Annotated in this window: 53 protein-coding genes, 4 tRNA genes and 3 pseudogenes; 14 read left to right on the forward strand and 46 right to left on the reverse strand. The window is 59.0% G+C overall.

The window, feature by feature from the left end; genetic code table 11:
- Positions 1-188: 188 nt before the first annotated feature.
- Positions 189-617 (forward strand): annotated as a pseudogene (locus BBOU_RS08190) (transposase); the annotation flags it as partial.
- A gap of 232 nt (positions 618-849) precedes the next feature.
- Here BBOU_RS08190 and BBOU_RS09265 read toward each other — a convergent pair.
- The 5 genes from BBOU_RS09265 to BBOU_RS08215 all read right to left on the reverse strand — a co-directional run bounded on the left by BBOU_RS09265 (position 850) and on the right by BBOU_RS08215 (position 3432).
- Entirely contained in the window at positions 850-1515 is a 666-nt protein-coding gene (locus BBOU_RS09265; protein ID WP_152595670.1) for a hypothetical protein, read from the reverse strand.
- A 13-nt stretch (positions 1516-1528) separates the two neighbouring features.
- Positions 1529-1921 carry a hypothetical protein gene (locus BBOU_RS08200; RefSeq protein ID WP_152595671.1) on the reverse strand — a complete coding sequence of 131 codons (393 nt, stop codon included), beginning with the start codon at positions 1919-1921 and terminating at the stop codon, positions 1529-1531.
- Between the two features lie 215 nt (positions 1922-2136).
- Complete coding sequence (locus BBOU_RS08205; RefSeq protein WP_026503555.1) at positions 2137-2412, reverse strand: plasmid mobilization protein; 276 nt, start codon at positions 2410-2412, stop codon at positions 2137-2139.
- Positions 2413-2710: 298 nt separating this feature from the next.
- Positions 2711-2953, reverse strand: coding sequence for a hypothetical protein (locus BBOU_RS08210; RefSeq protein ID WP_033490749.1), 243 nt, complete (start codon positions 2951-2953; stop codon positions 2711-2713).
- A gap of 134 nt (positions 2954-3087) precedes the next feature.
- Positions 3088-3432 (reverse strand): hypothetical protein, encoded by a 345-nt coding sequence (locus tag BBOU_RS08215; protein WP_026503553.1) that lies wholly within the window; start codon positions 3430-3432, stop codon positions 3088-3090.
- Between the two features lie 44 nt (positions 3433-3476).
- Here BBOU_RS08215 and xerA point away from each other — a divergent pair, with 44 nt between their 5' ends.
- Both xerA and BBOU_RS09640 read left to right on the forward strand, forming a co-directional pair.
- Positions 3477-5177 (forward strand): site-specific tyrosine recombinase/integron integrase, encoded by a 1701-nt coding sequence (gene xerA / locus BBOU_RS09680; RefSeq protein ID WP_238552182.1) that lies wholly within the window; start codon positions 3477-3479, stop codon positions 5175-5177.
- 50 nt (positions 5178-5227) lie between these two features.
- Entirely contained in the window at positions 5228-5782 is a 555-nt protein-coding gene (locus tag BBOU_RS09640) for a restriction endonuclease subunit S (protein ID WP_369126144.1), read from the forward strand.
- On the opposite strand, the gene BBOU_RS09320 is transcribed toward BBOU_RS09640, so the two are convergent.
- From BBOU_RS09320 to BBOU_RS08255, 8 genes are all read right to left on the reverse strand, one after another.
- On the reverse strand, positions 5709-6923 hold the full coding sequence (locus BBOU_RS09320) for a restriction endonuclease subunit S (RefSeq protein ID WP_081888242.1): 1215 nt from the start codon (positions 6921-6923) through the stop codon (positions 5709-5711). The genes BBOU_RS09640 and BBOU_RS09320 overlap by 74 nt on opposite strands.
- Positions 6913-8442: a class I SAM-dependent DNA methyltransferase gene (locus BBOU_RS08230; protein ID WP_026503221.1), complete on the reverse strand. Its 1530-nt coding sequence runs from the start codon at positions 8440-8442 to the stop codon at positions 6913-6915. Before BBOU_RS08230 ends, BBOU_RS09320 begins: the two co-directional genes overlap by 11 nt.
- A 56-nt stretch (positions 8443-8498) precedes the next feature.
- On the reverse strand, positions 8499-11615 hold the full coding sequence (locus BBOU_RS08235; protein ID WP_026503222.1) for a type I restriction endonuclease subunit R: 3117 nt from the start codon (positions 11613-11615) through the stop codon (positions 8499-8501).
- 5 nt (positions 11616-11620) lie between these two features.
- On the reverse strand, positions 11621-11749 hold the full coding sequence (locus tag BBOU_RS09520; RefSeq protein WP_274518417.1) for a hypothetical protein: 129 nt from the start codon (positions 11747-11749) through the stop codon (positions 11621-11623).
- Between the two features lie 440 nt (positions 11750-12189).
- Positions 12190-12573, reverse strand: coding sequence for a plasmid mobilization protein (locus BBOU_RS08240; protein WP_026503223.1), 384 nt, complete (start codon positions 12571-12573; stop codon positions 12190-12192).
- Between the two features lie 259 nt (positions 12574-12832).
- Complete coding sequence (locus BBOU_RS08245) at positions 12833-13330, reverse strand: hypothetical protein (RefSeq protein ID WP_152595641.1); 498 nt, start codon at positions 13328-13330, stop codon at positions 12833-12835.
- A gap of 120 nt (positions 13331-13450) precedes the next feature.
- Positions 13451-15640 carry a type IA DNA topoisomerase gene (locus tag BBOU_RS08250; RefSeq protein WP_026503225.1) on the reverse strand — a complete coding sequence of 730 codons (2190 nt, stop codon included), beginning with the start codon at positions 15638-15640 and terminating at the stop codon, positions 13451-13453.
- Between the two features lie 38 nt (positions 15641-15678).
- Complete coding sequence (locus BBOU_RS08255; RefSeq protein ID WP_026503226.1) at positions 15679-15972, reverse strand: hypothetical protein; 294 nt, start codon at positions 15970-15972, stop codon at positions 15679-15681.
- A 211-nt stretch (positions 15973-16183) separates the two neighbouring features.
- Here BBOU_RS08255 and BBOU_RS08260 point away from each other — a divergent pair, with 211 nt between their 5' ends.
- From BBOU_RS08260 to BBOU_RS08945, 6 genes are all read left to right on the forward strand, one after another.
- Complete coding sequence (locus BBOU_RS08260; protein ID WP_051616843.1) at positions 16184-16579, forward strand: hypothetical protein; 396 nt, start codon at positions 16184-16186, stop codon at positions 16577-16579.
- On the forward strand, positions 16576-17556 hold the full coding sequence (locus tag BBOU_RS08265; protein ID WP_026503227.1) for a hypothetical protein: 981 nt from the start codon (positions 16576-16578) through the stop codon (positions 17554-17556). The genes BBOU_RS08260 and BBOU_RS08265 overlap by 4 nt, the downstream gene beginning before the upstream one ends.
- Positions 17553-18629: an aggregation-promoting factor C-terminal-like domain-containing protein gene (locus BBOU_RS08270; RefSeq protein WP_051616844.1), complete on the forward strand. Its 1077-nt coding sequence runs from the start codon at positions 17553-17555 to the stop codon at positions 18627-18629. Before BBOU_RS08265 ends, BBOU_RS08270 begins: the two co-directional genes overlap by 4 nt.
- Before the next feature lie 97 nt (positions 18630-18726).
- A complete protein-coding gene (locus BBOU_RS08275) occupies positions 18727-19434 on the forward strand; it encodes a hypothetical protein (protein WP_026503229.1) in 708 nt (235 codons plus the stop codon).
- Between the two features lie 5 nt (positions 19435-19439).
- Complete coding sequence (locus BBOU_RS08280) at positions 19440-19754, forward strand: hypothetical protein (RefSeq protein ID WP_026503230.1); 315 nt, start codon at positions 19440-19442, stop codon at positions 19752-19754.
- Between the two features lie 78 nt (positions 19755-19832).
- Positions 19833-20768 (forward strand): hypothetical protein, encoded by a 936-nt coding sequence (locus BBOU_RS08945; protein ID WP_051616845.1) that lies wholly within the window; start codon positions 19833-19835, stop codon positions 20766-20768.
- Between the two features lie 1047 nt (positions 20769-21815).
- Here the strand turns inward: BBOU_RS08945 and BBOU_RS08290 are convergent.
- Genes BBOU_RS08290 through BBOU_RS08305 form a run of 4 tightly spaced genes read right to left on the reverse strand, consistent with a single transcriptional unit; the run spans position 21816 to position 24141 of the window.
- Positions 21816-22385: a WhiB family transcriptional regulator gene (locus BBOU_RS08290; protein ID WP_051616846.1), complete on the reverse strand. Its 570-nt coding sequence runs from the start codon at positions 22383-22385 to the stop codon at positions 21816-21818.
- On the reverse strand, positions 22385-23620 hold the full coding sequence (locus BBOU_RS08295; protein ID WP_152595642.1) for a helix-turn-helix domain-containing protein: 1236 nt from the start codon (positions 23618-23620) through the stop codon (positions 22385-22387). Before BBOU_RS08295 ends, BBOU_RS08290 begins: the two co-directional genes overlap by 1 nt.
- 57 nt (positions 23621-23677) lie before the next feature.
- Complete coding sequence (locus tag BBOU_RS08300; RefSeq protein WP_026503232.1) at positions 23678-23890, reverse strand: hypothetical protein; 213 nt, start codon at positions 23888-23890, stop codon at positions 23678-23680.
- Positions 23887-24141 (reverse strand): helix-turn-helix domain-containing protein, encoded by a 255-nt coding sequence (locus tag BBOU_RS08305; RefSeq protein WP_238552183.1) that lies wholly within the window; start codon positions 24139-24141, stop codon positions 23887-23889. The genes BBOU_RS08300 and BBOU_RS08305 overlap by 4 nt, the downstream gene beginning before the upstream one ends.
- Positions 24142-24365: 224 nt before the next feature.
- Here BBOU_RS08305 and BBOU_RS09645 point away from each other — a divergent pair.
- A pseudogene (locus tag BBOU_RS09645) lies at positions 24366-24521 on the forward strand (helix-turn-helix domain-containing protein); the annotation flags it as partial.
- 85 nt (positions 24522-24606) lie between these two features.
- On the opposite strand, the gene BBOU_RS08310 reads toward BBOU_RS09645, so the two are convergent.
- The 15 genes from BBOU_RS08310 to BBOU_RS08375 all read right to left on the reverse strand — a co-directional run bounded on the left by BBOU_RS08310 (position 24607) and on the right by BBOU_RS08375 (position 39806).
- Positions 24607-24679, reverse strand: a tRNA-Asn gene (locus tag BBOU_RS08310).
- Positions 24680-25266: 587 nt separating this feature from the next.
- Complete coding sequence (tsaD, locus tag BBOU_RS08315; RefSeq protein ID WP_026503233.1) at positions 25267-26310, reverse strand: tRNA (adenosine(37)-N6)-threonylcarbamoyltransferase complex transferase subunit TsaD; 1044 nt, start codon at positions 26308-26310, stop codon at positions 25267-25269.
- Positions 26307-26903 carry a ribosomal protein S18-alanine N-acetyltransferase gene (gene rimI, locus BBOU_RS08320; RefSeq protein ID WP_051616847.1) on the reverse strand — a complete coding sequence of 199 codons (597 nt, stop codon included), beginning with the start codon at positions 26901-26903 and terminating at the stop codon, positions 26307-26309. Before rimI ends, tsaD begins: the two co-directional genes overlap by 4 nt.
- Positions 26904-26934: 31 nt before the next feature.
- Positions 26935-27813: a tRNA (adenosine(37)-N6)-threonylcarbamoyltransferase complex dimerization subunit type 1 TsaB gene (gene tsaB, locus BBOU_RS08325; RefSeq protein ID WP_026503234.1), complete on the reverse strand. Its 879-nt coding sequence runs from the start codon at positions 27811-27813 to the stop codon at positions 26935-26937.
- 35 nt (positions 27814-27848) lie between these two features.
- Positions 27849-28457: a tRNA (adenosine(37)-N6)-threonylcarbamoyltransferase complex ATPase subunit type 1 TsaE gene (gene tsaE, locus BBOU_RS08330; protein WP_033490498.1), complete on the reverse strand. Its 609-nt coding sequence runs from the start codon at positions 28455-28457 to the stop codon at positions 27849-27851.
- A 41-nt stretch (positions 28458-28498) separates the two neighbouring features.
- The gene (holA, locus tag BBOU_RS08335; RefSeq protein ID WP_026503236.1) at positions 28499-29482 is read right to left on the reverse strand and encodes a DNA polymerase III subunit delta; all 984 of its coding nucleotides are present in this window, start codon (positions 29480-29482) and stop codon (positions 28499-28501) included.
- A gap of 31 nt (positions 29483-29513) precedes the next feature.
- The gene (locus tag BBOU_RS08340; protein WP_051616848.1) at positions 29514-31250 is read right to left on the reverse strand and encodes a ComEC/Rec2 family competence protein; all 1737 of its coding nucleotides are present in this window, start codon (positions 31248-31250) and stop codon (positions 29514-29516) included.
- Entirely contained in the window at positions 31247-32002 is a 756-nt protein-coding gene (locus tag BBOU_RS08345; protein WP_051616849.1) for a ComEA family DNA-binding protein, read from the reverse strand. Before BBOU_RS08345 ends, BBOU_RS08340 begins: the two co-directional genes overlap by 4 nt.
- A gap of 136 nt (positions 32003-32138) precedes the next feature.
- Positions 32139-35093, reverse strand: a complete 2955-nt coding sequence (gene leuS, locus BBOU_RS08350) for a leucine--tRNA ligase (protein WP_026503237.1) — start codon at positions 35091-35093, stop codon at positions 32139-32141.
- A gap of 42 nt (positions 35094-35135) precedes the next feature.
- Positions 35136-35957, reverse strand: a complete 822-nt coding sequence (locus tag BBOU_RS08355; RefSeq protein WP_162177002.1) for a transporter substrate-binding domain-containing protein — start codon at positions 35955-35957, stop codon at positions 35136-35138.
- Positions 35958-36088: 131 nt separating this feature from the next.
- Positions 36089-37039 carry a magnesium transporter CorA family protein gene (locus BBOU_RS08360; protein ID WP_026503239.1) on the reverse strand — a complete coding sequence of 317 codons (951 nt, stop codon included), beginning with the start codon at positions 37037-37039 and terminating at the stop codon, positions 36089-36091.
- Positions 37040-37382: 343 nt separating this feature from the next.
- A complete protein-coding gene (locus BBOU_RS09475) occupies positions 37383-37601 on the reverse strand; it encodes a hypothetical protein (protein WP_155809249.1) in 219 nt (72 codons plus the stop codon).
- Between the two features lie 161 nt (positions 37602-37762).
- A tRNA-Arg gene (locus tag BBOU_RS08365) sits at positions 37763-37836 on the reverse strand.
- A gap of 572 nt (positions 37837-38408) precedes the next feature.
- Positions 38409-38481 (reverse strand) — tRNA-Ala (locus tag BBOU_RS08370).
- 170 nt (positions 38482-38651) lie between these two features.
- The gene (locus BBOU_RS08375) at positions 38652-39806 is read right to left on the reverse strand and encodes a hypothetical protein (protein ID WP_026503240.1); all 1155 of its coding nucleotides are present in this window, start codon (positions 39804-39806) and stop codon (positions 38652-38654) included.
- A gap of 213 nt (positions 39807-40019) precedes the next feature.
- Between BBOU_RS08375 and BBOU_RS08380 the strand changes: the two genes are divergently transcribed.
- Positions 40020-40754, forward strand: a complete 735-nt coding sequence (locus tag BBOU_RS08380; protein WP_051616851.1) for an HAD family hydrolase — start codon at positions 40020-40022, stop codon at positions 40752-40754.
- 261 nt (positions 40755-41015) lie between these two features.
- Here the strand turns inward: BBOU_RS08380 and BBOU_RS08385 are convergent, their stop codons facing one another.
- The gene (locus BBOU_RS08385; RefSeq protein ID WP_026503242.1) at positions 41016-41936 is read right to left on the reverse strand and encodes a DMT family transporter; all 921 of its coding nucleotides are present in this window, start codon (positions 41934-41936) and stop codon (positions 41016-41018) included.
- Positions 41937-42304: 368 nt separating this feature from the next.
- Here BBOU_RS08385 and BBOU_RS08390 point away from each other — a divergent pair, with 368 nt between their 5' ends.
- The gene (locus BBOU_RS08390; protein WP_026503243.1) at positions 42305-42709 is read left to right on the forward strand and encodes a pyridoxamine 5'-phosphate oxidase family protein; all 405 of its coding nucleotides are present in this window, start codon (positions 42305-42307) and stop codon (positions 42707-42709) included.
- 108 nt (positions 42710-42817) lie between these two features.
- On the opposite strand, the gene amrS is transcribed toward BBOU_RS08390, so the two are convergent.
- The 7 genes and pseudogenes from amrS to BBOU_RS08420 all read right to left on the reverse strand — a co-directional run bounded on the left by amrS (position 42818) and on the right by BBOU_RS08420 (position 49329).
- Positions 42818-44086: an AmmeMemoRadiSam system radical SAM enzyme gene (gene amrS, locus BBOU_RS08395; protein WP_238552186.1), complete on the reverse strand. Its 1269-nt coding sequence runs from the start codon at positions 44084-44086 to the stop codon at positions 42818-42820.
- Positions 44079-45785 (reverse strand): AmmeMemoRadiSam system protein B, encoded by a 1707-nt coding sequence (gene amrB / locus BBOU_RS08400; RefSeq protein ID WP_051616852.1) that lies wholly within the window; start codon positions 45783-45785, stop codon positions 44079-44081. Before amrB ends, amrS begins: the two co-directional genes overlap by 8 nt.
- 134 nt (positions 45786-45919) lie before the next feature.
- Positions 45920-46666, reverse strand: a complete 747-nt coding sequence (locus tag BBOU_RS08405) for a histidine phosphatase family protein (RefSeq protein ID WP_051616853.1) — start codon at positions 46664-46666, stop codon at positions 45920-45922.
- A gap of 23 nt (positions 46667-46689) precedes the next feature.
- Positions 46690-47112, reverse strand: coding sequence for a ribosome silencing factor (gene rsfS / locus BBOU_RS08410; RefSeq protein WP_026503246.1), 423 nt, complete (start codon positions 47110-47112; stop codon positions 46690-46692).
- 1 nt (position 47113) lies between these two features.
- Positions 47114-48496 (reverse strand): bifunctional UDP-N-acetylglucosamine diphosphorylase/glucosamine-1-phosphate N-acetyltransferase GlmU, encoded by a 1383-nt coding sequence (glmU, locus tag BBOU_RS08415; RefSeq protein WP_026503247.1) that lies wholly within the window; start codon positions 48494-48496, stop codon positions 47114-47116.
- 290 nt (positions 48497-48786) lie between these two features.
- Positions 48787-48921, reverse strand: a pseudogene (locus BBOU_RS09650) (prealbumin-like fold domain-containing protein); the annotation flags it as partial.
- A 15-nt stretch (positions 48922-48936) separates the two neighbouring features.
- Positions 48937-49329: an MSCRAMM family protein gene (locus BBOU_RS08420; protein ID WP_152595643.1), complete on the reverse strand. Its 393-nt coding sequence runs from the start codon at positions 49327-49329 to the stop codon at positions 48937-48939.
- 92 nt (positions 49330-49421) lie between these two features.
- Here BBOU_RS08420 and BBOU_RS08425 point away from each other — a divergent pair, with 92 nt between their 5' ends.
- On the forward strand, positions 49422-50003 hold the full coding sequence (locus BBOU_RS08425) for a hypothetical protein (RefSeq protein ID WP_152595644.1): 582 nt from the start codon (positions 49422-49424) through the stop codon (positions 50001-50003).
- Between the two features lie 290 nt (positions 50004-50293).
- On the opposite strand, the gene BBOU_RS08430 is transcribed toward BBOU_RS08425, so the two are convergent.
- The 6 genes from BBOU_RS08430 to BBOU_RS08455 form a co-directional block, all read right to left on the reverse strand.
- On the reverse strand, positions 50294-51175 hold the full coding sequence (locus BBOU_RS08430; protein ID WP_026503250.1) for a hypothetical protein: 882 nt from the start codon (positions 51173-51175) through the stop codon (positions 50294-50296).
- A gap of 500 nt (positions 51176-51675) precedes the next feature.
- A tRNA-Gln gene (locus tag BBOU_RS08435) sits at positions 51676-51746 on the reverse strand.
- Positions 51747-51845: 99 nt separating this feature from the next.
- Positions 51846-52865: a ribose-phosphate diphosphokinase gene (locus tag BBOU_RS08440; protein ID WP_026503251.1), complete on the reverse strand. Its 1020-nt coding sequence runs from the start codon at positions 52863-52865 to the stop codon at positions 51846-51848.
- A 63-nt stretch (positions 52866-52928) separates the two neighbouring features.
- Positions 52929-53633 carry a nicotinate-nucleotide adenylyltransferase gene (gene nadD / locus BBOU_RS08445; RefSeq protein ID WP_152595650.1) on the reverse strand — a complete coding sequence of 235 codons (705 nt, stop codon included), beginning with the start codon at positions 53631-53633 and terminating at the stop codon, positions 52929-52931.
- 59 nt (positions 53634-53692) lie between these two features.
- The gene (locus BBOU_RS08450; RefSeq protein ID WP_238552188.1) at positions 53693-54301 is read right to left on the reverse strand and encodes a phosphoribosylglycinamide synthetase; all 609 of its coding nucleotides are present in this window, start codon (positions 54299-54301) and stop codon (positions 53693-53695) included.
- 77 nt (positions 54302-54378) lie between these two features.
- Complete coding sequence (locus tag BBOU_RS08455) at positions 54379-55695, reverse strand: glutamate-5-semialdehyde dehydrogenase (protein ID WP_033490538.1); 1317 nt, start codon at positions 55693-55695, stop codon at positions 54379-54381.
- A 165-nt stretch (positions 55696-55860) separates the two neighbouring features.
- Here BBOU_RS08455 and thrC point away from each other — a divergent pair, with 165 nt between their 5' ends.
- Positions 55861-57345, forward strand: coding sequence for a threonine synthase (thrC, locus tag BBOU_RS08460; RefSeq protein WP_026503253.1), 1485 nt, complete (start codon positions 55861-55863; stop codon positions 57343-57345).
- The last annotated feature ends 172 nt before the right edge of the window (positions 57346-57517 follow it).

Below are 57517 nucleotides of genomic sequence, written 5' to 3' on the forward strand. Positions count from 1 at the left end.
TCGAGGGACGCACCCCGGAGGAGTTCCGGAGCATGTCCCTCGCGGTCTAGGGCTGTATCCTAATTAACAACGTCCAACAAACGGGGCGCAGTTCAGTGACCTTCACAGGGGCCTGATCCTGATCCGCAAGAAGGGAAAGCTCCCCGGAAAGATCATCGAAGCCAACTACGACCTCGAGTACACAGGCCGGCATCCGCCAGGAACTCACCGAGATGTCCGACTGCAAGACCCTCGAGGAGGCGCGGCAACGCAAGGACCGGATCGTGGCCGACTACCGGGACGTGGCCGATCAGGCCGCCACCTGCCTGGACGAGGGGTTCGAATCCGCGACGGGCGTGATGCAGCTGCCCGCGGGACTGCGCCCGTACATGCGCACCAACAACCACCTCGAACGCCTCAACCGGGAGATCAAACGCCGCACCCGCGTCATCGGCGTGTTCCCGAACACCGACGCGGCCGTGCGCATGGCCGGGTCCGTGCTCATCGAGCAGAACCGCCTCGTGCAGGCCCGCAAGGCGATCTTCTCCGAGGAGACCCACCGCAAACTCATGCAATCCGACACCGTCGCCAGGCTCAGGGACATCGCCCGCGAACAGGCCATGCTCCGAGCCGCCTGACCGACACGATACACCCACAAAACCGCAACGCGAAGCCAAAACCCAAATTACACACAAAAACGGACTTGACCCACTCGGCACACAACCATGTAACGGATATACCGATATGTGACGCATTATTCCCCGTTTCTATCCACAGGTTGAAGCAGCGAAGAAAATAGGAATGAGTCAATCAAGCAATAAGTCATTCACTCGCGTTCTTTGTACACAGTCAAACACCGATAATCAGAGGTTATGCATTCGCGTCGATGAAAATCTCACAATGGGAGCCCGAACCTATGATATAGTCTGATCGAATCTTTCCATTCGCAGAAAGATTGGTAAGATTATCCCTCAAATCCTTCACCTCTGACGACCTGTACTCGGCAATTGCCGTCTGAAGATCGCTATCGGAAAGAGAAGAATCAAACACACCCGCTGCGGCGGAATAAACCGACAACACCGTGTTCTCATCACCAGTGGCATAAATCCTGACAAAATTCGAACTCGACTGATGATATTCCACCACATCAACAGGCGCACCGTTGATGGTCGCATGTACACCCGAAGAACCCTGAAATGCCGGAAGACGATATTCAACCCTTTTATACGGTCCATTCTGGCGATATTCTTCGTCTGGCCTGAAAGTAGCACTGTCCACCGCCTCCATACCCGCAGCCTGCGCGACTGAATTCAATACCTTCGCAGGATCCCGATCCGCGCTGGAAGGAGAAGACGAAGCGGCATTACTTTGAGACGAACTCGTCGGCACAGTTGTCGCCGGGACAGTCGATTCAGGAGTTTCTGAAGAGCCTTCCTGCGATCCAATTACTCCCAGAACAAGCACCACACCAATAATCGCCCAAAACCACCACTTACGCCACAATGGTTTCTTCTTCTGAGATGTGTCATCTGCCATGTTTTTTCCCCTGCTACTCTCTGACCACCATCAATGCAACAGTATCACGGTCTATTCCGTCGTCGTCCATGGTCTTCATCGCCTGATTCATGGTCATCGAAGTCACATCCGGAATCTGAATCTCATCATCTCTAGGAGCCTTGTCATGCCCCGTCTTGACGGCTATGAACAACGACAGCAGGAACACGGCGATCATCGTCAGAAGGACAATCCTGATGACGTCTTCCGGCACGAAGCCGACCAATACTTTTGACTGAATTTCTCTCCCATCTTCACAATCCACATAAGTATCCTCAAGAGCAGACAACGCTGTGCAAGCAAAATCTTCAACTTGACTGAACCGCCATGCAATCCATATCTTCTGTTTGAAAGGTAGAAGCATGACAGCTGATGTTGCAATAATCACCTACCCGAAAACGAGCATCAACGCACCTCCGATTCCCAGTCCATTTCTTCACGACATCCAGCACTCACTGCAAACCCGTGAATCTTTTCATTCGCAGATTACCGAGCCATGAATCGACATCTCAGGTCCGAACATTCCATCGACTTCGACTGCTGAAAATGACAACTTTTCCCGGACAACCTCCGACACCTTCTCCACCAGCCTCCCGCACTCCCTCACCGCCGCCACCACGCTCGCTTCCTGCTCCGCACTAACCGCCAGATTTCAGTGCGGATGCGTTGAAGCTCTCGAACCACCGGCCCTTGCTCAGCGTCCTGTCTTGCCTTGTCAATGTCGCCGGCTTGCTTGGCGGCCTCGATGAGGAAACGCGACAACGTGACGCCACGTTGTTCGGCCAGACCGGCAAGTTCCCGCACCTCGTCTTCGTTGACGCGCAGCGAGATGATGCGCGTTCTTCGTGCGCCTGTCTTGGTTTGCTTCCGTCGCGTCATGCGAGCCTCCTGTCATCGTCTTGTCATCGTTGTCCTCTCGCGCCGTGATAGCGTATTCCAGTCGGTATGGTCTTGCCGTGCTTTCCATTCGGTCCAGCGTCGCCATTGCTCCCACCGGTAGCGCGCCGACTGCTGGGTGTCCGAAGGGGCAAGCTGCACCAGTTCCGGTCTCCCCCGTTTCACCGCACGGCAAGACCGTTGGGCACGCTTCATGTCATTCCACGTGTCCAGCCAACCGTCACGAAATCCAACAACCAAACACCACAGATGTGCAAAGCATGACACATCCTAAAGGCAGCTACTCACTCTTGCCCATCGACCTCATCCAATCCACCCATTTCAACGGAGAACGCACCGGATCAGGCTCAGCATCGTCGCAATCAGTGAAATCCAAGAATGTCTCAGTCAACCGGACTTCACATTTCGAAACCACCGGGAGAACCGTGAATCCGCCTGCCTGATTCCACCACAACAAATCGCCCCCGAACATCGGCATCGGGTTGTCCTCGAAGTAATCGTCTAGCACAAATCGACGTTTCATCTTCACTCGCATTCCTTCCGCGGGCACAGGTCACTTACAACACTGCCAGAAACCGCCGGAGCAATCGAGCCGCGCACGAAAAATGTGGATAAAAGATGGATTCAGGATTTCACAGCTTCAACAATGTGGATAACTCACCCTCCACAATACGACCAATCAAGGTCGGATTCTCCATGATCCCTCGGCCAACCACCATTCCCCGAAGTGTCCCCACGCTCTTTCTCATACACCATCTGCCCAAACGGGATTTCAGGGATATATTGACCCGTGACACACATCTGCCGTCCCCGCTCGATCTTCAACAGCTGAAGGAAATACCGCCCAGCAGCACCCGCAGGAACCGTCACCTTGAACGGTCGGCCTTCCGCAAGTCGCTTGATATACACCGGCGCCAACCGGTTGAGTCTCCGCTTCTCGAACTCATCGAACATTCCGTGTTCGCTTGCCATAAGACCTAAGATATCATATGTTTCGAACATGTGTTCGATTGTCGCCAGATGTACAAGCACAGTAAGTATCTAGCATGACCGTCAAATGCCTCACTTCAGCCGATAGCTCGTCTAATACTACTGCAAATGGCTATTTGGCTGCAGTCTGTGAATCTCTCGCAGAGAAGCAACAGAATACGATAGTTCCTTTGGAAGGACTATGCCAACAAGTAAATGAGAGAACTGATTTCTCTGAAGCGAATTTTGATAGCTACATCTCAACTGAGTCTCTTTTGCCTGAGAAGATGGGCAGGCAGACCGCCTCTTCGTTGCCAAAATCAGGGAAAGTGACTAAGTATCAGGCAGGCGACACGCTTGTCTCAAATATACGTCCATATTTCAAAAAGGTTTGGTTCGCTGACTGTAATGGCACATGTTCTGGCGACGTTATTGTATTTCGGGCGCGGAATGCTTCTATGTCGCCTTATCTGTATTCATTGATTAGATCGGATTCTTTTTTTGAGTATGTCATGCTTGGTTCGAAAGGTACAAAAATGCCTAGGGGCGACAAAAAACAGATGATGACTTACCCTGTAGTGGCTTCTTGCGCTCAGGCGGATCTCCAGTTAATTACATTCTGCGTACATCAGTTGACGAAGAATGCAAGAGAATCGGTGATGCTCAATGAATTGCGCGACAGTCTCCTCCCCAAGCTCATGTCCGGGGAGATCGACGTTTCGAAGGTGGAGGTTCCTACGCAGCCAAATAGCCATTTGCGTAGATTCCACCCTATCCTGCAATCTGTTCCTACCACTATGAAAGGAACAACAATGGAAACGATCATCAACGCCGTGCTGGCACAAATGCAGCCATTCCTGGACGGCTTCCAATTCAAACAGCTCGCCGTGTCGCTCAAGGCGGCGTTCGAGAACGCGGAACGCCCTCCCCAACAAGATCGCGGAGACCTGTTGGAACTGTTTCTCACAGCCAAGGAAGTAGAGGGATGCTCGCCTAAGACAATCGCCTACTACCGCACCACTTTGGAACACATGACGGCAACCATCGCGAAGCCCTATACGCAGATGACGAGCGAGGACCTGAGGGACTACCTCAATGGCTACGGGAGCAGGCACGGCGCCGGCAAAGTCACCATCGACAACATCCGCCGCATCATGTCGAGCTTCTTCTCATGGCTTGAAGACGAGGATTATGTAGTCAAGAGCCCGGTTCGCAGAATTCACCGAATTAAAACCGCACAGGTAACCAAGGAGGTGCTCACGGACGAGCAGATTGAAAGCCTGCGAGATGGTTGTTCGTGTGTACGGGACCTTGCGATCATCGATGTGCTGGCGTCCTCAGGGATGCGCGTAGGCGAACTCGTCGGTCTTGACATCAGTGATGTAAACTTGCAGGAACGGGAATGCATCGTTACAGGCAAAGGCAACAAACAGCGCCCCGTGTACCTCGATGCCCGCGCGAAACTTCATCTCAGTGACTACCTGAAAACGCGCCGTGATGATAACCCCGCCCTTTTCGTCACGCTCAGGGGTAGGATGAAACGGATGACCGTCAGCGATGTGGAAGCACGAGTGCGCGAACTCGGCAGAGCCACACAAGTAGGGCGTGTGCACCCGCACAAATTCCGACGCACTCTCGCCACCCGCGCAATCGACCGGGGAATGCCAATCGAGCAGGTGCAGAAACTCCTCGGCCATGCGAAAATAGACACGACCATGCACTACGCCATGGTGGACCAGAACAACGTGAAGACATCACATAGGAAGTATTTGGAATGAGCTCGAAATACTCAGAAGTTCGAATTGAGGATCTCATAGATGAAATAGCCATGGGACCTTTTGGGTCGAATATCAAAGCCGAGTGTTTTATTTCTCATGGCGTACCCGTCTTCAATGGCTCAAATCTGACGGGTTACACAACCAACGATGATAATCTTAGATTCGTCTCGCCAGAAAAAGCCGCTTCTCTTGGGAACGCACTTGCATCAAGAGGTGATGTAGTCGTAACCCATAGAGGGACATTGGGCCAGATTTCCTACATCCCCTACGATTCCCAGTATGAACACTACATCATCTCTCAAAGCCAATTCCGCGTGAGATGCAACAAGAAAGTTCTTCCTCAATACCTTGTCTCATATTTCCACACCAGAGAAGGGCAATGGAAGTTGTTGTCCAATAAGACTCAAACTGGAGTCCCAGCTCTTGGAAGACCCACTACATCTTTCAGAAAACTCAATATTCCTTTGCCTCCGATGGAAACCCAACGCAAGATAGTCAAAATTGTTGACTCCATCCGAGAAAAGATTGCTCTCAATTCTCGTACAAATGGCTATTTGGCTGCGCAGGAACCTCCACCTTCGAAACGTCGATCTCACCGGACATGAGCTTGGGGAGAAGAGTGTCACGCAGTTGTTTAAGCTTATGGTTCTCAACCTCAAGCACCTGCTGGTGTTCCAGGATGGGGCTTGCCCATTCGGAGAACTCCGCACATTGATCTTTGTCGGGAATTACCAGTTCGATACTTTTCATGGTTCTCCCAGAGACTTCAGGGAATGTGGTGCCAGAACCTGCGTCGGCAATCCTCTCCTTATTCTGCTTTAAGAAGCAGTAGAAAAAGGCGGTGCCGATATCGTCATTTGGAACAATGGACTTGAAACCCTGGTTCGTCGTGACCTCGTCTGCGGCGATAGCGACATACCCTATCGGAGCCCGTGAGCTAAACAAAACTGTTCCAGCCGGCATGAGTCTTACGCTGCACGAATCATAGCCGAGCTGGGTTATATCATCTGCTCCATGAGCGATGAACTTGTCAGTTGTGTTCGAGAGATCGCGCGGCGTAATCCAGCCGATACCATGTTGAGTGTAGTATTCAGGTTTCTTTTTTGAAGGTGTTGCACCTCCGATCACCTCGCCAATATCGCTTATAACCCCATTTGGCTCAATGCCATCCTTATTGAAGAGATAGTCATATCGGCTCAGCAGAAGGTCTTCCAAATAGCCATTTGTACGAGAATTGAGAGCGATTGCATCATCAAGGGATTTCAGAATATTAGCGACCTTATCCTGAAAGGCCCGGCTTGGAAGGCTTATCGAGAACTTACGCACATCAGCAACATTTATGTGAGATACAGTTGCGCCGTTGCTAACACGGAGAAGCCGGGATCTTTGTTCTGGCGCATTCAGGTAGTACGCGAGAAAATAAGGATTAACTATTTTCTCATCAGGGCGAAGAAGCATTGTCCTCTGCCCAAGACATACGGGTTCGTCGGAATCAATGATTGCAACATTTCCGGCAGGTGCTTCTCGTGCAAGAATCAAATCGCCCTCACGTGGAATCGCGCGAGAAATTCTACTGAGATATATACTTCGGGAAACGCGTTGGACGCCGTTAAGAATGAGCCTGCCACGCCCGACATTGGGAGTACGGATGAGAGGGTAGCCCGTTCCTTCATCTTTGGCGCTGCTATGCGGACAATCGACAATCAGGCTACATATATCCTGAAGCATACAGTTGTCATAGCCCATACCCGATTGCCTCCAGGTTCTTCTTGATCTCCTCTTGCAGACGGTTAGACTCTTCAAAGCACTTGGAAAGTTCGCCTGTGAGCCTTTTCATCTTCTCATCGAAAGGTTCGTCGTCGTCTTCGACATCGGCAATGCCGACGTAGCGCCCGGGCGTGAGGATGTAGTCCTGCTTGCCGATTTCATCCAACGTTGCGACAGCACTGAACCCTTTCTCTTCCTCCAGCTCGCCATTTCGGAATGCAGTGAAGGCATCGGCAATCCTGGCGATATCGTCGTCCTTGAGCTCGCGCATCTTACGGGTGACCAGCGTGCCCAGTTCCCGCGCGTCAACAAACAGCACCTTGCCAGTCTCCTCGGCATGGTTATGCTTGTCCTTGTTGATGATCCACAAACACACGGGTATTCCGGTGCTGTAGAACAGCTTGTCAGGCAGAGCGACGATTCCCTCAACAATGTCGGACTTGACGATGTTGGCGCGGATATCCCCCTCGCCGCTCTGCTGACTCGACAAGGAACCGTTGGCCAGCACCATGCCCATGCGCCCGTCATCACTGAGGTGATGCACCATGTGCTGCAACCAAGCGAAGTTGGCGTTACCTTCGGGCGGCGTGCCGTAGTCCCAGCGCGGGTCGTCGCGCAGCATGTCTCCGCCCCAATCCTTGTCATTGAAGGGCGGATTGGCAAGCACGAAGTCGAAACGCTTGTCCTTGTGCAGGTCATCGGAGAACGTGTCGGCATTGCGCGGGCCCAGGTCCGCGTCGATGCCGCGGATGGCGAGATTCATCTTCGCCATCTTCCACGTCGTGGGGTTGCTCTCCTGTCCGAAGACGGAGATATCGTTGAGGCTACCCGAGTGGTGCTCCACGAACCTGGCGGACTGGACGAACATACCGCCCGAACCACAGCACGGGTCGTAGACACGTCCATGGAAAGGCTGGATTATCTCGACGAGGGTGCGCACCACACAGGTGGGCGTGTAAAACTCTCCAGCGTTCTTGCCCTCCTTCTCGGCGAACTTCTGCAGGCAGTACTCGTAGGTCCGGCCGAGCACGTCCTGGGTGTTGTCCTCCGACACCATGGTGACGTTGGTGAACAAGTCCACCACGTCGCCCAGCATCCGCTTGTCCAGCTCCTGCCGAGCGAAGTTCTTGGGAAGAATGCCTTTGAGGGAGTCGTTCTCTGCCTCGATTTGGCGCATAGCGTTGTCGATGACCTTGCCGATCTCGGGCGTGTGGGCGGCCGCTGCCACGGTCTCCCAGCGGGAATCCTTGGGCACCCAGAAGATGCCATCAGCCTCGTACTCGTCACGGTCCTCCTCGAAACCTTCACCTTCCTCTACGAGGGCACGATGCTTCTGCTCGAAGCGGTCGGAGATGTATTTGAGAAAAATGAGGCCGAGCACGACGTTCTTGTATTCCGACGCGTCGATATGACCGCGCATCCTATCGGCCGCTTCCCAGATTTTTTCCTCGAACCCAATCTCTTGAGTGTTCGTGTTCTTTTTCGCTGCTTTCGCCATTCCTGTGCCTTGTCTAGGTTCTGATTATTCCTTGATACACCTGACGCACGTACCGCCTAGAGGACTTGGTTGTCGGTCCACAGCTCGCACTGGTCCATCACGGTCTCGATTGCCTCCGGTTCCTCATCAGGCGGATACTTGTATTTTTTGAGCAGCCGCTTGATGGCGCGTTTCATGCCGGCCCGTGCGGTACGCTTCTCCTGCCAGTCTATCGTTGCGTTCCTGCGCAATGCGTCGGTGAGCTCGTGGGTCATGGCCACAAGCTGGTCGTTAGTGTAGAGGTCTTTAACCGCCTGCGGCTTGGTGAGCGCGTCATAGAAGGCGAGTTCCTCCGCCGACAGCCCAAGGCTCTTGCCTTCCTCTCTCTCCCTCATCATGTCCTTGGCCATCGCCATCAACTCTTCGATGACCTCGGCGTTCGTTAGCATGCCATTGAGGTAGGCGTTGAGAGTCGTCTGCAGCATCTCCGAAAACTTCTGCGCCTTGACCACGCTGGTCTTCCTGTACGCCTTCACCTGTTCCGAAATGAGGCGTTTCAAAGTCTCGAGCGCGATGTTCTTTACCTTCATCTTGGAGATCTCATCCAGCACAGACTCGTTGAACAGTGATATTTCCGTGCTGTCCTTGCCGATGAGATTGATGACTCCATCGCTCTGCACCGTCTGCTCGAGCATAGAGCTGATGCGTCGGTTGAACTCTGCGTAGCTCATGCCATGGCCGGTCGAGGGTGCCTTTCCGAGAATGCGCAGAACCTGCACTTGCAACACATGGATGAACGCTGCCTCGTACTGGTCGGCTTCGGAGACCATGCTCTTGCACAGGCTCTCGGCACTTTCCAACAGCTGCGACTGCTTGAGGAACTCGTCCCGCGTCTCGATTCGGTCCTTGTCGAGCAACCAGTCAGTACCGTCAGCAATGCACGCCGCGAGCTCCTCCTTGTTCTGTGTGGTGATGCGATTCCGGTAGTCAAACCCATGCAGCAAATCACGGCACACCGCGAGTTTCTCACGGAACTTGGGGTACGCGGTCTTGGCGATATCCATGTCGCCGAACTGCTTCCGGTCACGCTGCGTGTAGTCGTGCATCGCGGCTTTGAGAGCACCGGCGATGCCGATATAATCCACGATCAGACCGCCTTCCTTGCCCGGGTAGACGCGATTCACACGCGCAATCGCCTGCATGAGGTTATGACCGCGCATCGGCTTGTACATGTACATCGTGGCAAGGGATGGCACATCGAAACCGGTGAGCCACATGTCCACGACGATTACAATGCGCAGCGGATCGTCATCGCTCTTGAAACGACGCTCCATATCCTTGTTGTGGTTGAGTCTACCGAGACCGGACTTCCCCTGCCCTGGCGTCACGCCGTGCGTGACTTCGTACCATTCCTCGGGATCTTGGTTGCTCGTGGTCATCACGACGCCAATCTTGTCTTTCCACTCCGGCCTCAGCTCCAGGAGCCTGTAGTAGATCTTCATCGCGGTGGTACGGGAGTATGCCACAATCATCGCCTTGCCAGTGAGCAGGTCTGCGCGGTTCTGCTCGTAGTGAGCAATCATGTCTTCGCACAGAGAGTCGATAGTCTCCGGTGCCCCGAGGATGGCGTCGAGCGCCGCCATGGAATGCTTGCTACGTTCGGTGGTCGCCTCGTCGTGGGACGCGGCGTATTCCCCATATGCGGCATCCAGCTCATCCAAGGCACCCTGGTCCAGGTGTAGCGCGACCACACGGCTCTCGTAATAGACTGGCACCGTCGCATTATCCTCGACGGACTGCGTCATGTCATACACATCAATGTATCCGCCGAAGACCTCCTGCGTGTTGCGACCGTCAAGTTCGATGGGTGTGCCAGTGAAACCGATGTAGGACGCGTTTGGCAAGGCGTCACGCATCTGCTTGGCAGCGCCGATGGACACCGTCCCGTCCTCCTTGATGGTCTCGGTCAGGCCGTACTGTCCACGATGCGCCTCATCGATCATCACAATCACGTTGGATCTGTCGCACAGCGGTCCGTCGCCTTCGATGAACTTCTGCATGGTCGTAAACACGATGCCGTTCGCCTCGCGCCCCGAAAGGAGCTTGCGCAAGTCTTCACGGCTCTTTGCCTGCACGGGCTGTTGCCGCAGGAACTTCGAACACCTCGAGAACTGTCCAAAAAGCTGCCCATCAAGGTCGTTTCTGTCGGTGACCACCACGATGGTGGGGCTCCCGATGCGCGTCTGGAGCAGATGCGCGAGGAACACCATCGACAGCGACTTACCAGATCCCTGCGTGTGCCAAAAAACGCCGATGCGCCCGTCCCCCGCGACCGCCTCGACGGCACGGTCGGCCGCCTTGTGAACACCGAAATACTGGTGGTACGCCGCCAGTATCTTCACTACCTTGTCACCGTCGTCGTTGAAACAGATGAAGTTGCGCAAGATGTCGACCAGATGGTCCTTGCGGAACATACCGTCGATCATGGTCTGCCAGCGGGCATCGTTCTTGGCATAGTCGCCGTCCACGCTCTTCCACTCACAGAAACGGTCCTCGGGCGATGTGATGGTTCCGACCCTTGTCTCGGTCGAGTCGCTAATCACAAGAAACGCGTTCGGCACGAAGAAAGAGGGAATCGCCTTCAGATAGTTGCGCAGCTGCGCGTACGCATCGCTGACAGTCGTGTCCTCGCGCGACGGACTCTTGAGCTCAAACACCACAAGAGGCATCCCGTTGACGAACACGACGACGTCGGGGCGCTTGTTCTCATGCTCGACATACGTCCACTGGTTCACAACATGAAATGCATTGCGCTCCGGCTCGTCATAATCGACAAGCCGAACGAGTTCGTTGCGTTCCTCCCTGCCATCGAAATACCGCACCTCCACACCTGACTGCAGATAGTCGGTGAAGCGCTCGTTACGCTGTGCCAGCGAACCACCTTCAATGTCTTCCAACTTCAGGACAGCCTCATCAATTGCTTGGACTGGCAGTTCAGAATTCACTCTACGCAGGCTCTCCCGGAGCACACCAGGTAAGAACACGTCACGGTATCGACCGTCCGTTCTTTTAACGTCGGGACCGTACAAGTGCCGATAGCCCAAACGATTTACCATGCGGTCAATGATTGTCAGCTCATACGACTCCTCGTCAAAAGATGAGAAATCATCGATGTATTTCCCGTGCGCAGCCATTCCGTTTACTCCTTGCTCCACTCGACGGCCTTCTCCAGCGCCTTGTCAGCAAGCAATGACGAAATGAACGCACTCGCGCATATGCAATTCTCGCTTACCATATCAGCCACCGCACGCTTCAGCTCCGGAGTCACAACGAAAATGGTTTTCCCGGTTTTTCTCCCATTGAGAAGGACCACCTCTTCACAGGACCATTCATCGACATTCTCCTTAGCATGACTTTTATATAACCTACCACTACGTATCATCTTTCAAAGCGGCAGACCGTCTAAGTCTATGACCACTCACGTTAGACCGGCACGAACATCCCGCGGTACTTGCCACTCCATTCCGTTCTGGTCCACTCATCCACTACCCATCAAACTTTTTCACGATGTCAGCTCACCTTGTAACATTCCCACGGATATCCCTTCTGCGGTTTAACACGATAGACGTTGACGTACTGAAAGCAGTACATCGCGACCATCATCAAGATGCCATCATTACCACAATGTCTCAAACCGGAATTCCCTGATTCACCGCGCCAATTTTCTCGTGTAATGTCCATGACGAACAGTGATTGTTGATATCTCAATCAACAGCGTTTCCGAACGACCTCCGACACCTTCTCCACCAGCTGCCCGCACTCTCTCACCGCCGTCACCACACTAGTCTCCTGCTCCGCGCTAACCGCCAGATCCCGGTTCGTATTATGTGCGACCTGGTTTACGTTGTGTCCGATTCGCCAGATCTCGGCGCGGATGCGTTGAAGCTCTCGAACCACCGGCCCCTGTTCAGCGTCTCGCCTCGCCTTGTCAATGTCGCCGGCTTGCTTGGCCGCCTCGATGAGGAAACGCGACAACGTGACGCCACGTCGTTCGGCCAGACAGGCGAGTTCACGCGCCTCGTTTTCGTTGACGCGCAGCGATATGATGCGCGTCCGGGGTACACCTGTCTTGGTTTGCTTCCGTCGCGTCATGCGAGCCTCCCATCACCAATCTGTAAGCGTCAACCAGTACCCACCGCACGAACGCTGTGCGGATTCCCAGCATCTTGTACAAGCCTTCGGCACTCGGGTTGTTGCCCATGTCGCCTGCGGCGGCATGGGGGCAAGTTCGGATTGTGCATACAATCCGTATAACTTGCTCCACTGTGCGTTTTGTACACCCTGTACGGCTTGTACCGTGATAGGGCTTGCCGCGCTGCAGCGCGGATTTCCGTTTGACGGAATCGGTTCTTCATCCGTGTAGGCCGGTGGCAGCATTTGCAGTCGGGGCACCTGTCTGCATCTGGCGTTCCGTGGCGTGGATGGTTTCGAGCATGGTCCGGGCGTATCGGACGAGTTCGTCTGACCCGAGGTCGGCAAGCCGGTTGAGGATGTCGCGGACGCGCGGATCGCCGGCAAGTTGTTCGGCCTGACTGGCGATGAAGCAGGCTCGGCTCGTACGCCGGTTCGCGGCGGCGCGGGCTATGATTTCACGTTCCGCATCGGATAGGCGCAAATCAATCCGCCGCCGCTCCCCCTGCGTGTCATGCCCGCTGCCATGGGTATGCGAGTGGATGCCTGTCTTCCATGCTTTTGATCCGGTTTCGAGCATGCCCGGGTCAACGTTGGTCGCCGCCGCGCGGATGAACAGCCCTACGGGAATCCCGACTTCGATGCAGATGGCATGAATCCGCCGATAGAGCGCCGCGTCGATGCGCAGCGATGTGCGTCTGTCCAGCATCCTCTCCATATCAGTCTCCTCCCGATATACCGTTCTCACTCGTTTCATGGAAGCGGGGCAGCCGGGCGTACTCGCTGTTGTTCAGCCGTCCCGCTTCCATTGTCATCGGGCAGTCGTAATCCGCCGGTGTCACCGTCTGCGCCTGTCGAAGTCGAGGACCGCTCCCCGTTCGGGGTCGATGACGAGGTCGGCGCTGAACTTCTTGCCGGTTTTCGAACGGAATCCGGTCAACCTGATGCGTTCCTCGCTGAGTAGTGACCGGACGTTGGCATCGGTCAGGTTGCGGCCGGCGATGACCGGCCAGAGTGTCCATCCGCATCCCGCGGTGTGGGTCCATGTCCCGGAGTCGTCTCGTGACCGCCGGTTGGTCGAGCACTGCCAGGTCTTGCCGCGCTTGATGACCGGATTGCCGCATTTGGGGCATCCGCCGTATTCTTCGGTGGCGTGCAAATGTCTTGCGATATCGGGATTGTCTCGGAAGATGTCCTGCGCCTGACGGGGGATGCACGCGGCTTCCAGCCGGAATTGCTCAAGTACCTGCTTGGGGTCGAGCTGGCCGCGTTCTACCTGATTGAGTGCTTGTTCCATCCGTGCGGTGGTCGCGGGATCGCGGTGCATGGGCGCGACCATGTCGATGAGAATCTGCCCTTTGGAAGTCGAGGTGATGGTTTTCCCGCTGCGTTCCAAATAGCCGTTGCCGATGAGTTGTTCGATGATGCCGGCGCGGGTTGCCGGTGTGCCGATGCCGCCGGAATGGCTGGTGTCGTCATCGAGTGCGGCTCTGAGGTCCTTGTCCTCGAGGTAACGGCTCGCATGTTCCATCGCCGACAACAGGCTCGCTTCGGTGAATGGTTTGGGCGGCTTGGTGCTGCCCTCGCGGATTTCCGCTGCGCCCGCGGACGCAATGACGGCGCCCGGGATGACCGTATCGGGAATCCGCCCGCCTGTCATGTCCATCCGGCTGTCATTGTCAATCGGATTGTGTTCACCCTGCTCGCCGTTTTTCTGGCGCTGCTGGCCAATGGCCTTCCATCCTTGCATGGTGATGATGTCCATGGTCGCGGTGAGCTGGATGTCATCATGTCCCTGTGGATGTGCGGTCACGCGGATGACGTGGTGGATGGCGTCTTCTGCGACGGATTCCCACATGCGCGCGACGATGCTGGTGAGCACCAGTCGTTCGTCCTCGTTGAGTGCGCCAAGGATGTCCGCGTTCACGTTCTCGGTCGGCAGGATGGCGGTATGTCCGGCGACCTTGCTGTCATCAACCACGAGCTGGGTACGTGGGCTTTCCGATCTCGCCTCGGGGTTGATGAACCCGTCCACCCGCCAGCTGCCGTCCAAGAGCCTGCGGAGGGTGTCAAGGTCGGCTTCGGTGATGTACCGGCTATCGGTACGGGGGTACGTGGCGAGTTTGCTTTCATACAGGTGTTGCAAGGCATCCAGCGTGCGGGATGCCGGTATGCCGTACCTGCTGTTCATATCCCGTTGCAGTGCGGTCAGGTCATACAGGTGCGGCGGCCGTTCATGCCGTTGCATGCGCCCCACTTCCACGATGCTGACGGGCATGCCGGGATCGGCAAACAGGCTTGCGAGTGTTTCCGCATCTCCCCTGTTGGTATGTCGGGGACTGGTGAGCGTCCATCCACCCATGGGGATGTGGACTGTCCAGTAGGGTTCGCTCACATGCCGGCTGATCCGGTCGTCGCGGTCGACGACCATCCACAGTGTCGGCGTCTGTACTCGTCCGACACTCATGTGGGCGCCTGCGAGGACACTGTAGGCGCGTGTGGCGTTCATGCCGATCAGCCAGTCGGCTTTGGCCCTCAGATCCGCCGCGTCGGCAAGTCCTTGATAGGCGCTGGCGGGCTGCATCGAATCGAGGGCATGACGGATTGCATGCCCTTCGAGGCTTGGCGCCCACAGTCGCATGACCGGATGATTGGCATGGGCGTGCATGATGATGCGGCGGAAAATCGCCTCGCCTTCACGGTCAGGGTCGCATGCGTTGACGATGGTGTCGCATTCCCCCGAGCGGATCAGGCCGTCGATGATCCGGTATTGACGGGCGGCACCGTGGGCTTGCGATACCTTCCACCGCCATCCGGGGTGCGGATCGATGGGCAGGGATTCGAGATTCCAGCTTTTCCAACGTCCGTCCTGGTATTCATCGGGCGGCATGAGATCGACGAGATGCCCTTGCGCCCATGTGATGATGCAGTCCTTGCATCGGATGTGCCCATCCTGTTCCGCTCCCCCGCCGATCGCTTGTGCGATTGCGCGTGCCACGCTGTGTTTTTCCGCGATGATCAGTTTCATGGTCGTGCTCCTTCATGGTTTATCGACGGTCAGCTTGCTTAGTGTGCGAGGCCGATGAGCGGGGCGAATACGGCAGCGAGCCCGAACAACATGGCAAGCATGCACACGATGCCGAGGATGTAGCAGACGACCGCGAGTACGGTTCGCGCTGCAATCGCGCCGCCCTGGTCCATGGGCGACGGCGCTTGCATCCGACGTCCCACGATTGCGCAGGCGCCCGAGGCCACACAGGCGAGCAGCACAAGCACGATTTGCAGACCGCCGTCAAGGTTGAGCGTCCAGTTCCACAGTCTTGCCAGTAGGCCGCTTGTCGAGGCGAGTATGGTGTCCATGTTCCGGTTCCTCCTTGTCTGGAATCCATGGGCTTGGTGTTTGCTCTTCCATCCTCGCGTCCGCCGAGGCAGCAGGGCGGACGCGCGGTCTACCGGTATGTGGAAGACCCGCCGTCCCGATGGCGGACAGGTAGAGTGCGCGTCCTGTTTCCATGCGCGTGGAATGTGATGCTGGGATGGTCAACCCGGATTTTGATACGAAGGAGACGTTATGGGTGGTTCGACGAATTTCCTGCGGGATACGCGGAGAGATATTCTCAGGGCGGTCAGGGAGCAGAGCTTGGACCGTAGCCGTGCGATGGACGAGTATGTGGAGGCGCTGGTGGGCGTGGAGTCGCTCAGGGCCCAAGCGGAGCGTGCCGCAGCCAAGGCGGATGTCCTGCGCCGGGCGGCGCGGGATGCCGGCAATAGTGCATCCGAACTACGTTCGGCGGAGCGTATCGTCCGTGAGCAGTGGAAAGGCATCGCCGCGCAAGATATGGATGCCGAAAAATCTGCTGCTGCCGCAGAGGATCAGAACATGGATGCAGCGGAGCCGTCAGACAATGATGGTGATTATCTTCCCGCTGAGGATGCCAGTCCGACCGACGGGTCAGGTCAGCAATGAGCAGGGCGCGTGAGCCACGGCCGTGGCCGAAGCCTGTCCGCTGGCTGGCGTGGCTGCTTGCCGTGATGGTGGTGGTCGCATTAGGCATGCTCACCTTCAAACGGCCGGTCTTATCCGGGGGGAATACGGCGGCTTCCCCTACCCCAACCGTTCGCGCAACCGGCTCGGAAGGCGACAAAGCAGCATCTGCGACCGGCTGGAAGGGGTTGCGCGCCGCGGGTATCCCTGTGCCGGGCACGTGGTCGAAGCAGACCGGCATGACCCTGTTTACGAAGGATTCTGGCGTGGACACCGTGAAACCGGAATCCTATTACGGCAAGCAGGTCGCGGGAGCCCCCGGTCCGATTGATACGGCGTTGACGAGCCTTGACGCGATCCTTGACCCGGACACGTCACAGGATGACTGGCAGAACACTTACGTGTCGATCCTTGCTGCGGACTCCTCCGGCCAGATACAAACGATGGGTGGGGCTCCACGATACTGGTGGGCTGACCGGAAATTCACACCGGATATGATGTGCTCACCATCATCCGACCACACGCTCATGCTCGCGTATGACACCGGATCCTGCACTACAGACAACACCTGGCAGGGCAAAGAGCATGGTGCGATACAGGCGATCCAGTACTATCAGCCCGGCTCCACGGCGTTCCCGGTTGCCGAGGGGATGGAGGCAACCGCCACCGATCCGCAGACACTGGTCGCACGCTCGTATTCCACGGTCGCTGTGCCGATGGATGACGGCATCTGGCATATCACCGTGTACTGTCCCGCCGACCCGGACATGCTCCTCGACAAAGACGCCAATGAGCTCGGTGTCACCGCCAGACAGACCGATCGGCTTACCGAAGGGATGCAAGGTTTTGGAAATCCGTGGCGTATGACCGGGATCGGGACAAGGCAGCATCCGTGCCGCACCGTGGAAATCGCGGTCGGCGGGCAGCTGCCTTACTGGTTCACGGGAGGCACAACATGACAGGTCGCCGATGCCACGGATTCCGACTGCCGTACCGTACCGCCTTGGCGGCCCTCGTGCTCACAGGCGTGCTGGCAACCGGCGCTTGCTCGCCCAACGGTGTGCTTACCTTCCTCGCCGGATGCAAGAACACCGCCGCAGCTACCGGCAATACGACTGCGGAATCCGCGGCAGGCACTTCCACAGCTTCCGGGGAATGGACGGGACTGGTAGGCCAGGGTATGGGGCAGATCAAGGCCTTGTGGCCCGGTCATGTCGCATGGTGTGGGACGTATCGTCCAGGATTCCAATGCACATGGTGGGCGTGCATGCGCCAACGGGCTCTCGGCCACAATGTCGGCCAATACTGGGGCAATGGTGCACAATGGGGCGAATCCGCACGCCGGGCAGGCTGGACCGAGGGCGCAGCGGTCGGCGGAATCATGGTGTTCGCCCCGGGTTCCGCCGGTTCGAGTCGCGTGTACGGGCATGTCGCCGTCATCGAGCAGATCGACGGCGACACCGTGCATATCAGCGAGGGCGGAACCGGATGGGGACGCGTGCATACCCGCACGTTCAGCGTCTCCAATCCCCCGTTAGGCGCCACATACTGGCATCCAAGCAACACCAATGGCCCCGGAGCATCAGCTCCCGCATCCGATACAGATACCGCTTTGGACGCTTCGGACGAATCCTCAAATGCGACAACCGCCGCATGGAGCTGCGAAACCGGTATGGACACGATATCCGCATCCTATACCGGCGATGGCATGCGTGCGACGCCGGATGAAGCGAAAGCGATTGCGCGCGGCATGCTTGCCAGCGGTTGGAAACAATGGGACACCGCGGAGCAGTGGGAGGCGCTCGAATGGCTCTGGGAGCACGAGTCCGGGTGGCGCTGGGACGCGGACAACCCGACATCCGACGCGTATGGCATTCCGCAAGCCCTTCCAGGCCGTAAGATGGCATCAGCGGGCGAGGACTGGGAGCACAACGCGGCGACCCAGATCCGCTGGGGCTTGGGCTACATCCAAAGCCGATATGGCAGCCCCACGGCAGCGAAGGCGTTCTGGCTCTCCCATCACTGGTACTGATTCGTCGAGATGGTAGATTCCACGCCCTCACATGCAATACCGAATCATCGAATATAGGAACATCAGCAACATCGGGAACACGGAAAGGACAATATCCATGGCAGAGATGATCACGCAGCGCCAATTAGACAGCGCGACGAACGAATATCAACGCATGGTGGAAGAGGAAGAAGAGAGACGGGGGCGGACGGATATGTTTCTGCATCCGCGCAACGTCGCCGCCGCGCGTCTTGGCATGGCGTCGCTGCAAGCGTTTCGTCAGGTGATATCCACACCTGAACAGATTGACCTGAGCCCCGCCCACCGGGCACGACTGGCGGTAACCATGCGCGAAAGCAAGGGGTTCCGGGATGCCCTGCTCACTGACGCGATCACGCCTGGTGGCTTCGATGACGACACCCTGTTCGCGGCAATCGTCGACCCTCATGAGCCACATGCCGCGCAGGCCGTCGAACAAGCGGTGCAGCACGGCATCGAAGATCCGAACTTTCAACCTGACTTGCAGCGTATCAATCACGCCGCCGACATGCTCACAGACATCGCCGAGCACATGCGCCCGGGATACCGTTCCGATTTACATGCCACCGCGGCATACATCATGATCGTCGGCAACAGGCGCGAAGAAGCCTCCCAACAAATCGAAAAAGCGTTCATCGACAATCCGTCCAATGATCTCGCAGGCTTGGAACAGCAAATGCTTGATTTCGATGTCACGGCCGCATGGGCTAAATCAGACAGTTTGGCAGACAGACCCGGTCAAGCTCCGACAATCAATGACGACGACCAACATGCTCGAGGAAGGTGAACACGATGGATCAGCTATTGGATGACGACAGATTCAATGAACCGGCGTGCACATTGACGATTACACGCGGCATGATCAGTGCTTGGATCTTGTCGCACAATCTGCCCGGCAGCGACGCGAATATTGAGAAGGCTGTGGAGATGATAGACAGAAGTGCGGGATTCCAAGAATACGCTTTCGAAGGCATCCGTGCAGCGTTCGACAGCTGGGTCAGCTTCCGTGAACTCGAACATTTCGAGACTGCTACTGCCGAAGATACATACACAGATCCTTCTACCGACTTCATCACCGAGGATTACGGGCGGAGCTCGGGGCGGTGACCACAATCACGACGAGCTGAGAAGAACGTCAGCTCCGGAAAGCGGCCAATGATGATGAATAGGCACAGCTGGGTAAACATGACAGTCCCCAACTCGTGGGCGCATCCTTTCGTGTTCCAAGCGCGTGACGGACGTTCATGGGAGAAGATGCTCATCGGTCTGCCTGACGGCGTGAGCTTGGATGGTCGCGATATGGGCGGCTGGGCGTTCAGCGTGTTCAGCACCCGCCTATCCAAACAGGACAAGCTCGACGGGGAACCGGTCCGCATCGGTTTGCCTGCGGACCGGCCTGTCACCCTGTTCCGCGGACGCGGAGCCGAACGAGAGCAATACCGTGTCAAAAATCCACGGCTTCTTGCGGAGGCGATCGGCAACCGGACAACAACGAACCATGAGCCCCACGTTGCGGAACCGGTGGCAACAGACACCCCGGCATGTGCCCTACCCCAGATTGTTCGCGGAGAAATCGCCGACGCGGCACCACCGGCATCAGAAGCCGCCAGCGCGAAAGCCGTCCACCTGATGGGGCGACTTGCCTTGGATGACGGATTCACATCCCTGATGGATGAGCTTGTCCATCAAGCAGCCGAAGCGTTCGCCCGCGACGATTATGATCCACATGCCGTGTTGCAGACGGTCGCCGATTGGACCGGGAAACTCGCTGATGCGTGTACGGAAGCATACGGGGAGACATACACGCATGCCGACATTCTCCAGGCAGCAGGAATGGCGCTGAGCGCCATCACCGAAACCATCAACGAGCAGATCGGCAAACTTACTGAGGCCGGGCTCGCACTCCCCCACATCGCTGAAGCGAACAGGCGACAACGCCGCGAACGAATCGACACCTACTTCGAAGAACGGGCGATGCTCGATCCGGACACTCTCCTGCGCACAACCTATTCACTCAACGCCCCACGACGGCGGAAGCGCTCTGGGCCATGGGCCGCGTCTACGGAAGCCAGCCGCGTACACAGCTCATCGATGGTGATGTCAAGACCCAGAATGAAGTAGAATCCACCGTGCCCATGACAACCACGGATTCACATTCACTGGATATTACGGGCATCGCAGGGACTCTATACATCTCCGGCATAGAATCCGCCAATGACAGCTTCGGTGCACGACGATAGCTAGAGATGATACTTCGGCTCAAGATTGCCTAAAAATCCTTATCTGTGTAATGACAAAGTGCTGTCTGCTCTAGATACAGGAATACATATTTATGTACTGCATGCGTTTTCCTATACATATTCATGTACATCTGTATTCAAATATCTCCATATCTCAGTAACCCCGTACTTCCGTATTTCAATAATTGATTATTGGATTCGCCCACTTCCGATACAGGAATACTTATATCTTTATCCCACCCGTTTAAATAATATGTATCTCCATATCTCTGTATTTCCGTTTTCCGGTATTGCTGTATTTCCTCATTCCCGTATTTCATGATTGTTGTATTTCCATATCATTGAGCAAACCATGACACAGATGACATAATTAGCTACGAACAATTCGGCACAGCCCTACGTACGGGAGTCGTCTCAGCACAGCCAATACGAAAAGTGGGTATGCAGCTTATGCCTGTCTGGCCTTGTTTGCATTGCCATGGCCAGGGAAGGGATGAGGATCATAAGCAGCATACCCAGAAAAAATTCTACTCGTTACAGGTTACTGCCATCTCCATTCCAACGTGCAACCACCACCTCATAGGCATCGTCTGAAGGGCGGCAGCGGGGACATTGGGACGTCGGCCTTTTGCGACGATCTGCGTGAAGAAACAACGGAACACATCATGGAGAAAAAATATCAACACCAAGCCAACCATTGTTGCCGATGTCTTGGTCACGGGCGACGTGGTGTGACATCGCCATCGGACAAACGTCCGGACGGTTGAACAGTTGCGTCGGCGATGATCTTGTGCTCGCTGTCGCCGAAGGATGTGAAGTATGCGCGCGAGGTGTGAACGACACTTTTGGACGGGGACGCTGCCGCCACTGCCATGCTCATACCACTGTCCTGCACCGGTGGCCCGGATACCGGTGCAGTCCATATAGTTCATGATTCACCGTCTTCAGCGAACAGTGTCGGCTGAAAATCCCCATCTTTTCGCTTTATCCGGGACGTGTGAGTTCCAGGCCTACGATGGTCTGACGGACGTTTTGGCGGTTCTTCCGGCTTTTTCTTCGTTGTGTTGTCGGCTTTGACAGCCCGTGGATGAGTCGCACGCCATGCCGCCTGAGATTCGTTGCGCTCGTCCCGTTTGCGCCTCAAATTCGACACGATGCGCGCCGCCTTGATGTGTTCGGGGTGCATACGGATCCATCGAATCAATGCCTCACGCGGTGCCGTATCCCGTGGCGTACAGGGGCATCCATCTTCAATCGCCATGCGCGCCAGAAGTCTGCGGCCTTTCAATCCCAGTCCCCCAATGACACCCCAAGGGTCGTGGCTCACAATGCCCGTCGCGATGCATTCAGCCTGCAACGGGCACTGGTCGCAGATCGCGATTGCGGTGCGGATCATCGCTCGCCGTGTGGCGACATCACCGGCAGAGTCGGTGCCCCACATCATGTCCTGGATTCGTGGCTCCAGACCGTGGCAGAATCCTCCCTCGATGCCCGACATCACGCACCGCCTTCCCACGTCGCATCGATTCCAGAGGCGACGGATTTACGTTTCCCGGTGCTCTCGTTCATGCGGACGGCGATTCGCCACGCCCGCTCCTGCAAGCGTTCATCGGTTTGGACTTGTTCTCTGGTACAGCCTAGTTCGGCGAGCACATGTGAGCACAGCCAGGTGTGCTGGTGCGGGCGACGTTCCGCCTGCGGCTTGTCGCGTTCGACTGTTTGGGCCTCGTATGCGCGTTGTTTGTCAATCAGGTCAACGGCGTAGTCGTTCACGATGTCCGGCCAGTTCGCGGCAAGCGCCCGGCCTGTCATCACACGACGAAGCCAGAACGTGTTCGACGGCATCCATGCAACCACGCGCAACATCTCGTCCTCGGCTAATGCCTGTCCCCCGCCCGTGTCGCGTTTGCGTATGCGTTCGAGCAGACTTCCGACAGCCCGTCGGTCCCGGCGTGTCGGCTCTGGGGTCTCCAGACCGAGCGCCGAGCGCATCCGGGCAAGAGCATCGAGCACATCGTTTGTCCCGTCCCCGCCGCCAACGTCATGCGCTGTGGGCTCGGGTACCGATTGCCGACGAATCAGCGGCGTCGCGCTTCGCTGCTTTCGGCCGCCGCTGTCTGTCGCCTCGTTTCGAATCGCGAGGGGATGCCCCGTAGGGGCAGGAGAAGATTGTTGGTTACTTGTAGGTAGGTGGACATTCTGACCGGTTCGCGGGGACACAATGTCCACCTTGTTTTCGCTGGATTTTCCAGACCGGACATTCTGACCGGTCTGAGAAAGCGTTGAAATCATTGGTATCTCGTCAGGGTGGACATTCTGACCGGTCTGCTGTGCATCATTTACGGGCTCTCCTGCGCGGTGACGCTCGGCATGTTCCTGGGCGCGCTCAGTGCGTCCTTCGTCCGCGAGGGTTTCGAAGTTCTCGATGAGCACGTCGTACACCTTGGACCGGTAGCCACGACGTACCCACTGGCCGGTCTCCGGGTTTCTCGCATTCCACGACTGGTCGGGATTCACCCGCATATACCCCAGCTCGCACAACCGCGTCAAAGCGCGACGCACGGTCTTCTCGTCGCAGAAGCACGCGGACGCCACCGTCGCCAGCGACGGCCACGCACACCTACCATCCATGTAGTACGCACGGTACGCATAATATGCGAGCACCGCTCCCGTAACCGGCGTCAATCTGCTATCCGACAACCGGTACACCTTCTCGACTGTTCCAGCGGTCACCACGCACCACCTCCAACATGCACGGCCGCGCGGCCGGCACTTGGGCCATAGGCGGATTCATGCCGCCTCGGCCACACGGGATCCGAGTTCGTCATCATCCACGACTCCTTCCATCACAAGGTCACAGACAGGCTCCAGCGCCTGCCGCGACAACCACAGCCGTTCAGCGCGCTCGTCAGCGAGTTTCGCCGCACGGCACAGCGAGAGCACAGCTACTACAGCGAGCAGCCATATCAGAAACGCCACCACCACGACAACGAACACGCTCATGATGTTCCCCCACCGGTATCGAGGGAACGGAACGCGCTTCCCGCCGGGTGCATGGCTCGTGTTTCCATGAGCGAGGAAATCCCCAGCACGAAATCCGATGACAGACCGAACAGGGCATAGAGCTTCAGCAGGTCATCTGCCTGCCAGTCCACGTGGCCATTGACCTTGAGACAGATACTTGAGCCCGATTGGCCAAGCATCACAGCCAGACGCCGGTACGAGATACCTTGCTCCCGCAGCCAGGTCTTCATAGGAGAAGAGACACCATGTTGTAATATTTGTTTATGCATGAGCAACACTCTAATGGTTAGTTTGCATAAACGCAAGTGACGTGTTATGCTAAATGGTATCAGGACTACGAAAAAGTAAGGAAGTTGTTATGTCTGTCTCAGATCCAAGGAAATCACATTTCCGTGTCCAAGCCGATCCGGACACGAAGCATATCGAGGACACCATCTCGTTCAACGTGAAAGTGATGCTTGCCTTCAACAAAATGAACCAGACCGATCTGGCCAATGCCCTGGGAATGAAACGCTCGACAATCTCCGTCAAGCTCAACGGGAGAATCGGCTGGTCCGCGGCAGATCTGGTCAAGACCGCCAATATACTGCACACCACGCCCCAAGCCTTGCTGGACGACACATTGATGGAGCAGTCACGGAAGGTGCATGAGGGTGATACGGAAACAGCCCCCGGTGACCCGGGGGCTGATGGAGCTCCTGCGGCTGGGCTTGAACCAGCGACCGTCCGATTAACAGTCGGATGCTCTGCCAACTGAGCTACGCAGGAATATCTGCTTTCGCTTTGTCCGTGGGATTAACTCCCGCGCACAATTGATATATATTACACACACCGAGCGGATATGCAAATCGGAAACGTTATCGGCGTGTCGCCTATTATTCCAATGGGGAATCCAAGATGACACGCTGATTTCGGTGATACTTCATCACGAATCCGCGACGTGTATTTGCGGGAATCCGCTCACACGGCAGACGGTTCAATCGGCGAAACCGGACGATTGGTCAGGACTGACGCCTGTTTTGTGAGGATTCGCTCACAAAACGAGCCGCGGAACAGCCACAACCCGGCGCCCGGACTCCATGAGGGGTGGTTGTGTGAGGGTTCACTCACACAACCACCACCACGACGCCCCGAATCCCCCGACCGCATTCCCGAGACGGCCGGAATGTGAGGTTTTTCCTCACACAACGATCATCGTGACGAGCAACGCGCCTCCCGCGACGCCCGTCAGTGTGCACTGCCTTCCACACACAGCACATCACCCCGCAGCACCCAAGCGACGACCATGCAACACCTGTACACTCCCACGGAGCACCACCGCAACACCCCAGCGCTCCCACCGTACCTGCCCTCGCTCACACACTGATGGTCGTCAGCGGCATGGCTGAGTCAATCGGGAAATCAGGATCAGACGGTTTGACTCCGGCCTCGACCAGATTCACGCCGAGCATCGCGACCATCGCACCGTTGTCCGTGCATAGCTTGATCTGCGGGATGCGTACCTGTACCCCGCAACGCTCCCCTTCTTCGAGCAGCTTGGCTCTCAGCTGCGAGTTCGCGGAGAATCCGCCGCCGACAATCAGTGTCTTTGACCCGTACTGTTCGCATCCGTGCATCGCCTTGCGCGCCAAGACGCTCGCCACCGAGTCCGCCAGCGAGGCGCACACATCATCAACGGGAATAGCCGTGCCCTCGGCCTGCTGTTCCTCAATCCATCGCGCCACCGCGGTCTTGACACCTGAAAAGCTGAAATCATACGGGTGCTCGCGACCGGCTTTACCCTGGGTCAGACCTTGAGGTACGCGGATGGCGTGAGGATCCCCCTGCTGCGCGTGACGGTCGATATGTGGGCCGCCTGGATATGGGAACCCGAGCAGACGCGCGACTTTGTCGAAGCACTCCCCTGCCGCGTCGTCAAGTGTCGTGCCGACCACATCAATATGCCGTGCGACATCTTCGACATGCAACAGCGACGTGTGGCCGCCGGAAACAATCAATGCGAGCGTATCCGGCGGGAATGCACCGAATTGCAGCTGCGTGACCGCGATATGTCCGATGACGTGATTGATGCCGTATATCGGCTTGTGCGCCGCCCATGCGAGCGCTTTGGCCCCTGAAACCCCGACGGCGAGGCATCCCGCGAGCCCAGGACCCGCTGAGACCGCGATTGCGTCGACATCGGAAAGTTCAAGCCCGGCATCGGCGAGCGCCTGCCGGACGCATGGGACGAAAGCTTCGGCGTGGGCGCGCGAGGCGATTTCGGGGATGACACCGCCGTAGCGGGCGTGTTCGTTCATGGATGAGGCGACGACGTTGGACAGGAGGGTGCGGCCTTGGACGATGGCGGCTGCGGTTTCGTCGCAGGTGGATTCGATGCCGAGGACGATTGGCTGGTTCATGCTTGGTTCCTTTGGGTGTGTGTGGTGGATTCAGCGGGTGCCGCGGTGGTTGTGGTTCCGGGCGTGCCGGATGTATCAGGCGTGCCGGACGTGTCGGGCAGGGTGAAGCCGGCGATGTGGGGTTTGAGGTCGAGCGCCATGGTGTAGGCGTCGACATTGTCCGGCTGGTAGTAGTGTTTGCGCCGTCCGAGTGTTGTGAAGCCGTAACGCTGGTAGAGTGCGAGCGCCGGGGTGTTGTCGACGCGCACTTCGAGGAGGATGCGGCGTGCGCCTTGTGCGCGTGCCCGGTCGGTGAGCGCGGTGAGCAGTTGGGTGGCGATGCCATGGTGTTGGTGTGGTCGGGCGACGCCGATGGTCATGAGTTCGGCGTCGTCGCCGTCGTACCAGTAGCCGGCGTATCCGCGGACTGGTAGGGTGCCGGGTTGTGCGGGCTGGCTGGTGTCGATGTCGATGAGGTAGGTGCGTGCGGGGGCGTTGAGTTCTTGATGGATCATGGTTTGTGTCCATGCCCCGCGGCCGAACAGGTCGTGTTCGAGGCTGGTGAGGGTGGTGACGAGCGGTTCGCGTTCGAGTGTGGTGTAGTCGACGATCATGGGTGTGTTGTGCCGGTTGGGTTGTGGGCTGTCAGTGGGTGTCCGCTGCGGTGGCGGCACCGTGGTTGAGTACGTGTTTGAGTGGGTTGGGGACGGATACGTCCGGTCGTCTCAGGTAGAGTGGTTCGGCGGGCGCGGGGGTTGCGCCGCCGTTGAGTTGGGTGATGGCGAGTTCGGCGAAGGCTTGTAGCCCTTCCTTGCCTTGTTCGGGTAGCGATGCGTCGAGTATGGTGTATGCCTGTTCGAGTTGGTTCCACGCGTCGCTGTAGCGTTGGGCGCCATGGCCGATGATGTCGATGCGGTAGTCTCCGGCAACGGTGTGGAGTTGCTTGGCGGCTTGGTTGACGCGTTGCACGATGCTGTCCGGATAGTCGATGTCCATGCGGATGAGTGTGGCGAGTTGTCTGCGCTGTTCGGCGGGTTGCGAAGTCTGCAGCGCGCTGCGGTAGGCTTGGGCGTCGATGAGTTCGAAGTACAGTTGGCGGCGTCGTGCGTCGTTGACGGCGAGGATGAGTCGACGCTCAGTGGTTTCGGCTTTGTCAGCGCCATCGTCCGAGGTCTGCGCTTGGTGTTGGGCGATGGGTGTGAGACTGCCGTCATTGTTGCGTATGATACCGAGGAGGGCTTGCGCGTCGAGGATGTTCTGTCCAATCAGTTGGGCTCCGGTCGCGAAGGCGAGCGCTTTGGCGGTGACGATGCCGGCTCGCAGCCCGGTGAATGGTCCGGGCCCGGTGCCCACGATGATGCGGGTTAGGTCGCTTGGCTGGATGCCGGCTTGTTCGCAGGCTTTCGCGATGTTGACTTGGAGGCGTTCGACGTGGGTTCGCGAGTCGGTTTCGATGATGGGCCGGTGGCCGACAAGCCCGACTGTTGAACCGTATGATGTGTCGATGACTAGGGTGTGCGTCATGGTGCCTCCCGTAATGTTGCGAATCCTTGGCTACTTTACTCTTCGCTGCTGTCCGGGCGGGTCAACTGGTTGATACGTTGCCGCCAGGAGTCGCCGACGGGGATGAGGCTGACGGTTCTGGTGCCGTCGCTGGTCAGTTCGCCGGTGGTGTCATGTCGGTTGGGTGTGCTGATTGGCCGGTCGATGTGGATGTCGAGACGCTGGTCGGCGAGCGCGGCGGCCATTTGTTCGCCCCATTCCATGAGGATGATGGTGTTGTCGCCGGGGTTTTCAAGTTCTTCGTCCAAGCCGATGGATTCGAGTTCGTCAAGAAGCCGGTCGACGCTGTCTTCTCCGGGGGCGTACGCGTTGCCGCCGAGCCGGTAGGCGTCGACGTGGATGAGGGTTGCCGGGGTGCCGTCGGAGAATTGTCCGTGCAGCTCGCGGGCGATGGTGAAGGTGGGTGAGACGACGGGTTCGTTCACGTTGAGCCCTGTTCCGATGCCTTGGGCGAGAGTGGTTTTGCCGGCTCCGAGCGGCCCGGACAGGAGGATGACGTCGCCGCCGTGGGCTTGTGCGGCGATACGGATGCCGAGCTGATGCATGGCTGCCGCGGTCGGGGCTTCGATGGTGATGGGTGTGGTGGGTGTGGTCGGTTGGGGCATGATTGTGCTTTCTTTGGGTTGTGGCGCGTTCCGTGTTGGGATTATGCGGCGGGTTTGCCTTTGCGGGCGATCAGTTGGATGGCTTGTTCGAGGGCGTACACGGGGTCGCCGCCGTTGGTTTTGCTTTGCTCGTCGGCCCAGGCGAGCTGTGTGATGCATGCTGCGAGCCCGGCTGAGGTCCATCCGGGCAGTTGGCGCATGGTGTTGCGCATGACCCACGGGTTGACTTTCGCTTCGGCTTGGCTGATGGTGCCGGCGCGTACGGCGGCGGCTTTGGCGATGGTGCGGAGTTTCATGGCGAGCGCGCCGATGAGAGCGATCGGATCGGTGCCTTGTTCGACGGCTGATCGCATGGCGATGATCGCTCCGGTGGTGTTGCCGGCCATGGCGGTGTCGGCGACGGTGAAGCCGGTGACTTGCGGGTTGGCGGTCAAGTATTGGTTGACTCGATTCAGGCTCATGGGGTTGTCGTCGAAGTCGAAGCATAATTGTTCGCACATGGCGGCGAGTTCGCCGGTATGTTCACCCAGGACGGCGACGAGCTGCTGGCATGCTGCGGGTTCGATACGCCGGTTTCGTTGTTCGAATTGTCCGGTGACGAATTGGAGTTTCGCGTCGGTGCGTTTCAGGTCGGCGGGCTTGTTGATGTAGGCGCCGGTGCGCGTGAGCTGGTCGAGGAGCCGTTTGCCTTTGGGACCGCCTTCATGCTGGGCGATGACGATGCTGGCGTGCTTCGGGTCAGCGAGCGCTTGCTTGCTGTAGGAGACCATGGTGTCGCCGAGCGGCTCGTCGGCGTTCTGCAGGTTGCGTACGATGACGATGGAAACCGGGGACAGCAGGGACGGGCTGACGGCTTCGTCGAATGCGTACCGGTCGGCGATTGTGGCGTCAAGTTCGATGAGTTCGGCATCCGGTCGGGCGTGTTGCGCTTGCTGTCGCAGGTCGCGGACCGCTTGATCGTTGAGATAGGGGTCACCGCCGGTGACGACGCAGAACGGTGCGTGGGATAGTGTCGTGGATGCCATGGTTCCAATCTCGCGGTATCGGTGGACATCGTCATGCCGGAGGCTGACTTGTCGGAGGGCTGGTGTCGGTGCGGGGCGTGGACTGCCAGGAGTCATCAAGCATGGCGCGTGTTTCGGCCAGCCATGTGGTGATGCGTTCCCCCGCGGGACGACGATACCGTGTGCCGGTGCCGTTGCCGCGAAGCCTGCATGCCGCTGCGATGATACTCATCATCATGATTGCCGCGGCGAGCGCGAGGAGACTGCCGCGGATGCCGGATGGCCATGCCAGGCTCGCCCATGCAGGCGATCCGCACGCGTGTGCGATCCATGCCATGACTGCGGTGCCGCAACTGGACAGCCATGCGGCGGCGAACGCGATGGGAGGGGCGAACGGGGCAAGTATCAGGGCGATGAGCCCGGTGATGGTGGACCAGCTGACGAATGGGGCGACCAGCAGGTTCGCGAGAGTGGACAAGAGCGGGATGCTGGGCTCCATGAGAATCTGGATTGGCAAGGTCAGGGCTTGTGCGGCGATGGTGATGCTGACAGCTTGTGCGAGTGTGCGGGGCAGATGGCGGGCGAGCAACCGTTCAATAGGCTCGTTGAGCAGCGTGATACCAAGCACTGCGGCCGCGGACAAGGCAAACCCGTAGCTTGTGGCTTTGCTTGGGTCGATGACAAGGATGAGTATCACGCTCCAAGATAAGGCGCTGACGGCTTGGTGACGCCGTCCGGCGAGCATGGCGAGACTGCTGAACCAGCCCATGGCTAGGGCTCGCAGCACGGAATGCGAGGGGTAGACGAGCCCGGCGAGCCCATGGTAGGCGATGAGAACGGCGAGTGCAGCCGCCCATCGCGGCATGCGGCATGCGGCGCACGCCCACAGGACCAGTTGGGCGATGAGGATGAAATGGCCGCCGGAAACAGCCATGAGATGCATGATGCCGGCGTCGCGGAATTCCTGTTCTACCTGGTTCGCGTACGTGGTGTCGATCTCGCCGGTGTCAGCCGGCCCGGCGTACGACTGGCCGAGCATGCCGCAGGTGACGCCGGGCACGAGGATTCTGCCTTGGTCGGATAATCGCGCGGTGGTCGCGGCGAACCGGTGACGCATCCGATTGGCGAGCGCACGCGGGGCGTTCGGCTGGCTGATGATGGTGAGCGCTGTCATATCAGTGGCCCAGACGGGTCGGCTCCCGTACCGGGCGGGACTGAGGCTGGCTTGGAATCGGACGTGCATCCCGTGGTCGAGGCTGGCGCATTGCTGTCCGACGGCGAACACTCGTGCCGGTGCGTGTGAGCGGCCGGCGTTGAACCGGGTGATGATGATGTCGGCCTGGCAGTCGTACCCGCGCACGCTGGACGCGGTCAGCGGCGTGTTGACGCTTGCTTCCATGCTGACGAGTGTCGCCGTGTCGGACTGGGAGTATCGGATCGCTGGATCATGCGCCTGTGATTGACGGTGGGCGTGTACGGTGAGCACACCGACCAGCAAGCCGGCGACGGTGAGCAGCATCACCATGCCGGCGTATGACGGACAGCTCACGTTGGAAACCGGACCGGGGCGACGCGCGTATCGGTAACGGTATGCCACTGCGGCGCCGATACCGCCGAAGAGCATGATGAAACCTGCGGCCGCACACCAGAATGTCACCCGTGTGACGGTTGCGGAACCTTCCAGCATGTCAACGAGCCTGTTGCCTGCAAGCTGTCCTGTCCACACGGCGAGCGCGACAGGTAAAGCTCTCAGGTCGCGCCGGCCGTCCACGCGTACTTGCCGGATCATCGGGCGACCGCCTGAGAGCGTATTTTTTCGAGGGTTTTCGCACCGATCCCTTTGACGTTGAGCAGGTCGTCAACACTGGTATACGGACCGTGTTCGGCACGATAGTCGATGATGCGCTGCGCGGTGACCGGGCCGACACCGTTCATGCGTTGCAGTTGCGCGGCATCAGCGGTGTTGATGTTGATCCGCCCGTCATCCTGCTGTCCGGGCGGTGTGGCGCTTGCTGTAATGTCAGGCTCACCTCCCTCCTGCGCTGCGGGTGGTGATGCTTCACCATGCTGCACGTCCGGGCTTGTTGGGCTTGCTAAGGGTGCTGTGCCGGAAGTTGGTGACGATGACGATGGCAGTGCAGCTGTGCTGGAAGATACTGTCGCCTCTTCAATCCGGGTGAGGTTCACGGATTGGCGGATCAGCAGCGTCAAACTCGTGCACAATGCCGCGACAAGCATCAGGATGATTGTCGCGGCTTGCCGGGGAGTGCAGGCGATCCGTGGGCGGGATTGTACAACCGGCGATGATGCCGCGCGCTCGCTCGTATCGCAGGCGCGCACCCCGCCGAGCTTCATCAACATGCCGTTGTCGGCATGATCGGCGTGCGTGTGAGCGTCGTCATGAGTCTCAGTGCGAGTCTCCCCAGGAGCTTCGGAGCGCAACGTGCGTTGGCGTGCGGACGGCGGCGGGGGCGGCGGGTTCAACGTCCGCTCCCCCGCTCGGGCCGTATCGTAATCGTGTGCATAATGAAAACCACCCATGACTCCAGCATGCCGGGGTCATGGGTGGTATGCACGCCAGTCGGAGCAATGTGGACAGAGGATGTCCGCCAAGCCGGCAGACGTTCCGCGTGCTCGCAGTACGGGCGGTTATCGTGCGAGCGTCAGTAGCAATCGTTCACTGTGCGGGAACAATCGACACGATCTTCGGGGCTTTGACAATCACCTTGCGTGGCTCCTTGCCGCCCAGACGGTCGGCGACCGCTTCAAGCGCCATCTTCTGCAGTTCCTCCGGAGCGATATCCGGGCTGACTTCCAGCTTGGCGCGGATCTTGCCCTTGATCTGCACGACCGCGGTGACCGTGTCCTGGCCGACATAGCGTTCATCCGCTTTCGGCCACGGCTCGTGGGCGAGGGATTCGGCATGCCCCAGACGGTTCCACAGTTCCTCGCAGATATGCGGGGCGATCGGCGAAAGCATAAGAATCAGCGGTTCCACTGCCGCGCGAGGCGTGCTCTTCAAACCGGTCAGATGGTTGTTGAGCACGATCAGCTTGGCGATCGCCGTGTTCGGGCGCATGTTCTCCATTTCCACGGTCACGTCGGCGATCGTGTTGTTCAGGAGCTTCAAGGTCTTCTCATCCATCGGATCGTCAGAAACCTTGACTTCGCCGGTATTCTCGTCGACCACGTTACGCCACAGGCGCTGCAGGAAACGCATGCCGCCGATCACGTTGCGCGTGTTCCACGGGCGGGACTCGTCCAGCGGACCCATGCTCATCTCATACAGGCGGAAGGTGTCCGCACCATAGTTCTCGTACATGTAGTCCGGGGTGACGATGTTCTTCAGGCTCTTGCCCATCTTGCCGAATTCACGGTTCGCATGCTGTCCATGCCATGTGAACGTCGGTTCGCCGTCCGGGCCTGCCGGACCTTCCTCGACCTCGTCCGCCGGCACGTACTGGCCGCGGTCATCCGTGTACGCGTACGCTTGGATCATGCCCTGATTGAACAGCTTGTGGAACGGTTCCGACGAGCTGACAAAGCCCAAGTCGTACAGGACCTTGTGCCAGAAGCGCGAATACAGCAGGTGCAGCACCGCGTGCTCCACGCCGCCGATGTACAGGTCGACGCCGCCGGATTCGCCCGCGGTCTTGTTGTGGTGCGGGCCCATCCAATAGTTGAACTCGTCGGTCTCCACCATGTGCTCGGCGTCTTTGGGGTCGATGTAGCGCATGTAATACCAGCAGGAGCCAGCCCAGTTCGGCATCGTGTTCGTGTCGCGATGGTACTGCTTGGGGCCGTCGCCCAGGTCGAGGGTGATATTCACCCAGTCCTCGTTACGGCTCAGCGGTGCCTCCGGATTGGATTCCGCATCCTGCGGGTCGAAGGTCTTAGGGCTGTAGTCAGGCACGTCAGGCAGGTTGATCGGCAGCATGCTGTCCGGCAGCAGATGCGGGACCTCATCCTCGTCGTAGACGATCGGGAACGGCTCGCCCCAGTAGCGCTGGCGGCTGAACAGCCAGTCACGCAGACGGTAGCTGACCGTGCCCTTGCCGACGCCGGCGGCTTCCAGCCAGCCGATGACCTTGTCAATCGCCTCATCCACGCGCAGGCCATCCAATGACAGGCCGTCACCCTTGGAGAAGGTCGCGTCGGTAGCGGAGTTGATGACGATGCCGTCATGCGAGACGAACGGGGCCTTGCCCTCATAGTTGGCGAGGTCGTCGTTCGAGCCGGGCAGCGGCTTGACGGTGTAGATGACCGGCAAACCGAATTTGACAGCGAAATCGTAATCACGCTGGTCGCCGCCAGGCACCGCCATGATCGCGCCGGTACCGTAATCCATGAGCACGTAGTCGGCGGTGAAAATCGGCAGCTGCTTGCCGGTGATCGGGTTGGTCGCATACAAGCCGGTGAACAGGCCGGTCTTCTCGCCGCCTTCGTCGACACGATCCTTCGCGGTTTTCGCTTCCGCGGCAAGCCGGTAGGCGTGTACGGCCTCCTTCGGGGTCGCGTATCCGCCCTTCCAAGCTTCAGGCACGCCCTGCGGCCATGCGGAGGGAACATGCTCAAGCAGCTCATGCTCCGGGGAAACCACAGCGAACGTGGTGCCGAACAGGGTGTCAGGACGCGTCGTATACACTTCCATATCCTGTTCGCCGTCTTGCGAGGCGACCGGGAAATGCACGGCGGCACCATGGGACTCGCCGATCCAGTTACGCTGCATGAGCTTGACCTTCTCAGGCCAGTCAATGGTGTCAAGATCCTCGATCAGACGATGGCCGTATGCGGTGATACGCATCGACCATTGGCGCAGCTCACGCTGGAAGACCGGATAGTTGCCGCGCTCGGAGCGACCTTCCGCGGTGACTTCCTCGTTCGCCAGGACTGTACCCAAGCCGGGACACCAGTTGACCGGGGACTTGGAGATGTAGGCGAGACGGAAATCGTTGAGCACGTCAGCCTGCTGACGGGCGTCAAGCTCATCCCATGCCCGGCCTTCGAACCCAGGGATCGGCTTGGCGCCGGACTTGAACTTGTCGACCAGCTCGCTGATCGGTCGTGCCGACCCCTTGCCACCGTCGCGACGAATGAAATCAGGATCATACCAGGCGTCGTAAATACGGGAGAAAATCCACTGCGTCCACCGCATGTAATCAGGGTCGATGGTCGCGAAGCTGCGGCGGTTGTCAAAGCTCAAACCCATGCGGTGCAGCTGGCGGCTCATATTCGCGATGTTCTGCTCAGTGGTGACACGCGGATGCTGGCCGGTTTGGACCGCATACTGCTCGGCTGGCAGGCCGAAGGCGTCATAGCCCATGGCGTGCAGCACGTTCTCACCCTTCATGCGGTGGTAGCGGCTGACCACGTCGGTGGCCAGATAGCCGAGCGGGTGACCGACATGCAGGCCCTTGCCCGACGGGTAGGGGAACATGTCCATGGCGAAGTACGGGGTGCGGCCGTCAGCATTCTTGCCGTTGCCGTCCGTCAAATCACCCTTGACGTTCGCAGCCCAGAACGTACCCTGCTCGTCCCAGGTCTTCTGCCATTTTTCCTCGATGGATTGCGCGAGCTTGGCGTTATAACGGTACGCCGGCTCGCCTTCATGCGCTTGCGTATTGTCGGTCATAAACAAGGATTATTGCCGTACAACGGGACACGATGCGCCAGGCTATCCATTATCCGAACGAATCGGCGGCGGGTTGAGCTTGGATGACGGCGTATACCGCAACTGGTCGCTCATCTGTCCGGCGAACGACTTCCACGTTTCCGAGCGGACCATCTGCTTGAGAATGGTGTCGATCTTCGCAGCGAGCGCCCGCTCCCCCGTCTTGACGCTGATCGCATGCAGGGACGACCCGAAGGTGTCCGACACCACATGCAGGTAGGCGGAGCCTTCGTTGGCGGCGAGTCCGGCGAGCGCCGCATCATCGCCACTGATGGCGTCTGCTTCGCCCACGAGCAGTGCGGTGACGCATTGCAGGTAGGTGTCACGTTCTTGGATGTGCGCTGCCGGCTGACGGCGTTGGATGCTTGCGGCGGCGCCTGATCCGGTGACGGTGCACACGTTGCGGTCGGCGAGGCTGGCGGTACTGGTGATACGTTTGGTGTCGGCGGTGCGGATGAGCAGGCCTTGCTTGGCGTTCAAATACGGGCCTGCATACGTGGCGTCGGCGCTGCTTGCCCCGGTACCGATCGGCAGGGGTGCGGCGACGAAGTCGACGGTGCGCCGGCTGAGTTTGTCCTGATAGTTGGCTGCGGTGACGGATCGGAAGATGATCTGCTTTTTCGCGTACCCCAGCTGGTTGGCCACGTACGTGGCGACGTTGATGTCGAATCCGGAGTAGGAGCCGTCATGGAAACGACTGAGCCCCGGCATGTCGGCCGCCACGCCGATGGTGATGGCGGGCCCTTCCGGCATGTTGGCTGTTGCGCGTGCCGTAGGACCGCAACCGGCGAGCATGGTAGTGGCGAGCAGTGGGCACAATGCCATGGTGAGGATTCGGCGTAGCCGTCGCATTATGGGGCCACCTCCATGTTCGGGTGCTCGGGTTGGTTCCGTTGTGTTCAGACCTTAGCGGTTTGCCGTCATGTGCGCTTCAAGCGAAGTCGGTCAAACGGCGATTATTTGAACAGTCGCGAACGGGCAAGGAACCATGCGGTCAGGCATCCGGCTGCAATGGCGAGCACGATGACGATGAGGAAACCCCATTTGCTGTCTGACAGAGGCATGCCAAGCATGCCGGTCTGGAAGTTCATGCCGTACATGGAGAATACGAGCGTGGGGATGGACAGCGCGATCGAGATGATGGTGAAGATACGCATCACATTGTTCAGGTTGTTGGACACGATCGAAGCGAACGCGTCGGTCATGTTCGCAAGGACCCCGCTGTAGATGTTCGCCATCTCGATTGCCTGCTTGTTTTCGGTGATGACATCGTCAAGCAGGTCCTCGTCCTCCGGATACTGTTTGATCCGTGAGAGGGTGGTGAGCTTTTCCATCACGATTTCGTTGGATTTCAAGCTTGTGGTGAAATACACCAAGGTCTTGCTCAGTTCAAGCAGCATGAGGATTTCGCGGTTCTGCATCGAATGGCGCAGCCTGAGTTCAAGCTTGTCGGTTTCCCGGTCGATGATACGCAGGTACCGCAAGTACATAGTGGCGTTGCGGTACAGGATTTGGAGGATGAACCGCGATTTCATATACGTGTTGAACCCGCGGATCGTACCTTCCATGAACGGGTGGAGGACGGGCGTGTCCTGCATGCACACGGTGATGATGAGGTTCTGGGTGACGATGATCGACAACGGGATGGTCTCATACCAGTCACGGCCGCTGCGTTCTTCGACGGTCGGGATGTCGACGATAATCATCGTGTAATCGTCTTCGACGTCGACGCGGGAACGTTCCTCGTCATCAAGCGGCGCACGCAAATCAGCCAGATCAATGCCGGTTTCCTGCGAGACCGTGGCAAGCTCCACGTCGGTGGGTTCCGAAAGACATAGCCATGCGCCGTTTTCCGGTTTCTCGATCTGCTCCACTTGACCGTTGATGGTGCTGAACATTCGCAGCATGCGCTCACCTGCCTTTCATTTATGCTCTCGCCGTACGCGAATCGTGCGCCTGAGCCACCGTCCTTCTGTGGATATCCTCACGGCCTGACTCCAAGCGAGTCGCGACGACCGTCGAAGAATCCCAAACCAGCATAATCCCTCACGGCGGGGACGAAACCGTATCTGGCGGTTTCAGCGCACGGCGTCACGCGATGTTCGGCAGGCGTTCGCCTAACGGACACTCGGGTCTTGGCGCACGGGGCCAGGTGCGCGGCGCGCGACACGTTGTCGGCTTGTGGACTGCGACGATGCCCGCCATGTAATCGCCGGGCGGAATCTCAATATCTCGCCGATGCGACCGATTTCATCGAGAAATCGAGAAGAAAGTCTGAATATCTCTTCCCCAAGGCACCTTCCCGCGATTTTTTGAGAACCAGTCGCCATCACGCAACACAGTCAACAGCCTGAGATCCTTGATATTCCAAGCTTTTGAAAAACCCGAACCTGCGCCCGCCCCGCCAAGAAATCTCAATACATCGCCAAAACGACCTCCGGACACGAGTTGTTCGGACTTTTTTCTCACAATCTCGCCAGAACAGAGCGGAAACAAGAGATACTGCGATTGCGCGCACGACCATACGGGAGAAGTCCGTGGGAGTTGTTTTGGGTACGGTCGGACACCGCGGCTGAATCAGAAAGAATCAAAAACCCTCGAACCGTTGAAGCGGTCCGAGGGTTTGATAGTGCGCCAGACAGGATTCGAACCTGCAACCTGCTGATCCGTAGTCAGCTGCTCTAATCCATTGGGCTACTGGCGCAATCGTTGGATGCGAGGGATTCATATCTCCCTTGCGGCAACTTGAACATAATACCCACGTTCTAACAGAATTGCCAATACGGCGTGTCTTAGTGTCCGAGCGCGAAACCGCGCACGCGCTCCGGCGACGTCGGTGAATTTCCAGGGTAGGGTATGGGAGGTTACCCATACGCCGGCCATCGGAGGGGGAAAGTCCCATGGTTTCGTGGGAGTTTACCGGGAATGAGCGGTTTCGACGACGTTCTCCCGAAAACGGTTTCGGGGACGATTTTTCACAATGGCGGAATTCCGGCATTCCTGTTGGCAGATCAATCACGACGGCGGCGAATTCCCGCAAACTCCCACGCCGAATCTGGGAGAACAGGCACGAATCGGGAAATCCAACAGTTCTCCCACACAATCGCACGCGAACCCGCAAATACCGGACTCCCCTACTTCGGCTGTCATTCGGTGCCGCCTCAACGCCGGCGCCGACGCAGGTCAAAGGAAAAGCACAGATGCCTCATGCAACGGCGTCTGCAGTGCCAAGGAATACGAAAAACCCGCATCACGATGTGCGATGCGGGTTATCTGTGGAGCTAGGGGGATTCGAACCCCCGACCCCCTCCATGCCATGGAGATGCGCTACCAGCTGCGCCATAGCCCCGGTCGGTCTTCAGTTATCAGGTCCGTTCTTTGCGGACCTCGTATACAATACATCAGCTGCGTGCGATGTCAAAATCGACCACGCTATCGGCGTGTCGTTTTTTGCGAAGCGCCGCGCACCCGATATACGGTGTGCGCGGCGCTGACGCTGTGCGTCCAGCACGTGTGCGGTCAGTTCACACTTGACGATCCACTGTCGGAACCCGAAGTGGTCGATCCGCTCTGGGTATCAGTCGTGCCGGAAGACGACGAACCCGAGTTGGACGCGTCGTTCTTGTCGGAAGTCTTGTCGCTGCCGCTGTCCGTCGCACCGGACGTGCCGTTTGAGGAATCAGTGCCGGTCGAGCCGGAATTATCCGAAGAACCGTTCAAACCGGTGGACGAGCCGGCGGAATCTGAGGTTGCCCCCCCGCTTTGCGAGCCGGTGCCCGATGTGGAACTGGCGCTGCTCGAGGCGCTGGGGGATGGCGTGGAACTCGCCGACACGGACGGTGAAGCACCGGCCGTCGAAGACGGCTCATCATCGGGGCGTTTATGCGACTTGTCATCGCCATCGGTCATGTCGCCGGTATCGCTCAGCTTAGGTGTAGGCGTCACTTTGGTGGTATTGACCATGTCACGCACCACACTGTCGGTGCCCTGTCCGCGGGTGACCAGCATGATGATGCCCGCAGTGACGCCAACGGCAACCAACGCGCTGACTACGGACACGATGATGGCGACACGTTTGTTCCTTCGCGCCCGTTCTTGGGATACGGCCAACGGGTGGTTGGCGATTGGACACCCGGGATTCTCGCCGGAAACGATGACACGGCCTTGGCGACCACTCGCGGCATCGGAGGTGTTGACCGCCCCGGTCCCCGGCTCGACAGCACCGATGACACGCGTAGCGTCATCAGCCGGACCGATAACCGTCGTCTTGTCGGAAGCGGCAATCGCCGTCATGGTTCGTGTCGCATCCCCGGCCTTGCTTGCGTCGCCGGCGGACAGCACCGCGGTCTCATCGCCTGCCGTCTGCGCACTGTTCGAAACCCGACGCCCGCTGACCGCCTGCTTGTCGCCGGACGTCTCGGAGCCATCGGCCTGCGCGGCATCATCTTCCGAGCCGTCATTGCTGCCGCCCGCAACATCCTGGAGTTTCTCAGACGATGCTTTGAGAATGTTCTGGTACAGCTGCGAGGAGACCGCGGAGACAATCGAACCGGCTGCCACGCCTATCACCGAACCGGCGATGCCGATTTTGGCGGACAGCAGGAACGACGTGACCGCGGCGAGCGCACCGGCCACAATCTGGGGTATGGAAATCCCCTTGAAAAAGTTCTTCACGCGTCCGACTGTAATGGATGAGTTGGCGATTCGCTGGGGGCGGGCTGAAAAATCGCGTCACGATTACATTCCGGATGCGTGTCGCGCCACGCTGATGTATCGGTTAAGGTATTGGCGTTATTGATTGCGCACATCGTTTCACCATGAGACGACGCTTGTCCGTTGTACGAGCATCATGATCTGTTTGTTCGTCAGTATAGGCATAATGGCCGGGTGACTTTTTTCGATACCACCACTGATATGCAAGCGTCCGCCGTGCTTGACACGCCGGCGAAGCTTCCTGCGGCCGTGTTCTGGGATATGGACGGCACGCTGATTGATTCCGAAGTTTACTGGGCCGCCGCCGAACAGTATGTGATCGAACGGCATGACGGCACGTTCAGCGATGAGGTTCCGCTGCGTGCTCGCGGACAGTCGACACCGCGTCTGCTTGAAATCGTGCAGGAATACATTCCTCAGCATGTGGACGCCGAGGTGTTGCGCAGCGAAATCATCGGGTATGTGATTGACCGCGAGCGTGAGAAGCCGTGCTGGGCGACCGGCGCCGTGGATTTGCTCAATACGCTCTCGCAGGCCGGCATCCCGAATGTCATCGTGTCCGCTTCACCGCGCGCGATGGTGGACAATATGGCCAAACAGGCTCCCACAGGCGCGTTTGTGGGGTATGTGTGCGGCGAGGATGGTTTGGCGGCCAAGCCGGATCCGGCACCGTATCTGCGCGCCGCCGAGATTGTCGGTGCCGATCCGGCGGATTGCTTGGTGTTCGAGGACTCTCCGGTCGGCTTGGCTTCCGGCGGCGCTTGCGGCGCCACGGTTGTGGCGATTACCGGTTTCACACCTGAGGGCGTGGTGTTCGACGGCCCGCAGGTGGCGAATATCAAGGATTATGTGGGTCTCGGCCTCGATGATCTGGCGAACTTCATGGAGCTGGGTTCCGTCGAGAACTGATATGTTACGGGATTTGCCCTGTCTTACGGCCCGGTGCGGCATGCATGCATGCGGTACCGGGCCGTATGCGTTCATATGGTCATCGTCATGGCAAGACACGGCGTCTGCCGACACTGAGACACTCTCCAACGTCGGTATCCGCTTCTGCCGACACTGACGCGGGTCTCGGTGTCGGCAGACGATTCTGTCGACGCCGAAGAACATCTCGTCGTCGACAGACGCAGGTTTCGGGATCACGGCGTGAGCCGTGTTGTCCTCGGATTACGAGCGTTTGGTGACTACGGACATGATGACGGCAGCGAAAATCAGCGAGAAGCCCACGATGGAAGTCCAGCCGATGGCTTCTCCCCAGAATATGGCTGAAAAGGCGACGGCGAACAGACTTTCCGTACACATGATGATGGCTGCGCTGGATGGGGGCACGTGGGCCAAGCCGATGTTTTGCATGATTTGCGCGAGCGTGGTCGCCCCGATCAGCAGGTAGAGGAAACTCATGATAACGTTCGGGGCGAGCCACGAGGCATTGGGCAACGGCTCAGTGAACAGTGCGCCGATAAGGAAGAACACGTCGGCGACGGCGAATTGCATGAACGTGACGGCGATGGGATGGAAACGCTGCGTGTAGCGTCCCAGGAAGGTGAGGTTGAACGAGAAAATCACCGCGTTCGCAATCGTCATCCAGTCCCCCACCCCTAGGGCGAACGCCCCGGAACCGGGTTTCAAGGCGACGAATCCCACGCCGGTCAGGCAGATGATCGCAGCGACCAAATTGATGAGTTTCGGCCGCTGCTTGGCTACAATCCATGCGGCGAACGGGGTGAGCACACAGTAGGAGGCGGTCAGGAAGGCGCTTCGCCCCGGGTCGATGGTCGTCAACCCTTCGGTTTGCATGATCATCGTGCCGTAGTAGGTGACGCCGACCACAAGGGCAGGAATGATGATCTCACGGGTGAGCGCAGGGATGATCACGCGATGGAACAGGACGAACATGATGATGCACGATCCGGTCATACGCATGGTCATCAGCCATTGGGGCGTGATCGCGGTCATCGCGACTTTCGCGACCAGATAGCTGCCTCCCCACAATGCCGCACAGCACAACAGCATGATGCGCGCGAGATTCGGAGGGAATGTACGAGACATGCGGCTTCTGAATTCCTGGAAGCGGCTGCGTGCGCGCATGTGTACTCCTCCTTCACGCCAAGCGGCGGTAAGCCGCAAACCTTACGCTCGGCACCTGGGATTGCGGGGCCGGTTTCGTCGTACTCACGATAGACGTCACCAGGAAAGAACACGCCCGCTCATCAGCGGATTTTTCACAAGGTTCACCGCAGCGCAACACGACACATTACGGTGTGGAGACAACTGTCGCCCGCAACGAGTCGTGAGATACCTCACAATGCGCGGTGTCGTGCTGCCGGATTGGCGTGATATGAAGTACGCTGAAATCACCGGACAGTCACGCCCCGATCCGGCGGCAGCCGCAACGCGGCGGCGAAACGGGACACGGCGGCTGACCGAACGTCAGTCCATAGCGAAAGGAAACGATCATGGCGACCATCACCCCGGAAATGAAGGATTTCATTGCGAACCACCTGCCTTGGGTGGCTACGATCAGCAAAGACGGCCAGCTCAACATCGGCCCGAAGATGTCCACCTTCGTGCTGGATGACCATCACATCGCCTACCATGAGCGCACAGCGCGCCAGCATTATCAGAATCTGTTGGACGGCAGCGAGCTGGTGATCGGCGTGGCGGATCTTGAAACCAAGACCGGTTACCGGTTCCGTGGCAAAGTGACCTTGCACACTGATGACGCGATCTACGAGGAGCAGGTCAAGGTCGCCGAACGTAACGGCACCAAGAAGCCGGCGGTGGTACCGGTGCTGGAAGTCACCGAAATCGATGATCTGACGGCTGGTGCGAAAGCCGGTACCATCATCGAGAAGGACTGAACCGGTTCTGCGCGTGCTTGTCGCACAACGCGCCAAGCGCGCCATTCAGCAAACGGGGGCGGTATGCGGTCACTTGCCGCATACCGCCCCCGTTTGCTGGTTTCGGCTTCACCCAAGGTACCGGTGAATATCAACCGGCAGATGCATACCACCGAACGTGCCCGGATGCGCATCCCACACGCCCGGAATCACAGCGCCGCAGTCCGGGCATTGTCCGTCTTCGGTCAGCCGGTAACCGGTGATGTCATACCAGTCGCGCTCAATCAACCGCGCCCCGCATGACGGACAGAACGTGGTTCCACCGTCATGGTCGGACACATTGCCCGTATACACGTAACGCAAGCCCTCCTGCAAGGCGATTCTGCGGGCGTGCAGCAGCCGCTCCTTCGGGGTGGCAGGCACGTCACGCATATGGTAATCCGGATGGAACGCGCTGAAATGCAAAGGCACGTCACGCCCGCAATGCTGCCGAATCCACGCGCATTCAGCATGCAAGGTCTTGTCGTCATCATTATGTCCGGGGATGAGCAGCGTCGTCAGTTCCACCCACGTGTCAGTCGCATTGACCGCATAGTCGATAGTCGCCAGCACGTCAGCCAGATGAGTGCCGGTGTCATGCCAGTAGAAATCCTCGGTGAAACCTTTCAGATCGATATTCGCCGCATCCATGAACCGGTAGAATTCCGGCCGGGCGCACGCGGACATGTATCCCGCAGTGACAGCGACCGTGCCAATACCATGCTCTCGGCAGGCGCGAGCCGTATCAATGGCATACTCGGCGAACACAATCGAATCATTGTAAGTGAACGCCACCGACGGAGCCCCGCAACCGCGTGCGGCACGCACAATATCATCAGGCTGCGCGTCAACCGCATACGCGTCCCATACGCGTGAACGGGTGATATCCCAGTTCTGACAGAACTGGCAGCCGCTATTGCATCCCGCGGTGCCGAAACTCAAAATCGGAGTACCCGGATGCCAATGGTTCAACGGTTTCTTTTCCACCGGGTCCAACGCGAATCCCGAACTGCGGCCATACGTGTCCAACATGATCACCCCACCATGATTGGAACGCACAAAACAGAAGCCCCGCTGGCCGTCACGCAGCTTACAACCTCGCGGGCACAAATCGCATTGCACACGACCGTCCGCGAGACGATGCTGCCAACGTCCGATCATCGGCATGCCGACAGTGTCCGCGGATTCAGCAACGGGCGAATCGCGACGTGCCACCAGATGCTCATACGTGTGCGAGAACGGGCTGGTCGGCTGGAAGCCGCCACGCATGGTCGCCGCCACCTCATCAGGATGCGGCTGATCAAGCGGCTGGCCGGCATCAGTGGCGCCATGGGACGACGTCGTATCATGCTCATGCATGATGGCTCCTTTCCTGCGTGAATCGCCGATACGGCGTATGCATTTCATCGTAAGCACTGACCGTGTACGTCCACGCGGCAAACCGGGAATCCTGCCAGTCAGTTTCCCGGTCAAGGCCCGCTTTAACCAGCAGATGGCCGACAAAATCATGCGGATTCGGCAACTGTTGCCACACCTGCGGCAGAAACGTCGCACGATGCCCATGCCCGTCATCGATGACCAGACCGTCGCGGTATGGCTGAAGCGAGGCTTCCAACTGTCTGCGTGACGCCGCTTCACACATGCGTGGTGTGGACAGGACAGACACTTCAATACTGATTGCGGGATACTCCCAAGGTTCCACCGGCCTGAATCGCGGGTCACGGCTTGCCGCATCCACGCAATGGCAGGCGACATCCTCGCCCAAGGAACGGGTCACTTCCAACGATCCGATACACCCGCGCAGCTCGCCATGCTCACGCAATGTCACAAAACTGGCACCATCCCGGCGAAGCCACGGGTGCAATCGAGTGGTTTCCATCGCACTCGGCTCATCCGTGTCAATCCCCAAATGTCGGGCAAGCGCCGCACGGGCAAGACCCAAAATGACCTCGCCCGCCTCTTGCGGCAGGTCCTTGCCGCAACCATCAACGCTTGGAACGGAGGCAGGCGCGTGCTCAGACTTGCGCGATGTGGAGAATGCGCTCGCTGCGTGTTCTGCGGACTGGTGGTCTGTCGGATAATCGTCATCCCATACCGCCCAGGACGCGTATCCCACCACGGCTTGATCAGAATCGGTCGTATCCGGACGACGCATCGGCAGCGATCCATCAGCGAGCGCAAGTACTCCTCTGTCCCCTGAGGTGGCGCACCCGAGCGGTCGGATGGCAAGTCCACGATGTCGGCAGCATGCGATGAGCCCGTTGATCGGATATGCTCCGCATGCTTGGGCTGGCACGATGGGTAGGGTGCTGGCACTGATACGGGCGATGGTGTCGTCGTCGAGCCTGCGGGCCAGATGCTCGGGATGGTAGTGGGAGAGGTCTGAGCTGATGATGATCACGGTTGCGCGATCAGCCCAGAAGTAGTCGATGATGGCGCTCAGGTCGTGCGGCGTGGTGTCTCCCGCGTTCAAGGCGATGATTGTCACGTGAGGGCCGAGCACGTGTTGGATCCAGGGGACGTGGACTTCTACGGCGTGTTCACGCTCATGGGTGTCATCGTTGACGATAAAACCGGGCAGCTGCGCATGCAAAGCGTCGCATTCGGCGGCAGTATCCACTTGCGCCACGCCGAGCGGGGTTTGGAATGCTCCGGCCGTGCAGCAGGCGGTGCCGCGGACCGGGACACGATGAGTCGGCCCGATAATCACCGCCCGGCGGATACTGCCACGCCCGCGGGCGAGCAGACTGTAGGCGAGCGCAGCCGTGGTTCCGGAGTACACGTATCCGGCGTGAGGCACGATGACGGCTTTGGGTGTGCCTTGTGGCAACCGTTCAAGAAGTGTGTGATGATGCTCGAGCATGGTGTGCGCGTATGCCAGCTGCCGGTCGATGAGTCGGCGCAATGCGTCCGGGTCTGCCGGGTAGAATGTGCCGGCTACGGCAGGTTTGCGGGTTGCTCCCTGCCAGATTGGTGTGACACAACTCGGGATGTGTGCCTCTTGTTTGGTTTCTGCCGCGGCTTCACTGCCGGGAGTATGCTCTTGTGGCGTGGTCATGGCGATCACCTCTTGTATTGATGATAATCGTATGACGCTACGCACATATCGCCGCGTGAAACAACGTTGACGCCTGCACCCCGGTCAGGTGCAGGCGTCAACATCGCAAACCGTCAACGGCATGTCAACGGGGTTCAGCGCACTGGCGGCGCCTCCCACAGGTCGGTGTCAGCTATGGCGGGACCATGATTGTAGGTGGTCAACCGCCAGCGGACCGTGCCGTCAGGCTGATCCGCTCCGGCCAAGCGCGCCCAATGCGCGTTGAACATGGAAGTCATCGCCCCGAAATCATGATTGCCTTGCGCCATGCCGAGCAGGGTCTGCAAGGTTTGTGAAATCCACGCGCCATGCGAGAAAATGAACAGCGTGGTGTCAGGCCCCGCACGGTGCGACCAGTCGTCGATCGCAGCAACGCCTCGCTCCCCTACCACGCCTTTGGGTTCAGCTCCATGGTTGAGCTCGCCGCCGGCAAAATGACGCCAAGACTGGTAATCCTCGGCGTAATGGTCTGCCAGGTCTTCAAGCCGCATGCCTTCCCACTCGCCGAAGCTGCGTTCACGTACGCGGGCGTCAGGGTGCACGTCAAGCCCGAGGGGATCGGCGAACGCGTGGGCGGTTTGTTCTGCGCGTCCTAAGTCGGAGCATACGACCAGCTGGTTGGGAATGTCAGGCCTGCCGTCCACATACAGTTCACGCAGTGTTGCGGCGGTCTGCTCCACCTGCCAGGCGCCGACTTGGTCGAGCGGGATGTCCACTTGACCTTGCAGACGATGCTGTTCGTTGTAGGCGGTCCGCCCGTGACGCACGATGATGATGGATCTGACATGCGGTCCGGTCGGCTGGATGCGTTGACGCTCGGGGCCGTGGTATTCGCCGCCCATGCGCGTTGCCATGGATTCGCCGTTCACTGGTCGGCGTCCGCCGTGTCGGCAGCGGCATCATCCGATGCGGCTTCAGGCGCTTGCGGCAGTTGCAGATCGATGGCAGGACAGTCTTTCCACAGGCTTTCCAACCGGTAGAAGCGCCGCTCTTCCTCATGCATCACGTGGATCACGAAATCCCCGAAGTCAAGCAGCACCCAACGGCCTTCCTGCAGGCCTTCACGTGAGCGGGGCTGAAGATGGCCGCCCTTGGTGTACAGGTCTTTTTCGATCTCTTCGGCGACGGCGAGTACCTGCCGTTCGTTGGATGCGGTGACGATCATCATCACGTCGGTGATGGCGATCGGCCCGGTCACGTCGAAGGCGACGATATCCGTGCCTTTCATACGGTCGGCCGCGGCTGCGGCGATGCGGACGGCGTCGATGGAACTTTGCAATGCGGTCATGTCAGCGCTCCCATGCGGGCTTCCAGCCCTCGATATTGTGTTGTGTGTTCTCGGAGTATACCATCGTGTCATCCGGCACGTCGTGGCGGACGACCGACCCGGCCCCGGTGGTGACACCATCACCGACCTCGACCGGGGCGACGAACATGTTGCCTGCGCCCACGTGGACGTTGGAGCCGATCTTCGTGCGGTTCTTGTGCACGCCGTCATAGTTGGCGGTGATCGTGCCGCCGCCGATGTTCGTATGCTCGCCCAGCTGGGCGTCACCGATGTAGCTCAGGTGCGGGACCTTGGTGCCGTTGCCGATATGGGCTTTCTTCATTTCAACGAACGCGCCGGCCTTGGTTTCCTCACCCAGCTCGTTGCCCGGACGCATGTAGGTCCACGGGCCGATGTTCGCGGCGCGACCCACATGCGATTCCTGGACGCGGGAGCGTTCCACATGTGCTTCGGCGTCGATTCTCGCGTCGATGAGCGTGGTGTACGGGCCGACGACCGCGCCCTCACCGATGGTGGTGGAGCCTTGCAGGAAGCTGCCGGGTAGGATCTGCGCGTCACGTTCGATACGCACGTCATCCTCGATCCAGGTGGTGGACGGATCAAGGATGGTCACGCCCTGACGCATCCAGTATTCGCATACCCGCTGATTGTGTGCGCGGGCGAGCGCGGCGAGTTGCACGCGATCATTGACCCCTTCGACGCTCAGGGGGTCGGGGGCTGCCCACGCTCCCACCCGTCCGGTGTGGCGGGCGGTTTCCAAAGCGTCGGTCAGATAGAATTCGCCTTGCGCGTTCTTGGAGTCGAGGCCGGCGATGGCGGCGGCCAAGACTTTCGCATCGAATACGTAGACGGACGTGTTGACCTCGCGGACGGCCAGTTCGCTGCTGTTGGCGTCCTTCTGTTCGACGATGCGTAGGACGCTGCCGTCGCTGTCGCGAATGATGCGGCCGTATCCGGTCGGGTCGTCAAGCACGGTGGTCAGAACAGTCGCGTCGTTGCCGCTTGTGCGGTGGTAGTCAAGCAGACCGGCGAGAGTCTGCGTGTCGAGCAGCGGCATGTCGGAGGCGGCGATCAGCACGGTTCCTTCGGCTTTGTCTTCGGAGGCAAGCTGGTTCATGGCGCATTGGACCGCGCGACCGGTGCCGGGAAGGTCATCCTGGTTGACGATTTCAACGGATTCGTTGTAGGCTCGGGCGGCTTCGGCGACGCGCTCCGCCTGATAGTGGACGACAACGGCGAGCGTGGCAGGATCAAGACCGGCGACGGAGGCCATGACCCGTTGGAGGAACGTCTTGCCCGCGAGCGTGTGCAGCACTTTCGGGGTTGCCGAACGCATGCGGGTGCCTTCCCCTGCGGCAAGAATGATTGCGGCTGACAATGTCATACGATGAAATCTCCAATTCTTCGGAAAACAGCACTGCGCCGTGCGGCCTGATGCGTGGCGTCAAACGGCGGCAGGCTGTGCTTTGAGGATTGTAACCGTCGGGGGCGGACATGGAATCCGGTTACGGATAGCGAAACTGATGTGGCGACAAGGTACAAACGAACGGGGTGGATACCGGCCCCATATTGTAGACCGATTTCCACCCCGTATCGCGGTGCGGTGTTCAGGTGATTACCTGTTGCGACGCAGCATCAGTGCGCCGCCACCGATGAGCAGGATGGGGTTTCCCGTCATAAGTGATGGACAGATCCGTACCGACCACGATTGTGCCCTGTTGCCGAAGTCTCATAGCCGTCGGGCGCTTGGCTTTCTTTGAGTGTGTACGTGCCGGCTTTGAGCCCGGTGAACTGTGCCACACCTCCGGTTGTGGTTGTGGAAGTTTACGTGATGTCTTCTCCGGTGGAGCGCCTGCCGGACAATGTGAATTGTGCTCCCTGCAAGCTTGCCGCAGTATTCGCGTCAATCTTGTGGATGGTGAATGCCGTGTCGCTTTTCTCCGGGGTGTTGGACCATGGGATGGTATACGAGTCCGGATACTCGTCAGCAGCTGTCGGGTTATCTTTCACCGTGAAGTAGATTTTGTCGCTGCGCTTGAGATACCCCTGTGGGGCTTGCGTTTCGACCAGATAATACTTGGCGCCTTCAAACAGGGACCATCCGTCCTGGTCTTGCCAGCCGGTGATGATGGCGATACCGTCGACGTTGCGCCGTGGGCGGCATGCGTACAATTCGCGCCGGTCCTGTGGAATGGTACGGCGATTCATTGCTGCCATGTGGCAGATTCAAGCGTACAGTAGAGCCATATTCCGCTGTTCATAGGTGTTTGCGCGGCGGGTTGGTTCCTTGACGCGAGGAGGCGAAGGATATGAGAAGGGTATGCCGTCGTTCGTTGGGTAGTGTGATATGCGTATGTCTGTTGCTGGTTTGTGCCGCGGCCTGTGGTACAAACGGCGCGACCCGCACCGGCACGCCCCATGCCAGTGCATCTCAAGCGCCTTCCTCCACGGCTTCGACGTCGTCGGACACGGCATCGCAGGAGGCGGAAAGCGCTCGGGTCTACCGCACGTTCACCATCGACGCGCTGCGCCCATACGCCGAACACCACACGATGCGCGAGTACCGGCCACACACGGAACTCGGGGCCGCCACCCTGCACGGCAGCGGGGACATCACGTTCTCGCAGCCGGTGGCCGACGACGACATGTATTTCGCCGTCTTCATGTGCAAGGAGAGCAAGCCCCGGCCGTACAGCATCGGCGTGCGGGACGCGGACGGCCACAGCTACACCATACTCAGGCAGGACGCATGCATGAGCGAAGCCGTCCAGGGCGCCGGGCTGCCCGCCACCCGGTTGAAGCACGGTACCGCCATAACAGTCGATGCCGCCGACACCACCGACATCGTGATCATCACCTACAAGTTCAAGGCCAGCCTCGCAGACGACTAGCGGTTCCCCGGCTTCCGGGCCTGCAAAGAAGCCGACCTCGCCCGGCTTACCGGTCTTGAATGCCGTACATTTCAAGCAAAGTCGGCATTTGGTATGGTGGTGCACCAAGGTCGGTACAGCACGATGCCGGGGTGGGGGTCCCACTCGCCTTGAAACAGCTGGCCGTGCGTGACTTGAAAGCCGCGTGACGCAACCCGACACGAGTATGTCCAATCCCTAACACCCTTTGTCCGGACGATGACGAGCACAAGGGTGAAACGGTCATCCACGCCCGATCGGGTCCGTCGCCATCATGCTGCAGGCCGTTGCGGCCATCCGCCGTCGGGGATGCCGGGTTGCGGCTGTTCGACCAGGAATCCCGCGCGTGACGCCACACCCAGCAGCAGGACGTTCACCGCATACATGATGGCGGCGATACCAAGGACACGCACCGTGACGCCGGAGGGGCCGATATCGGCCGTGACGGGGTGCGACGGGAAGATGCCGCAGTACAGCACTATCGTCAGCAGGGCGAGGCTCACGACACCGCACCCCGTATACGCGAGCACCGCGGCAAGACCCGCATGCCGCCGGCAGTCCGAACACCGCCTTCCTCTGCCAGCTGTGCCAGTGTATCCGCTCCGGCACAGCACGCACGCGGCCAGGGGCTGCAGGGGACCCGACGGCCCTTGACGCGTGGCACCCCCGTCACCCAGCAGGTAGAAGGATGCCGTAAGCTCGTAAAAGTTCCAGCCAATCAGCGGCCAGAACATCTCACGCCTGCTCCTCACTGTGTTGATCCCGCCGGCATCGAAACCCTCGCAATTGAGCTCGATACACCACCCGGCAAGCGCGCACGCCACCACGATAATCACGAACCGGGCGTAGACCAGGGCGCGCAGCATCTTGGCGGTCCGCTGCGACGCGACCACCCTGCGGCATTCGATTGCCGCATGGTCAGCGGCATCACCGTCATGGCCGGTCGTGTCCCATGGGAATAACGCACCCGCCCACACCGGAGGATGGTCGTCAAAACAGCATGACGGGCAGGCTGGCTCACACGCCTGATACCACATGCGGCACCACGGGCACCGGACGTACGGGCCGGAACCCGTGCCGTCCGACCGGCGGGACCAGTGCATCAACGCGACCGCCGCCACCAGCCATATGAGATTCGCCGTCAATACCATCATCGTCACCTCTGATGCAATCGTATCGGAAATGCCGTAACAGTAGTGCTGCCCGGACAAGCGACAAGTCGGGAATCACGGGTGTTGCACCTGCCGAAACCGGGGCGGCGCCATGGCATACAAGCGTTTGACATGCGTGGCGGAACGCGCCGCCATCGGAAACGGCAACAGAGCCGGGACATCCGTTGACAGCCGTTATGTGAGGATTCGCTCACACACCATGCCATCCAATGGCAACAATCAGCATTATTCACGAATCAGCTGCCCACGGCGTGAGGATTGACTCACACAATGAACGGTTCCCGACCGACGCTGGCGAAGCCGGCTACAGCAAGGAAGACACACGGCAGTCGCATATATGCGGCGACATGCCGGATGACGACGGAAAACAACAAAACGCACGGGACTGTGACGTCTCGTGCGTTTGCGATGCCCTAGCCGGCCCCGGACTCGCAGGGCTGATTAGCACAGGTTCCGCATTGCGTCTGCGGAACCGCTTCGGGTTCCCCCACCTGGACTCGAACCAAGACAAAGGGTTCCAAAGACCCGTGTGCTGCCATTACACCATGGGGGATCGGCGGCGTTAACCGCCAAGTTGTTATTATGCCATACTCTGGCGTTTCGTCAATTCCTCCGCGCGTTGCATCGGCAGGAGCGGAAGAATCAACTCATGTCAGGCGAACAGGAAGCCCTGCCCGTGATGGACCGGATACGTGTCAAACAGCTCGGCAACCGAACCGTCTTCGAATACCGCCTTGATGGCGCTGGCAAGCAGCGGCGCGATGGACAGGACCGTCAAACCGTCCCAACGCTTCTCTTCCGGAATCGGCACGGTATCGGTGAGCACAACCTCGCGAGCGCCGCAGTTCTTGAGTCGTTCGACAGCCGGCCCGGAGAGCACGCCGTGGGTTGCCACAACGGTCACGGACTTGGCGCCCGCATCACGCAGCACGTGGCATGCGCCGGCGATGGTGCCCGCAGTGTCGATGAGATCGTCAACCAGGACGCAGTCCTTGCCTTCGACTTCACCGACCACGCGGTTGGAAACCACCTGGTTGGGGCGGGTGATGTCGCGGGTCTTGTGGATGAACGCGAGCGGGCCACCGCCGAGACGCTGCGCCCACTGTTCGGCTACGCGGATACGTCCGGCGTCCGGGGAGACGACGGCGACATTGTCAAGCTGGTTGGCGAAACGGTCGCGAATGTAATCGACGAGCACCGGCATGGCGATCAGATGGTCGACCGGACCGTCAAAGAAACCTTGGGATTGTGCGGCATGCAGGTCGACGCTCATGATGCGGTCGGCGCCGGCTGTTTTCAGCAGGTCGAACATGAGACGGCAGGAGATGGGCTCGCGGCCGCGATGCTTCTTGTCCTGGCGCGAATAACCCAGCAGCGGGCATACCGCGGTGATGGAGCGTGCGGATGCGCGCTTGAGCGCGTCGATCATGATGAGCTGCTCCATGATGGACTTGTTCACGGGGGTGCAGTGGCTTTGCAAGACGAACACGTCGGCGCCACGAACCGATTCGGTGTAGCGCACATACATCTCGCCGTTTGCGAAATCGTATGCTGTGGTTTCCAGTACGTCGATACCGAGCTGCTCGGCAACATCCTGCGCCAGCTTGGGGTGTGCCCGGCCAGTGACGAGAATGAGGTTTTTATCAGGCTTTCCTTCGAGGATTGCGCTCACCGTGTCTCCAAACGTTGTTCGCTGAAGTGGACGTATTTTATAGTAACCATCCGCATTGACCTGTCAGGCGGATGGTTGCGTTTGCGTATCATGCTCGTCGGCATCGGCATAGTACAGGCCGTGTTTGCCGATGTATTGCACCACGCCGTCAGGTACGAGATACCACACGGGTTCGCCGTGCATCGCTCGTCGCCGCACGTCGGTCGACGATATGGCCAGTGCCGGAATCTCGAGCATGTCGACATGGCCGGCGCTGAGCAATTGGGATGACGGGCTGGTGTATCCGGGTCGGGTGACGGCGACGAATTGCGCGAGATCCCACATGCTGTCGGCGTCTTTCCACCGCATGATTTCCGCGACAGCGTCGGCACCGGTGATGAAGAACAGTTCAGCGTCGGGGTGTTGGGCATGGATGTCACGCAGCGTATCGATGGTGTACGTAATGCCCGGACGGTCGATGTCAACACGCGAAACGGTGAATTTCGGGTTTGATGCGGTCGCAATCACGGTCATGAGATACCTGTCTTCGGCGTTGGTGACATGCCGATCAAGCTTGAAGACCGGACGGCCGGTCGGCACGAAAATCACTTCGTCAAGATCATAGACCCACGCGACTTCCGAAGCGGCGACCAGATGCCCGTTATGGATGGGGTCGAAAGTGCCGCCCATGATGCCGATGCGCGGACGGCTATGCCAGTTGCCGCGTGCGGAACGGCGGGAGCGTGAACCAGAGGCATCGATTTGCGGACGTTGCAGCAGGTCGGACATGCGCCGACCTTCGTCGGACTGTCCGGGAGCGGGCATCGGCGTGGAGGGAGTCGGCTCGCTCACTGTGCGCCCCCATGATGCGTCTCATGACGTTGCGCGTGATGGTCGCGGTCATGCTCATGCTCGCCAGAAACAGCTTGTTGGTGCTTGTCTGCTGCCTCGGTCTGCTCTTCGATCTGTTCAGCGGTCGGGTCTGGCTCTTTGGGATCGATTTTGCCCATGTCCTCGTCCCACTCCTGCTGGACCACCCTGCGGATTTCCGCGAATGTCGGCAACAGGAAGCCCGGCTGGTAGAGCCGGCGGATTTCCGCGACGCGCTCGGTGATACGGATCAGTGTGTCGGTCATACCATCAATATCGCCGTTGCGCTCCATATCGGCATACCGCCGAATATGCTCCTCCATGATGTGCATATGCTCGCCGATCTGGGCTTGCTGCTGTTCATCAAGGTCAACCACATCAGGCGCGTCGTTTTCCGGCCATCCGATGAGCACCGCGTCCGCATATTCAAGCGACGCGCGTTGCGGGGCGGTGGCGATGCCATCCTCGATTTGCACGAGGAAAATATATCTCACCGTGCTCAGCCGTTCTGCCGCAATACGTAAGGCGAGCTTGGGGTCGTCCAAATCAATGCCACGGTCCCGCGCCAATGCTTCATTCACTGCCATGTGTTGTCACCTGCTCTTCCTGTACGGTGGTCTGCCGTCCTGATACGTACCGGATGTCACGCCATAGCGTGTACCGGTTACTGCCGTACCTGTCCGGTCCCGTAGCCGATCCACTTGGTGGTGGTCATTTCCTGCAAGCCCATCGGGCCGCGCGCATGCATTTTCTGCGTGGAAATGCCGAGCTCGGCGCCGAATCCGAACACCCCGCCGTCGGTGAATCTGGTCGAGGCGTTGACCATGACTACGGCGGAGTCCACAAGCCTGGTGAACCGTTCGATCGCGGAGTAATCCTCGGCTATAATCGATTCGGTGTGCCCGGTCGAATGCATGTTGATATGCCCGATCGCCTCATCAAGTGAATCGACGACTTTGACGCCCATTTTCAGCGCGAGGTATTCGGTATCCCAATCCTGCTCATCGGCCTGTTCAAGATCGATACCGTCGATGTTCGCGGCGTCGATGATGCCGTAGGCGCGCTCGTCGGCACGCAGCACCACGTTCGCTTCGGCGAGCGCCTGTGCCGCGAGTGGCAGGAACGCTTCGGCGACATCACGGTGGACAAGCAGCTTTTCTGCGGCGTTGCATACGCCGACGCGCTGGGTTTTCGCGTTGAGAATGATGGGGATGGCCTTGTTGAGGTCACCGGAACGGTCGACGTAAATATGCACGTTGCCGGCTCCGGTTTCGATGACCGGGACTTTGGAATTGCGTACAACCGCCTGGATGAGGCCTGCTCCCCCGCGCGGGATGAGCACGTCGATGTGGCCGCGGGCCTCCATCATGGCGGTGGCGCCCTGGCGCCCGTAATCGTCGACGGTGTTGACGAGCGTCTGGTCGAAGCCGTGGCTGGCGATGGCGTCACGGATAATACGCAGCGTGGCGGCGTTGGTGCGTTCCGCCGCATGCCCGCCTCGCAGAATAGCCGCGTTACCGGATTTGAGGCACAGGGAGGCGACATCGACCGTCACATTGGGGCGGGCCTCGTAGATCATGCCGATCACGCCGATGGGCACGCGCACCTGGTTGAGCCGCAGCCCGTTGGGCAGATTGTACCCGCGGACGACTTGTCCGACCGGATCAGGCAGTGTGGCGACATGGCGGACACCTTGGGCACTGGCTGCGACGCGATCCACATCGAAACGAAGCCGGTCGAGTTTGCCTTCATCCATGCCGGATTCAAACGCTTCCTGCATATCCTGAGCATTGGCGGCAGCAATATCGTCAGCACGCGCGTCAAGCGCGTCGGCGATAGCGAGCAGCAGCTCGTTTTTGGCTTCCGTATTGGCTTGTTCAAGTGCACGCTGGGCTCGGGCGGCCGCGTCCGCCATCATGCACACCCCGCTGAAGACCTGCGCATCCACGCGCCCGGTTTGGTCGTTGTCTTGGTTCGTCATAACCAAAACAGTAGCGCACACCGCGGGCATCGCGGCGTTTTCGCCCACGGGATGGCTTGAAACATCCTGTGACGGTGTCCATATCGGGGAACGGCAGTGTCATCTGCCTATGGCTGCCGGTAGAATACCGGCTATACAATCCACCTCGTTTTGCAAGGATGACACGTGATTACGTTCCATAGCACTCGCAGCACCACCGATTCACTCACTTCCAAGCAGGCCATCCGCAAGGGCATCGCCGATGATGGCGGTCTGTTCGTCACCGACGCTCTCGGCGACACGCAGATTGATGTCGCTGCTCTTGCCGGCAAATCCTACCAGCAGATCGCCCAAGAAGTGTTGGGTACACTGCTGCCTGATTTCACCGATGAGGAGCTGGCGCAATGCGTGCGCGACGCTTACGGCGAGCAGTGGACGGACCCGGCGATCACACCGCTCAAGCCCTTGGGCGACGATTACATCCTCGAATTGTTCAACGGTCCGACGTCCGCGTTCAAGGACGTCGCCTTGCAGATTCTTCCCCGTTTCATGGCGCATACCGCCCCGACCGGGGACCCGAACGAGAAGATCATGATTCTCACCGCCACCTCGGGCGACACCGGCAAGGCCGCGTTGGCCGGGTTCGCCGACGTGCCGGGCACGGGCATCACCGTGTTCTATCCGGAAGGCAAGGTCAGCCAGGTCCAACAGCTGCAGATGACCACGCAGTCTGGCGCGAATGTGAACGTGTGCGCGGTGCGCGGCAATTTCGACGATGCACAAAGCGCCGTCAAGCGCATTTTCGGCGACCATGAGCTCGCCAAGCGTATCGACGATCAGGCGAACGTGGTGCTTTCGTCCGCCAATTCCATCAACGTGGGCCGTCTGGTGCCGCAGGTCGTCTACTACTTCTCCGCCTACGCGCAGCTGCTTGAGCGTCAGGTCATCAACGCGGGCGATGAGGTTGAGTTCTGCGTGCCGACCGGCAATTTCGGTGATATTCTCGCTGGATATTATGCGAAGATGCTCGGCCTGCCGGTCAAACATCTGGTGGTCGCCAGCGACAAGAACAACGTGCTGTTCGACTTCCTGACTTCCGGCACGTACAACCGCAAGCGTCCGTTCTTCCAGACGATCAGCCCGTCGATGGATATCCTGATTTCCTCGAACCTCGAGCGCATGCTGTACTACATGTCCGACAAAGACACGCGTCTGATCCAGATGCTCATGAACGACTTGAACCAGTGGGGCGCCTACGAGGTGCCGGCCGAACTGCTGGCGAAAATCCGACAGCTGTTCGGCTGCGGATGGGCCGATGAGGACCAGGTGCGCGCGATGATCGCCGACTGCTGGCAGAAGAACCATTACGTCATCGACCCGCATACGGCGTGCGGCTATTACGTAATGCAGCAGATGCCGCGCGACCCGCTCACCCCGCGTGTGCTGCTGAGCACGGCGAGCCCGTACAAGTTCCCGCGCGTGGTCAACGAGGCGCTGGGCTGGGATGCATCCGGCTCCGACTTCGATTGCATGGACGTACTCGCCGAGCACAGTGGAACGACCGCCCCCAAGGCGTTACGTGGCCTTGAACGGGCGGATGTCCGGTTCACGGATGTCGTCGACATCGACGGCATGCCCGCTTATGTGGAACAGGCGGCGGACCGGCTGTAACACGGTCACGAATACGGCGGCCCGGGCGTTTCGTCTCGGGCCGCCGTTTTTTCACCGCAAGAACGGAACATTGGGCGTATCATCGGTGCCATCAGTCGTGGGATATTATCAGCCGAAGTATCATCCCGGGCTTCGTGTCGGCAACCTGACGCGCTATGCCTCGTGTTGATGC

It is taken from the genome of Bifidobacterium boum, assembly GCF_000741535.1.
GTDB lineage: Bacteria > Actinomycetota > Actinomycetes > Actinomycetales > Bifidobacteriaceae > Bifidobacterium > Bifidobacterium boum.

What these genes read in the sequence shown, in the direction of transcription:
- BBOU_RS09265 (WP_152595670.1), bottom strand. Translation starts at nt 1,515, where the DNA reads ATGGCAGATGACACATCTCAGAAGAAGAAACCATTGTGGCGTAAGTGG.
- BBOU_RS08205 (WP_026503555.1), bottom strand. Translation starts at nt 2,412, where the DNA reads ATGACGCGACGGAAGCAAACCAAGACAGGCGCACGAAGAACGCGCATC.
- BBOU_RS08210 (WP_033490749.1), bottom strand. Translation starts at nt 2,953, where the DNA reads ATGAAACGTCGATTTGTGCTAGACGATTACTTCGAGGACAACCCGATG.
- BBOU_RS08215 (WP_026503553.1), bottom strand. Translation starts at nt 3,432, where the DNA reads ATGTTCGAAACATATGATATCTTAGGTCTTATGGCAAGCGAACACGGA.
- xerA (WP_238552182.1), top strand. Translation starts at nt 3,477, where the DNA reads ATGACCGTCAAATGCCTCACTTCAGCCGATAGCTCGTCTAATACTACT.
- BBOU_RS09640 (WP_369126144.1), top strand. Translation starts at nt 5,228, where the DNA reads ATGGGACCTTTTGGGTCGAATATCAAAGCCGAGTGTTTTATTTCTCAT.
- BBOU_RS09320 (WP_081888242.1), bottom strand. Translation starts at nt 6,923, where the DNA reads ATGGGCTATGACAACTGTATGCTTCAGGATATATGTAGCCTGATTGTC.
- BBOU_RS08230 (WP_026503221.1), bottom strand. Translation starts at nt 8,442, where the DNA reads ATGGCGAAAGCAGCGAAAAAGAACACGAACACTCAAGAGATTGGGTTC.
- BBOU_RS08235 (WP_026503222.1), bottom strand. Translation starts at nt 11,615, where the DNA reads ATGGCTGCGCACGGGAAATACATCGATGATTTCTCATCTTTTGACGAG.
- BBOU_RS08240 (WP_026503223.1), bottom strand. Translation starts at nt 12,573, where the DNA reads ATGACGCGACGGAAGCAAACCAAGACAGGTGTACCCCGGACGCGCATC.
- BBOU_RS08245 (WP_152595641.1), bottom strand. Translation starts at nt 13,330, where the DNA reads ATGGAGAGGATGCTGGACAGACGCACATCGCTGCGCATCGACGCGGCG.
- BBOU_RS08250 (WP_026503225.1), bottom strand. Translation starts at nt 15,640, where the DNA reads ATGAAACTGATCATCGCGGAAAAACACAGCGTGGCACGCGCAATCGCA.
- BBOU_RS08255 (WP_026503226.1), bottom strand. Translation starts at nt 15,972, where the DNA reads ATGGACACCATACTCGCCTCGACAAGCGGCCTACTGGCAAGACTGTGG.
- BBOU_RS08260 (WP_051616843.1), top strand. Translation starts at nt 16,184, where the DNA reads ATGGGTGGTTCGACGAATTTCCTGCGGGATACGCGGAGAGATATTCTC.
- BBOU_RS08265 (WP_026503227.1), top strand. Translation starts at nt 16,576, where the DNA reads ATGAGCAGGGCGCGTGAGCCACGGCCGTGGCCGAAGCCTGTCCGCTGG.
- BBOU_RS08270 (WP_051616844.1), top strand. Translation starts at nt 17,553, where the DNA reads ATGACAGGTCGCCGATGCCACGGATTCCGACTGCCGTACCGTACCGCC.
- BBOU_RS08275 (WP_026503229.1), top strand. Translation starts at nt 18,727, where the DNA reads ATGGCAGAGATGATCACGCAGCGCCAATTAGACAGCGCGACGAACGAA.
- BBOU_RS08280 (WP_026503230.1), top strand. Translation starts at nt 19,440, where the DNA reads ATGGATCAGCTATTGGATGACGACAGATTCAATGAACCGGCGTGCACA.
- BBOU_RS08945 (WP_051616845.1), top strand. Translation starts at nt 19,833, where the DNA reads ATGACAGTCCCCAACTCGTGGGCGCATCCTTTCGTGTTCCAAGCGCGT.
- BBOU_RS08290 (WP_051616846.1), bottom strand. Translation starts at nt 22,385, where the DNA reads ATGTCGGGCATCGAGGGAGGATTCTGCCACGGTCTGGAGCCACGAATC.
- BBOU_RS08300 (WP_026503232.1), bottom strand. Translation starts at nt 23,890, where the DNA reads ATGAGCGTGTTCGTTGTCGTGGTGGTGGCGTTTCTGATATGGCTGCTC.
- BBOU_RS08305 (WP_238552183.1), bottom strand. Translation starts at nt 24,141, where the DNA reads ATGAAGACCTGGCTGCGGGAGCAAGGTATCTCGTACCGGCGTCTGGCT.
- tsaD (WP_026503233.1), bottom strand. Translation starts at nt 26,310, where the DNA reads ATGAACCAGCCAATCGTCCTCGGCATCGAATCCACCTGCGACGAAACC.
- rimI (WP_051616847.1), bottom strand. Translation starts at nt 26,903, where the DNA reads ATGATCGTCGACTACACCACACTCGAACGCGAACCGCTCGTCACCACC.
- tsaB (WP_026503234.1), bottom strand. Translation starts at nt 27,813, where the DNA reads ATGACGCACACCCTAGTCATCGACACATCATACGGTTCAACAGTCGGG.
- tsaE (WP_033490498.1), bottom strand. Translation starts at nt 28,457, where the DNA reads ATGCCCCAACCGACCACACCCACCACACCCATCACCATCGAAGCCCCG.
- holA (WP_026503236.1), bottom strand. Translation starts at nt 29,482, where the DNA reads ATGGCATCCACGACACTATCCCACGCACCGTTCTGCGTCGTCACCGGC.
- BBOU_RS08340 (WP_051616848.1), bottom strand. Translation starts at nt 31,250, where the DNA reads ATGATCCGGCAAGTACGCGTGGACGGCCGGCGCGACCTGAGAGCTTTA.
- BBOU_RS08345 (WP_051616849.1), bottom strand. Translation starts at nt 32,002, where the DNA reads ATGGGTGGTTTTCATTATGCACACGATTACGATACGGCCCGAGCGGGG.
- leuS (WP_026503237.1), bottom strand. Translation starts at nt 35,093, where the DNA reads ATGACCGACAATACGCAAGCGCATGAAGGCGAGCCGGCGTACCGTTAT.
- BBOU_RS08355 (WP_162177002.1), bottom strand. Translation starts at nt 35,957, where the DNA reads ATGGCATTGTGCCCACTGCTCGCCACTACCATGCTCGCCGGTTGCGGT.
- BBOU_RS08360 (WP_026503239.1), bottom strand. Translation starts at nt 37,039, where the DNA reads ATGCTGCGAATGTTCAGCACCATCAACGGTCAAGTGGAGCAGATCGAG.
- BBOU_RS08385 (WP_026503242.1), bottom strand. Translation starts at nt 41,936, where the DNA reads ATGCGCGCACGCAGCCGCTTCCAGGAATTCAGAAGCCGCATGTCTCGT.
- BBOU_RS08390 (WP_026503243.1), top strand. Translation starts at nt 42,305, where the DNA reads ATGGCGACCATCACCCCGGAAATGAAGGATTTCATTGCGAACCACCTG.
- amrS (WP_238552186.1), bottom strand. Translation starts at nt 44,086, where the DNA reads ATGCATGAGCATGATACGACGTCGTCCCATGGCGCCACTGATGCCGGC.
- amrB (WP_051616852.1), bottom strand. Translation starts at nt 45,785, where the DNA reads ATGACCACGCCACAAGAGCATACTCCCGGCAGTGAAGCCGCGGCAGAA.
- BBOU_RS08405 (WP_051616853.1), bottom strand. Translation starts at nt 46,666, where the DNA reads ATGGGCGGCGAATACCACGGCCCCGAGCGTCAACGCATCCAGCCGACC.
- rsfS (WP_026503246.1), bottom strand. Translation starts at nt 47,112, where the DNA reads ATGACCGCATTGCAAAGTTCCATCGACGCCGTCCGCATCGCCGCAGCC.
- glmU (WP_026503247.1), bottom strand. Translation starts at nt 48,496, where the DNA reads ATGACATTGTCAGCCGCAATCATTCTTGCCGCAGGGGAAGGCACCCGC.
- BBOU_RS08420 (WP_152595643.1), bottom strand. Translation starts at nt 49,329, where the DNA reads ATGGCAGCAATGAATCGCCGTACCATTCCACAGGACCGGCGCGAATTG.
- BBOU_RS08425 (WP_152595644.1), top strand. Translation starts at nt 49,422, where the DNA reads ATGAGAAGGGTATGCCGTCGTTCGTTGGGTAGTGTGATATGCGTATGT.
- BBOU_RS08430 (WP_026503250.1), bottom strand. Translation starts at nt 51,175, where the DNA reads ATGATGGTATTGACGGCGAATCTCATATGGCTGGTGGCGGCGGTCGCG.
- nadD (WP_152595650.1), bottom strand. Translation starts at nt 53,633, where the DNA reads ATGTCCGACCTGCTGCAACGTCCGCAAATCGATGCCTCTGGTTCACGC.
- BBOU_RS08450 (WP_238552188.1), bottom strand. Translation starts at nt 54,301, where the DNA reads ATGGCAGTGAATGAAGCATTGGCGCGGGACCGTGGCATTGATTTGGAC.
- BBOU_RS08455 (WP_033490538.1), bottom strand. Translation starts at nt 55,695, where the DNA reads ATGACGAACCAAGACAACGACCAAACCGGGCGCGTGGATGCGCAGGTC.